Origin of the sequence: Gluconacetobacter sacchari (assembly GCF_014174255.1) — a bacterium.
GTDB classification, from domain to species: domain Bacteria; phylum Pseudomonadota; class Alphaproteobacteria; order Acetobacterales; family Acetobacteraceae; genus Gluconacetobacter; species Gluconacetobacter sacchari.
This window is the reverse complement of record NZ_JABEQJ010000017.1, coordinates 55,339-105,466: the sequence shown is the minus strand read 5'-3', so window position 1 is coordinate 105,466 and position 50,128 is coordinate 55,339. Positions and strand designations below refer to the sequence as shown.

Here is a 50,128-nt window from a genome sequence, read left to right as displayed (position 1 = left end):
TGAACGGCACGGGTTCATCTCCCCGAATGCCGTGCGTGCCAGGGCTCTTTCCACTGCGGCTCTCGCCGCTTAGGCTTCAACCAGATGTCTCAAAAACCGAGGCCGGTACACAGAAGACGGAGTTTTGAAGCTCTTTTGGGGTGAGTCCAAAGTCTACAAGGATGTCGGAGACGGCATCAAAGAGTGCTTCGCGTCAATCGCGCCTTTCCTGATCGGGCCCGATCATGAGGGCGCGGAGCGAGAAAAGGACCTAATCCTTTTGAGCGACAAAGCCGACCTGTCGGATCCAATCGTCACGACGGCTCTCCGGCAATATTTCAACAAGGACTCAAAGCAATCCAAGCGCGTTCGCTACTGCGGCATCGCTCTGATTGGATTTGATGCGGATTACTATCCGACCGACGGCGTGAAGGGCATAGCGGAAGAGATCGCTAAAGCGGCGAAGGCCGAACTGGAAAATTTGAAAACCCGTATCGGCAAGCGACTGACAGCCGAGAAGCTTAATCAAATTGAAATTGAGGTGCTGTGCATCCCGTTGCCCTCGGCAGATGGTTTTCGAAAGGCGTTTCTCAAAGCGATGGGGCTTACTGAATGAGCCTTGACCAACTTGCGACATGGCTGATGGACGAGGGGGTTAAAGATGATGTCGAAACCCTCACGCGTTTGGCCGTCCGGACAGAACTCGACAACCTCGCGCCCGAAACTGCGGAGACAGCTCCTATCGATTGGCACCGTCTGCTGTTCGCAGGCAGCATTTTGGCTCGGTCAGCGTTTCGGCAGCATCAGGAAGCGGCTTTGCGCATCGCGACTGGAGCCGTGACGATGGCTGACACTCAGCCAGTGAAGGACGCGGGAGCCGTCCTTCTAGGCAAGCTGACAAATTTTCGAGCTGTTGCCCTGGCGAACGACCGCAAGCTGCTCGAAACGGACCTAGAAGGCCGGTTAGGTTTCGGTCTACGGATGGAGGCCCAGCGTCGCAAACTAGATCATTCGGTCCTGGTAGAATCCAGCGGCCACTGGCTTCAGGTCAATGATTTTCAGCAACGGTTCTGGGATAGCGCCACGCTGAATAATTGGCTGTCGGCCTCGGCGCCCACAGCATCCGGTAAGACCTTCCTCGTCCTGCAATGGCTGATAAATCATATGCGCTCGGCCGAAACGCGGGTATCGGTCTACCTAGCACCCACGCGCGCGCTTGTTTCCGAGATTGAGACAAATTTGGCTCAGCTTTTGGGCAAGGCGGCAGAGATTGAAGTGTCGTCTCTTCCTCTGCCGGAGAAGTATGATGCCGCTCAGTTAGGCGGAAAGAAGCTCATCCTGGTGTTTACGCAGGAGCGCCTGCATCTGTTAGCCAATGTTCTCGGAGAAGACGTCCACGTCGATCTGCTCATCGTCGATGAGGCTCACAAGATCGGGGACAATCAGCGCGGCGTCATTTTGCAGGATGCGATCGAGCGGCTAGAGCGCTCGAATGATGATCTCAAAGTGGTCTTCATCAGCCCGGCCACGCAAAATCCCGAGGAGTTATTGGCCGATGCCCCGAGGACAGCGAAAACGGATGCCGTCGATAGCGACGTCCCGACGGTCATTCAGAACCTGATCGTCGCCGAGCAAGTCCCGCGCAAGCCGAAACTCTGGAATCTGTCGATAAGGGAGCGGACGGCATCCCAGCCCGTAGGTGTTTTGGAGCTTGCCAGCTCACCTGGTAACGTCACCAAGAAGCTGGCCTTCATTGCAGCCGCAGTGGGTGAGCGAGGCGGGACGCTGGTTTATGCCAACCGAGCTGGCGATGCCGAAGATATCGCCGACTTGATCGCCCAGCTTGTCCCCGTGATCGAAGGGACCGACAAGGAACTGATCGAATTGGCAGACCTGGCGCGGAAGGGTGTTCACCCAAATTTTGCCCTTGCGTCGCTCGTTCTGAAGGGGGTTGCTTTCCACTACGGCAACATGCCGTCCTTGATCCGACAGGAAGTAGAACGGCTCTTCAAAAGCGGCAAAATCCGCTTTCTTGTTTGCACCTCTACCCTGATCGAGGGCGTCAATTTGTCCTGTCGGACTATCGTGGTCCGTGGTCCCCGCAAAGGTATGGGAAATCCGATGGAGCCCCATGATTTTTGGAACCTCGCTGGTCGTGCTGGGAGGTGGGGAAACGAGTTTCAAGGTAATATCGTGTGCATCGACCCGGATGACACAACAGCTTGGCCTAATGGCGTGCCTATCCGCTCACGCTATCCGATCAAACGCGAGAGCGACGCTGTTTTGGAGACCGGTGACGGCATGGCTGATTACCTAAAGAGAAGGGCAGATACACCCCTCTTCGAATTGGCCGACGTCGGCCGGTTCGAACAGGTTGGAGCATATCTCCTATCCACCTACTTGCGACTGGGCTCGATTGCGCAGGCGAGCTTCGCAAAGCGTCACAACCCTAATACCATCGCAAAGATCGACGAGCAACTCGCTGCTTTGGCTGACAAGATCGAGATCGGATCAGGCTTCGCAGAGCGGCACCCAGGCGTGAGCGCGCTTGGCCTTCAGTCATTGTTGGAAGCGTTTCGGGCCTACGAGAAGGATGTCGAAAACCTGATACCGGCGCCGGTCGAAAGCCAGGACAGCTACGATCGCTTCGTCACCATCATGCGGAGGATCAACGAGCATCTCTATCCGGCGTTCATGCCGGACAGCCTGATCCCCCTATACGTCGTGATCGTCGTTCAGTGGCTGAAAGGTTTTTCCCTCGCGGCCATGATCAGAGCGAACATCGATTATCACAACAGGCATGGTCGGAAGTTCGTCCTGCCGAAGTTGATCAGACAAACAATGGAACACGTCGAGCAGGTGGCTCGCTTCAAAGCGCCAAAATATCTCTCGGCTTACATGGACATTCTGCATCTACATTTCCGCGAGATCGGTCGTGAAGATTTGATCGATACCGATCTCGATATCGGCACCCAGCTGGAGTTCGGCGTGTCAACGCGCACTCTGCTGTCTCTCATGGAGATGGGCCTATCTCGTATGACTGCCGTAAGCCTCTACGAAAAAATCGCGCGAGATAACCTTACCAAAGTAGAATGTATGAAGTGGATTCGGGAGCGCGACGATCAGTTCGATACAATGGACATCCCAGCGATCATCGTTCGGGAAATTCGAGAGAAGATACTTGCTATCGATGAAGGCAGTCCGGATACCGTTAGTCCGTAACGAGGGAGGGTAAACATGCCTGCGAAACCTTTCAGCTTGGGTGAGCTACATTTCGCTAACAAAGGTGATGCGGTAGCCTACCTCAATGCCATGCTGCACAAGTATGATGTCGGGGACAAAGTGAGCGCGGAAGACTCAAAGATTTTGATTGCAGCGTTGGCTCGCCACCCAGAGGGTGATAAGAAGATCGGCTCCGGCGTTGCTGATTTCAGCGTGAGGACCGCTGATTATAGTACCAAGTGCTTCTGGGTAAATCGGACCGACGGAACCACCGAAAAATTCGCTCATCGCGCCTGCGTCTACGGCAATGTCCGTCCCGGCTAAATCCCGACATTCTGGGTTCGGCATTCCGCTATCGTTGCGGAATGTCGAAAATATGCTGTTCGAGCGCGGCATCGACATCTGTCACGAGAGGGTACGGATAGGTGGACGAATGTGAATAATCCACGCCTTAAGCGATGCAGATCGTGGCACTGACTTCGGCATAGGCGCGGGAAACGTACGTTCGCTTTAGGAAGCGCCCGCAACAGCGCAGAATGACCGAAATTTGCGCGCAGCCGACCGGCAAACACCCAATCGGATGTTCCAGCGGCTGCCCCGGAACGGCGTGACTTGGTCGATAGCCGTCATGAGCGTAAAAGCTGTGAATGGCAGCATTCAGTCATTTCTTCCCGATAACCGACATACCGCTTGCCCCCCATACCTGACCTGCGGCAATAGCCGAGAAAGCGGAGCGGGTCGCCAGGTGTTTCAGCCGTGAATGGTCTTGGACGCCTTCTCCGTTTCATCGGAAATCGCGAGCCTTGACTACAATCGCCCTGTCATACTCCGTCTCCGTGTTTTTCCTCATAGGACCGATCGTGCCGACCGTCGCCAACAACGGCGTTAGATCCTCGACTTCCTTCGCGATGACGTGAATCACACCGCCTTCCCGCTGGAGGATGCCCGTCACGCCGATCATGCCGGCGCCGATGACGATCGGCCGCTGCGCCTCGATCCGGTCCTTCCAGAAGATGAGGTTGGCAACGCCGGTCTCGTCCTCGATCGTCATGAACATGACCCCCTTGGCGGTGCCGGGGCGCTGCCGCATCAGCACCAGCCCGCCGAGCCGCACACGGCGCCCGTCGCGCGTGCGTGCGAGATCCGCGCAGGCGAGCATGCCGCGTCGTTGCAGATCGCCGCGCAGAAACGAGACGGGATGCCGACGCAGGGTGAGACCCGTGGTGCCGTAGTCTTCCACCACATCCGCGCCTTCCGACATCGGGGCCAGCGGAAAGGAGGGCTCGTTGAATTCGCTTTCGATCCGGTTGGCAAAGCGCTCGGCTGCGGCAAACAGCGGCAGCATGGCGGGCGCCAGCCCCTTGATTGCCCAGAGGGCGCTGCGCCGATCGAGGTCCAGCGACCGGAACGCATCGGCTTCGGCAAGCCGCTCGAGGGCCGAGACCGGCACCTCGGCCCGACGCCAGACATCCTCGATGCTGTCATAGGGCGGCATGCGATGGGCGACGATCTGCGCCGCGTGTTCGTTGGCGAGGCCCTTGACCAGACGCATGCCGAGCCGGACGGTGAAACGCGCCCCGCCCGGGCGGCCTTCCAGCGTGCAGTCCCACCGTGAGCGGTTGATGTCGATCGCCCGCACGTCGACGCCGTGCTCGCGGGCGTCGCGCACGATCTGCGCCGGCGCATAGAACCCCATGGGTTGGCTGTTCAGAAGCGCCGCGCAGAACACGTCCGGATGATGGCATTTCAGGTATGAGGACGCGTAGGCGACCAGCGCGAACGAGGCGGCATGGCTCTCCGGAAAGCCATAGCTGCCGAAGCCCTCCAGCTGACTGAAGGTCCGCTCCGCGAAATCACGGGCGTAGCCATGGTCGACCATCCCCTCGATCAGCTTGGTCCTGAAGTGGCTGACCCCGCCGGTGAATTTGAATGTCGCCATGGACCGGCGCAGCTGATCGGCCTCACCGGGTGTAAAACCCGCGCAATGGATGGCCACCTGCATGGCCTGTTCCTGGAACAGCGGCACGCCGAGCGTCTTGCCGAGAATCGCCTGAAGCTGCGGAGAGGGACAGTCCGGCTTTTCCAGCCCCTCGCGACGTCGCAGGTAGGGATGGACCATGTCGCCCTGGATCGGTCCGGGACGGACGATCGCCACCTGCACCACGAGATCGTAGAAGGTCGTCGGCTTGAGGCGTGGCAGCATCGACATCTGGGCGCGTGATTCGATCTGGAAGGTGCCAAGGGTGTCGGCCTTGCGGATCATCGCATACGTCGCCGGATCCTCGGCCGGAATCGTGGCGATATCCATGCGTTGATGCAGGTGGCTTTCGAGAAACTCGAAGCACCGCCGCAGGCAGCCCAGCATGCCCAGCCCGAGCACATCGACCTTCATGAACTTGAGCGCGTCGATGTCGTCCTTGTCCCAGACGATGATCTGGCGATCCTCCATCGCCGCGATCTGCACCGGCACGAGCTCGTCGAGGCGGTCGCGCGTCAGCACGAAGCCGCCGGGATGGGTGCCGAGCTGGCGCGGAAAGGTCAGGATCTGCGCCACGAGCCCGAGCGTCATTCTCAGACGGCGCTCGGTCAGGTCGAGACCCATTTCCGACGCGCGGGCCGCCAGGAGGTCGGGATCGCCCAGCGCCGAAGCGAGATGCTTCGAGAGCAGCCCCAGCAGATCGTCGGACAGGCCCATGACCTTGCCGATTTCGCGCAGGGCGCCTTTGGGCCGATAGCGCATGACGGTCGCGCACAGCGCCGCATGCTGACGGCCGTAGCGCCGATAGATCCACTGGATGATCTCCTCGCGCCGGTCGCTCTCGAAATCGACGTCGATATCCGGCGGTTCCCGCCGCTCGGCGGAGACGAAGCGTTCGAAGAGCAGGCCGGAACGCACCGGATCGATCGCCGTGATGCCAAGGATGTAACAGACGGCGGAATTGGCGGCCGAACCTCGGCCCTGGCAGACGATGCCGAGCGATCGTGCCTGCCGCACGATCGTGTTCACGGTCAGGAAATAGGGCGCGTAGTCGAGCGAGCCGATCAGATCGAGCTCATGCCTGAGCTGTTGAAGCACATCGCGCGGCGTGCCGGCCGGATAGCGACGCGGCAGGGCCTCGCGCACCAGGCGGGCGAGGGTGGCCTGCGGTGCTTCTCCCTCGATGTCGCTCTCCTCGGGATACTGATAGCGAAGGTCCGCGATGGAGAACCGGCACGCGGCCGCGATAGTGACACTGCGCGCGAGGGCCGCCTCGAAACCGGCATAGAGCCTCGCCATGTCATCGGGCGACTTCAGATGGCGATCGCGGGCATACTCGCGTGCATCCCCCAGCGTCTGCATGGTGCGGTTGCATCGAATGGCGGTGACTACGTCCTGCAGGATGCTGCGCTCGGGGGTATGGTAGAGCACGTCGCCCACCACCACGGTCGGGACGCTCTGGCGATCGGCCAGCGCCTGCAAGCACTCCAGCCGCCGGATGTCGCCCGGACGGAAATGACGGGTCAGGCCGAGATAACGGCGGTCGGCTTCATCGCCGCGATCCCGCATGGCGATCAGCGCGGCAATACGCTCCTCGATCCGATCGTCATGGGGCTGCGGGTGAAGAATGAGGATCAGGCCGTCGCACTCCCGCGCGAGATCGTCCCAGGTCAGTTCGAATGTCAGACGATCGCCGCGCCTGTTGCCCAGCGTCAGCAGGCGGCACAGTCGCCCCCAGGCCACGCGATCGGTCGGATAGGCAAGGACAACCGACCCGTCGGTGAGGGTCAGGCGGCAGCCGGCGATCAGGCGAACGCCCATGGCGTCAGCGGCGACCTGTGCCCGGATGATTCCCGCCACCGTGTCGAAATCGGCGATGCCGAGCGCGTCGTAGCCATGGTCTTTCGCTGTCGCGAACAGCTCCTCCGGGTGGCTGGCGCCGCGCAGGAACGAGAAGTTGGTGGCGGCTTGCAGCTCGATATAGGGCGTGCCGCTCACGGCTCGGTCCCGCGCCGGTCCGCGTGCGGGTGGCGATGACGGCTGGTATCCGGCAGCGGCGCGGCGGGCAGGCGCATCAGGCGAAAACCGCAGCGCCGGAGATGGGCCACGAGCCGCTCCGCGACCAGGCGCGCCATCAGCTCGTCCGCATCATGTACGCGCCGGCGCCCCTCGAAGCGGAGGGCATGCATCAGCGCATCGGCAATCTCGTCCTCGCGGGCCGGCCTGAGATCGTCCGACATGCTCAGAACAGCCCATGCAGGAACCAGGCGCGGTCGCCGGACCAGTCGTGGATGCCGTCCCCGCGCCGGAACAGCCAGAACCGCTCGCCCAGTTCATCTTCCGCGATCCAGTAGTCCCGGCATGCGCCCGGTCTGCCGTCGTCGTCCCACCAGTCGCCATGCAGACGCTCCGGCCCATCGGCCGCGCGGATCCGGCGCGCCATGCCCTGCCAGACAAACTGCATGGGTGCGCCATCCGGCAGCAGGCTGGTCACGGCGACGGGGGCAGGCGGAGAGAACAGGCGTACGGGGCGGGGCGGCCTCTCGTGGGAAAGAAGATCGCCCGCTTCCTTTCCGTAGGCTCCTCGCTTGCCCTCGCCGACGCGACGGACGCGTTGGGCCTGCTCCGGCCAGTGCGCGTGCCGTGGTTCCAGCCAGAGCACCTTGTCAGGTCCAACCCGGTTGCGCAGACGGTCGACGAGGCAGGCGAGATCCGGATCAATCGGCCCGCAATCGGCCCGGCTCAGAAGCGCTGCATCGGAGCCTCCCGCCACGACGCGCTCGGCCTGGGTGACGAACAGGCGCATCGCCTCGATGCCGAAACCCGGTTCGATCGTCTCGATCCGCTCGTGGAGCAGACGGGCGATGTGCCCCGTGTCATGCACCGGCGCGGCCAGTCCCACGCGGACGATCTGCACGGTGTCGTCGACACGGTGACAATGCAGGTCCAGCAGACGCGCGCCCAGGCCGCGCTGGCTGAGCGCAGCGCAGATTTCAGGGGTCAGCGTGTCGATCACCGTGCCGATCGCATCCGCAGTGCCGATCGGTTCGACAAAGCCGCGCTGCACCTGGATGACCTCGCGCGGCTGGAGCGGCAAGATGGGCTCGCGCATGTGGCCCAGCGCCTGGTCGAGCCGCGTCATGAGCGACGCGCCGAAGCGCCGCACCAGAGGCGGGCGCGGGGCCTCGAGCACGGCGCCGACCGTCTGCAACCCCATGCGTCGCAGATCGGCCACCGTCGTGGTGTCGATCCGCAAGGCGCCGATCGGCAAGCGGCGGATGGCCTCGCGCTGACCACCCTGCGGCACGATCGAGATGTCGCCACCAGAAAACCGCGCCATGGCGTGCGCCGCGCCGGGCGTGTCGGCGAGCGCCAGGCGCACGGCGTAGCCGCGCGCGGCAATCTGTTCGCGCAGGGCCGCCAGCATCGGCGCTTCGCCGCCATGCAGGTGATCGCATCCCGTCGTGTCGATCCAGATGCCATCCGGTCGGTCGGGCGCCACGATCGGGGAGAAGCCGAAACACCAGTCGGCAAAGCGCAGGAGGGCGGCATCGTCCTCGTTCGGCGTCGCCGGCGTCGCGTGCAGGTCCGGGGCAAGACTCTGCGCGTGGGCGAGCGTCATGCCGACCCGGACGCCGCGGCCCTGTGCCGTCGCGTCGGCCGCCAGCACGACCGGCTTGCGGCCGTCATGCGCATGCAGAACCAGGCCGGACGAGATGCAGATGTCGGGATGGCGACGTCGCCACAGATCGGTCCGCCACCGGGGCAACCATACGGAGAGGAAGCGTCGCGTCGTCATCGGAGATCTCGAATGTCCAGGAGGCTGCCGGTCCGCCGCGCTGACGCAGCAGATCGACCTGCCAGTGCGCAGGGCCGGGCAGGGGCGTGCGGGAGGAAGTGCTGAAGGGCAGCACACAGGGCGCCGCGCCGACCTGCCAGCGGGTCTGGCAGGCGGAAGCGGGCAGAGGGGGCGGCTGGCCGCGCCGCACGCTGCCGTCGGCCTGATGGATCAGAAACCCGGTGACGCCACCCTTTTCGGCGGCGAGCTGAAGACGGCGGGTGGCGCTCAGGGTCATTGGCGCCCTCAGATCCGCGACCATGGCGAGGATGCCGCGCTCGCGCAGGATATCCTCGGCCAGAGGCCCGACCTGATCGGGCGCCGTCTCCACGAGGATGAGGCGACCAGGCGACAGACCGAGTTGTCGCAGTCCCGTCAGGCAAAGATCCGTGCCGGCGCCCCGTACCCACACGATATGGCCGGCTGCGCGCGCGAGGATGGTGGCGACGAAGCGGGTCGGGCGCACACCCGTGACGCGATCCGCACCGGTTCCCACGATCTCATGCACCGCCCCACGGCGCAGTCCGCCGCCCAGATGGGTGTCGATCGCGGGCGTGCCGGTCGGCAGGGTTCCCGACACATGCGGTGCGGCATGCTGCCGCTCGATGCGTGCGACCTGCTCACGCAGCAGCCTCAGGGTGTCGTGATTCTCTTGCGCCATGTGTCGTGCCTCCGCGCTTCAGCATGCACAGAACAAAACATGAACACAAGGCCGAATCATTCCGTCGCGAAAAATCGAGCTGGCTTGCCGACCTTTATCATCGGGCCCTACATCGTCGTCAGATTGCAGGGCGCAGTCCCGCCGATTCCGACAGGCCGGCGTCATATGTCGAAATTTGCGGGTGACCGATATGTGCAACCTGTATGCGATGCAGTCGTCTCAGGCGGCGATCCGCGAGATCAGCAACGCGCTGGTCGACCGGGTCGGCAATCTGGACGCGCTACCGGCGATTTACCCGGACTATCCGGCACCGATCGTGCGCAACGGGCCGAATGGTCGCGAGCTCGTCATGGCGCGCTGGGGCATGCCGTCGCCGGCTTTCGCGCTCAGGGGCAGGAAGGTCGACCGGGGCGTGACGAACATCCGCAACACGGCGTCTCCGCACTGGCGGCGCTGGCTCGGAACGGCCCATCGTTGCCTCGTGCCCTTTGCGGCGGGCGCTCTTCTGGGCTTTCTTTGAGATGTCGTTTTGTCACGTCAAAAAAGGGCCACGTTTTTAACAAAACGCTCGCACCTTCTTCTGTGCAGTACAGACGGCCCGGCTATCGATCGGGACCCTGATCTTTGGCCCGAGAAGCAGCGTGTTTGCCAGAGTGTCGGGCCAACTTGCGCACGGGCGTATTTTGCTTCACGATTCGCTGGAAGGAGTTCGCTGGTTGAGCGCTCATATGCTCGTTAACGATAAGCAGTCGGTCGCAGACAGCGTTGACGGTCTCCTTGCTAAAGTGGGCAAGCGCTGTCTCAAGCGCGCCGTCCGAAAGAAATAGCCATTTTCCCTCGGGGCCGCGCGGAAAATGAAGGGATATCTCCATGTCCTTCAGATCATTCAGGAGATTTCCGGTAGCCGGATCCGCGACGTGCCGTAGCTTTTGCATATCCAATGCAATTTTCGGATATGTTGTCTCGTGATAGCCGGTCGGAGCGGTTATTGGCGTTGCGAGACGCATGAGACGCTCGACGTGCCGCGCGGCTTCGGCTCTGCCGATCGGGTTCTGACGGCGCGCATCTCCGAGGCGCCAGAGCGCGCGCTCGTAGAGACGGTGCGCGTCCTCCATGCCAATAGCGTCACGGCGTTCGGTCTGTCCGAAACCAATCAGCGCAAAATAGGCGGGCGTTCCCCATGTCGGGATTTCCTCATCGGGGAGGGGGCGCTCGACCCGCCTCCAATTCCGGGTATCGCGGTTGCGCAGACGACGATACGCCCGCTTGAGCGCGCGCCTGCGATTGCGCTTGATGGCCCATCCCGGCAAGACGTCCCGGAACGCGTCGATCGATCGGGTGACCACGTCCTGTAATCGCAGGCTCAAATTCCGGGCGCTCGTCGTCAGGCTGGTCGCGGCGAGATCTTCATCCTTGATGGCCGCTGTCAGAGAGGTCAGAACCGGTTCGAGCAGCCGCCGACGATGATACCCTGTCACGGCGGGCGCGAGAGAGGAAGGTGTGTCCGACTGCTGCCATGCGCGCTCGACCGACAGCCCGGTCGCCTGCTGAACAGCGCGAGATTGAGAGCGCGTGGCGCGGGCCCGATCGAGCAATGCAAGAGCACTTTCACGCGGATCGGATCGCGTCATGTTCCGCGCCATATTGTCGACGAGGTCGGAACGGCGGAGAGGGCGCACATCACCGAGCGCTCGACGGCCGGCGATCTGTCGCCGTTCAGCGGCTTCAGACGTCACCAGCCAGGTCGTTTCCCTGTGCCGCGATCCCTGGGTGTAGGCACGATGTGCGTCGACCGCGCCCGATCCCGCTGGCATCGCTTCAATATGCTCGGTCGACGTTACCCCTTGCGTGGCATCGATCGAAAGGACGTCACCATATCCGAGCCTGATCTTCCCTGACCGCGGATCATGCAGGGTCGGCCATGGGATGAACCCTGACCGCCCCCTCTTGTTGCGGACGCTCAAACCCTTCTCGGACGCGGCAAGGACCTCAAGGACCGAGCCATTGTTGCCGATGATCCCGCGTCGCCCGTCCGTGCAACGCGCATTGGTGCGGGCATAAAGTCGGATCCTGTCGCCGACCGCGAGCCGCATCGTGTAGTCCGTGCCATGTTGATCGATTGCCTCGATTTCGATGAGGTCCGGCCCGAGCTGGCCGAGTGCGCGACGGCGATCCCGGATTGCCCGGGCGATTTCGCGGGCATCCGCGTTTGTGGGAGCGGACACGGTCAGCGTGAAGTCGTCGAGGCTTGCGCCCTTGCGATGCCGCTCGAGCCAGAGATCCGCGATCCGCCCAACGACGCTGCGATAATCCCCTGTCGCGAGAAGCAGAGTTCCGTCCTCTGCCTTCCGGTCGAGCGCCGCCCGGGCGTTCCCCTCGCGCAGCATGAGTGCCGTGGCGCGTTGGCGCTCCGTCCGCTGCCGCACGCTGGAGATCAGTTCGGGGATCGCTTCGTGTCCGAGGGCACGTCGGAGCAGGTCAACAACCGGGCCGGCCTCGACCGCCTGGCATTGCAGGGGATCGCCAATCATGACCATTCGACACCCGGTCCGCTGCTGGGCGCGAAGGAGTTCGAGCAGTTGCACGGTGCTCAGAAGGCTCAACTCATCCAGTACGACGACCGAGCGTGAGTCGAGCGCAATCGCGCCGGTCTTTAGGCCGTGGATTAACCCCTGGCATGCGAATACACGATCATCGACGATGTTCGCTCCGGTCAGTTCCTCGGCCTGACGCCATGCGACCGCGGTGCCGAGTACAGTGCGTCCCGACGCCGACCAGGCGTGAACAAGCGGGGCGAGGAGTGTCGTCTTTCCCGAGCCCGCGACGCCGACGAGCACCGCCAGGCGCCCCCTGGTGCCGAGCGCGCTCATCGCCCGGCGCTGAAGCTGTCCGTGTGCCGAGGAGAAATCGAACCCGCTTGCCTGTACGGCGGCATCGATCGTCGCTTCGTCCAGCGCGTCGCTGTGATCTGTCGCTGCTGATCGCGCCAGCGCGATAACTTCCTCTTCCCGGGCGACGTGCAGCGCCGTGGTCATACGCAGGCGGCTCTCGCCGCGCCGATCCGTGTCCGCAACGCAGATAAGGGCCGTGTCCTGATCGTCCAGGGTCAAGGGCTGTTCACGGAGCATCGTGACGACGTCATCGATATCGGCCGCCGCCTCAATCCCTGCCTCGACCAACGCCTGCGCCGCGCAGACCCGCGCCTCGGGCCCGTTGATGACCGCGGTCTGTCGAAACCGTTCCGCCAGCAGGAAGGCTGTAATTCGGTGAGCCGCGGTCAGTCTTGCAGCGTCATCCAGGAGCGGGCGCGAGACATGCTGGTGAACAAAGCGCGGTACCGTCCACCCGAGATTGCGCGCTGTTGCCCGCCAGGTCGTCATGCTCGCCATATCGTCCGATTTGGACTGACGAGGATCCCCCTGAACACCTTGCTTCAGGAGTGAAATCCGTTGCGTCGGGGTCAGAAGCCCCCAATCCAGCCCCCGGGACGACGCGTAGTCCCGCGCGGCATCCGTTCCATCGAGGGTCCGTTTTGAAAAAGCGGCGCGCACGTCATCGGGAACCAGGGGCAGCCGCGCCGCACCCGTTTTCTTGTCGCGCCGCACCTCGACGCCGATCTCGCGCAGATTGCGAGCCAGGAAGGCTTGATAGACCGCTCCGCATTCCCTGATGCGACCGCTGAGCCGATCGAGGTCCAGGCCGCCCGCCCGTCCGTTGGCGGTAACGACGACATTGGGGACGATCACGTGCGTATGCAGTTGCGGGTCGCCACGGATACCAACGGCGAGGGGCCGGGTGAGCGGCATCCCGCTCAGGGGATCGGTGTCCTCGACATAGGCCGTCGGGCGCGCGGTAAAATGCTCGAAGCGAATCCAGCCGATATGTCCCGCGTCGAAACCCGCAGCGCCGGCTTTGCCTTTTCGCGCGCGACCGATGATGGTCTCGATCATGGTCATCGCGCTGCTGACGGCATTCCGGTGAGCTTGCAGGATCATCGCGCGCTCGGCGTCTGTTGTTGCCAGCGCCCATGCAACGGAGATCGATTTGTCCGCCGACCAGGTGAGGTCGATGTAACCGATCCGGACCTTGCTGAACGAAACCGCTTCGCTAATGACTTGTCGGTCAATCGGACGTCCCGCGTAATCCAGGCCATCGCCGAGCCGCGTACACAGCGCGAGGTCTACGGGATGTTCGCGGGGCACACCGAAGAGGGAAAGCAGGCGCCGCGCCGCGCTGCAGCGCTTCTTGTCCTGTCCGGATTGCCTTCTGCCGATTGCGAGCCCTGCGATGTGGCGCCACCCGTCGGCATCGGGGAGAGTGTCCGTGGGAAGGTTAAGGACCGACCTTATGCTCTCTCCGCCGGACTGGTATTGCTTTCCGGCAATGGGACTTCCATCCGCGGCGAAGCCGCTCAGCAGGTTCATGATCACGTCACGGGACAGGCCTGACCGGGATGGTGACAGTCTGAGCGCCGACAAGACCCGCGGACTGACCGTATCGCCGATCTCGGCGGGGCACGTCGCCGACGTGAACGGGGCAGGCATGCCATTATAATACTGAAATAATCGCAGTTGGGCGACCGAGATCGTTGAATCGAGCAGATGATCTGCCATGAATCGTGCTGCGGAGGGGCTGCCCCCGACGCCGGTACGATACGTCAGCATCATTCCTTGTCCAGGAGGTATGTCCCGAAAGCCGCCGACAAGGTCGCACCGAGGAGATCGGGAAGCCGACGGATCTCCTCTCCAAGGGTAGAGATGTCTGCGGATCGCCGCTCGATGGCCTCGGCGATGGCGCGGAGGCTTTCGGCGAGAGCCGCTTCTTCGGATGGAGGTTGGGCAAGCGCCGATGCAAGGCGCGCTAATAATTTTCCGTGCTCCTGCTGGATGTCCACGACGGTTTCGAGGAGCTCGATCAGGGTGGAAACGTCGCTTTCTGCTCCTGCGGGTTTACTGGACGTTTTCATTGTACTGCATCTCCGAAGGTGCGCCGGACGGCACCGGTCCCGGTATCCCCATCGTCGCCGGACGATCGGGCTGCGTCGGAATGCGCAGAGGCAGCCAGCAGCCGATCTGATTCGGATTCTGATCGAATGCGAACACGGTGCGGTAGCGGCAGATGTTGAGGGGATTCGACGGGAGACTCGTCGCCGCCAGCCGGTTGAGCTGGATCAGGGGAGCCCAGGCCGCGATTTCCTCAGGGTGATCGTGAAAGAGCCGGGCTGCGTCAGTCGCGTTGCGTTCGAGGGCGGCAATTTCAGCGTCGTGCGCGCGCTTGCTATCGTCGAAACGGGCGTCGCCCTGCGTGGTGGCGATGGCGAAACCGCTCGAATAGCCGCGCCAGTGCCCGATGCCAAACAGACTTGCAGCGATGATGACCGCCGCCAGTGCACTGCCGGCGAGTGTGTTGCGGTCGAACGAGCGCACGCGGCGGGTAAGGGCCTCGTCAGCCGCTCTGGCGACATGCTCTCCGATCTGGCGGATCGTTTCGGCTTGCACCTGTTGCGCCATCGCGGCGAGGCCCGCGGCCTCGGCCTTGTGATACTGCGTGCGCGCATCGAGGGACGTCTTGATTTCGGATCCGACGCGACGGCCCAGCTCCTCGAGCGCGTCCCGCTGCGCCGCGAGCGTCATGACGGCGGAATCCCATTGCGCCATGATGGGCCACAGCGGATCTTCCGGGGCAATTCCGTACGCCTTCGCCGCGTCGAGCATCGTTCGGCTGGTGTTGGCGTTGGACGTACCGTTATTGTTGGTGTTCATGTCTACTCTCCAGCGTTGATTGTTGATTACGGAAGCCAGTGCAGGACTGGGGTGAAGGCAGTTTCCATAGCGCGCCACCAGGTGGTCACCCGCTGGCGATCGAATGGCCCGAGCGGTTCCGGGCCATGCCCGGACATGGCATCGAGAAAACCGACCCGGCGCTCGCTCAGCTTGTGGGCGCAACTTAATACTGGAACCGGAACGAGTCTGGCGTCGCCGTCGAGTAATGCGGAGAGCATGTTGGAGCGCTCGATCAGGCTGCGCAGCGCGACCGAAGGATCCACATGCCGCGCGACGACATGTCTCGCGTAGGCGATGATCGTGGCCGTTGGGGCGAAGGAATGAAGAAGCATTTCCACCGTTGCGACATCGTCAGGATCTGCGCCGATAAAATAGACCGCGGTGGGTTGAAGCCCGATTTCCTTGATGGCTTCCACGAGCGTGACCTCGCGAGCAAGATTCGCAATTACCTGATCACCTGCGCCGAAATCGACGATGATCGAGGTGTTCGTGGCCGCAGCGCTGGCAAGTTCGTCCTCGAGCCAGCCCTGGACTGAAACCGGGTCGGCAGATGGAGGTGATACAGCATCACTGACAAACCCGCGCAGGGTCTGGTTCGTGTGATCGGCGTCAGCCACGCGCACTGCCCGCCCTACCTCACGAGCGCGCTCGAGGAACCACCGCGCCGCGAAGGATTTGCCGAGCTGCCCGCGGCCGCCGAGGAACAAGCAGTTTGGGTAATGGCTCGTGTTGCTGTCGGGTTTTTCTGCCGAAGTTTCGTCGACGACTGCCCTGTTTGCATGGTTTGGCAATACAGTTCTCCATTGGTCGGTCGAGACTGGGAAAAATACTGATCGTCGCGCCTGTCAAAGCTAATATTTCCAGATAAACTGGCAAAAAGTAGCGGCTCCGGCCCAACGTCGATATCCTTACGCACACGGCGCGACAGTCCGCAACAACAGATTATCAACGAGTATTTCGCAATATGAGATTACAACCTGAAGAACGGATCATCTGTACGCAGTGAATATTGTGCGTGGACGTGTCATGATGTGCCACGGCGTGTCATCCGGGCGATACCGAAGTGCTTGAGATCGGGAAGTCGTCAGCCGTTCAAGATTTCGTGATGGCTAAACCTCATTGGTCTGGATTGCGGTCTCCGCGGACGACGGGGGTCGGCAGGGCCGGCTCGCTGGCCCGGAGCATATGGGTCGCTGCAGCCAGTTTTTCCTTCGATTTCCGGCCGTCCGAGTTCATCGAGGCCGGCTGAACCGGCTCCCTGGATGACGACGCGGGAACAGGCGCATGCGTTCTGGGGGCGGGCACAGGACGGGGCGGTATCCCCGTGCCATCGACCAGGCGGACTGGCGTTCCGCGCGTTGGCACGAGCGGCGTCGCTTCGGCGAGCCTCTTGTCCACGCGGGCCCATGCTTTGCGCACCGTGTCGGGAGAGAGTGGTCCACCGCGCGCATTACGAAGCCCGATTTCCGCGAGGGCGGCGGTCAATGTCTTGAAGTCGCGGGACGTGTCCAGGATCGTCCGCAATGCTTCATGATGATGCTCAATAAAAACCCGAAGCTCATGGCCGCGTGTCTTCCACCGTGCCTTGCGGAAGCGCGCCGTCAGTTCGTCGCTGGACAAAGGCTTCACGTCAGACTTTCCCCCTTGCCGTCATGCCGTACCACCACGGTCAGGATCGACAGCTGATATATTTAATGCGCTGTTCAGGACCTGCCAGGAAATTGAGTGAATCACGCGTGTGACAGGCGCCCTCGCAAAGTGCCGCGGAGACGACACGAACCGTTATCACCGCGGCAGCATCGCATGACATGAGCCGGACAGTCGGCCACAATTGCGCGGACATCGCCCGGACAACCCGGGATGCGAAATTCTGTTACAGACCAAGGCACCCTTGGTGCGGTCGGGCTGTTTCCCGATGCCTCGGGATCACGCCGGGCAGCTGACCCCGGAGAAGCGCGACGAAAGGATCGAAGCTCACATTTCCTGAACGTGGCGGCCGCTCAGAGGGACGCCGCGTCACGGCCGCGACGAGTCACGGCAGGCAGGCTTTGTCACCTCATGTCTCCGCTGATGGTCGGCGCGTAACGCGTGTTGTCTGCACACCTTGCGCAGTCACGGCCGTCGCAATCTGACGCAGACTGGCACCGTTTGGCTGCATGGTGCGTACGAATAGTGCAACGGAGGCAGCGACAGCATCTGCCCTGGTAGTACGAGCAGCGCTTCCGAGGGCGCTGTCCATCTTGGAATAAACTCTCCAGCCGCCTAGAATAGTCCTGCGCACCTTGGCTGCTGCCCGACGCTTGACTGGGTGAACCCGTTTTACCCACGGTCCGGAGCAAGATTGTGACACGTCCCGTGTTGTGACGCGGACCAGGGCCCGCTTCAGTCAATACGTATTGACGTCCATGAAATGTTTGAAGGCATGGTCCGCTGTCGACCACCGAAACAGCGGCACCGTAGGCCCTGGAATGCCAGTGCCGATGTCCCGGACACCGTCGTGGGTGGTGGGCAGCACGCCGATCGAGGCGGCCGTGTCCTGGAACAGGACATGGTGCCTGCTGTCGAAAACGGTGAACTGCGAACCCTCGGCGCCGTAACAACCAGCATCATCGATGACGATCGCAGGGACTGTGCCGAGCGTTCCGCCGAGATCGAGAGACAGGCGCTTCGGCTTCGCGGGCGTGCCGCATTCATCGACATAGCCCCGCGCCGTCTTTTTAAAGGTCGGGGTGCCGTCGAGGAAAGAGCCGGCCGCCGCACCAAGGGGCTTGGCCTTCGTGCTGTCGAGCCAGTGCACGTGCCCCAAGGCGCCCTTGTAGTCGGCGGCACGTGCGTCGGCGGTCGAGAGTGCCACGAGCGCTACGGTGAGGCTGACGGTTAAACCAGGCTTCATGAGTGTCTCCTTTCGTTCATCGGATAAAAAACGGATCGTTCCGGCCCTTACGGCGCCTTCAGATTGGCCGGCGTGGCGGGGCTGGTCGCTGCATTTGCAGGCGCCGTCGATTGGGTCGTCACGACAGGGGCAGCATCGGCCGCGCTGCCGGGATCAGTTGATGGCGCGGCCTTCAGCACGATGGGCCGGGAATAGGCCTCGGCATCGACGATGACGTGCCGGGCCTGGCGGCGCTCGGATGGATCCTTGTCGAACAGCTCGACCAGACTTTGGGCGTCGTCGTAACAGAACAGCACGGTATGTATGCGGGGGCGTGTTCCGGCATGCACCGGGGTCCAGACGATCTCGGCCAGCCCGAGCGTTGCGATATCGGTGATCGTTTCCCCGGCCGCCATGGCGGCCTTGCCGCCGGCGGTCAGGCCTGAGGTGTAGAGCTGGTAGATATCGCACCGGCGCGTATTGGGCTGGGTCACGCTACCCTGCGGACTGCCCACCGCGCCGATGACGGTGAAACGCGTGGTGCCCTTGCCGAACTGCGACAGGTCGACGGGATCGGGCCGGGCATTTTCCGTGCCACTCGAACATGCTGTCAGCAGGAGCACGAGCGCGGCGACGCCAGGCATGCGGAACAGGAACGGGTGTCTGGGCATCATGGCGTCACGCTATGCATCTGAAGGTTGGCGAGGTCATTGAGATACGGCGCCGGATCGAGCACCCAGCCGGCGCCGTAATCGTGGAAGCTGCGCAGGACCACGTCGGTCGTCAGCACCTGACCGGCATAGCCCGCCCCTGCGATACGCGGATCGGTCAGCCAGGCGGGCAATATCGCGGGCCGTCGCCGGATGGCGGCGACGATCCAGCGCGTGCCCGTCGACTGGTGGTTGACGTCGCTGACTTCCAGCACCCGATCGGCATGCAGGCGCCAGCAAAGCCCGTCCATATAACGGATGCCGGGCGGGGTCTTTCCGTTGGCGTCGTGCGGGTCGGGACCGGTGATCACGTCCGGGAAATGGCCCGGGGCCAGTTCCATGGCGGCGGTCAGATAGATGAACCCGGGCGGTGGCGTGCCGATGAGGATGTCGCCCTGCATCTGATCGAGATGGTCGGGCACGATGACGCGCGTGACGGGCGAGCCGTCCGGCGACCGGACCTGTTCGGTCGCGCCCATGATGAAGCGCAGCCATCGGGCCGGGACACGATGGATGACGCCGGCGTCGAGCATGGCGGCGAGGAACGGCAGGGGCGCTGGCTGCCCGCGTTGCAACGTGCCGAAGAAATATCCCTTCGTGTTCATCCCGTAGCCAGGGACCGGGCTGACCAGAAGCCAGCTGCCACGCGGGTCGCCAAGGACCGTTGCAGGCATCGTTGCTTTGAAGAAGGACTGCCCGTAAAGGGGCCGCAGACACGCGCTCGCGGCGCTTTGTCCCTGCGCGTCATGCTCGGCGTTGACCAGCGCCAGGAACATCTTTGGATCGATGGCATCGCGGTGCAGCCGCCGCATGATGGGGCGGCCGAGGCCGAGTATGCCGAGGAGTGCGAAGGCGGCAATACTGCCTGACAGGAGAGCCCGGTTCATTCCGGATCTCCCGGTGTCAGACGTGGTTGTTCGCTGTCCCAGGTCAGCCTGCCGTCCTGCACACGAAAGGCGGTCTCGACCGGATGCAGCCGATCGGGGTCGATCCCGGCCGCGCCGCCATATGCCGCCCGGAAGACCGGCGTGCGCATCCAACCCGGCAGATGACGACGCATGCCGACGATGGCGGTGTAGTAGATTTCTCCGTCACTGCCGATGCGACGCACGGCATGGTCAAGCGTCTCGGGCGTGTCGGTGACGACGAAGCCCGCGACTTGACTCGTCGCCCACTGCACCTGGCGCGGCACCATGACGCCCGGATCGTCGGGGACCGTCTGATCGGAGAGCCGGGAAGGAAGGAAACGTCCCCCGGACTCGATGCTGCCGGGGTTCGTCAACGGGCGGAAGGACGGCACGGCGTAATTCGTGCAGAATGTCATGCGCGCATCCCAGGGACGCACGAGATAGAGGAGCATCGTCTCCTCCCGGACGATCCGGTGCCCGTCCGGATCTCGTCCGTCTCGATCGAGCGGAACGGGCGTCTCGGTCAGGATCCCGCGGGCGGTCAGATCCTGCTCCAGCGGCGGTGTCCGTCCTTTCGGCCACGCGGAGAACAGGAAGGCGTGTCCGGACGCGGCGGTGACGCCGCTATCGGGGAACCATTCGACGTCACGCGGACTGCTGCCGATCCGCGATGCGCCCGTCGACAGGGGATAATGCACCGCGCCTTGCATGCAGCCGCCCCAGCTCGTGAGCCCGTCGTGATTGATGACGAAGCGCCGTCCGTGTGGATACTGCGCGCGCTCGGCCGCCATCAGACGTCCGTCCAGGCCCGGCGTCATCGCCCACCAGACGGCCCCCACCCCGACGATGGCGCCAATGCCGGTGCCGAGACGCATCCGGAGCGACAGGACCATGAAACGGGTGCGGAGCCGTGACCAGAGTTCGAGAGGCGTCATCGCCGCTCACTCGAACAGATTGGCGAAGGAGCCCGCGAGACGCTGCGTAAGCGCCGGCATGGCGTCTTGCAGTTTGAGGTTTACGCGATCGGCATAGGCGACGTCGCGGAGGTTATACTTCTTGAAGTCGGCGCTTTCGGTGATGTCCTGATCGCGCGCGTTCGACGAGGTGTCGCCCGAGGTCTCGACGCCGTAGCTCTGCGCGGTGGCCTCGGTGACGCCGGTCTGCATGCGGCTCGAGCCTGAGCCGTGATGCATGTGGCTGTGCTCCCAGACCTTGCCGCCACCGAGCGGACGCTCGGAGAGCTGAATGTCGATGGTGATGGCGTAGGTGACGTCCTGATAGGCGTAATTGATCAGGGCAGACGCCGCCATCAGCCCGAGCCCGACGCCGAGGCCCGCCCCGGCATTGCCGGTCAGCCCACCGACAAGGCCCCCGGCGGCGGCGCCGATGCCCACCGATTGCAGCGGCTGGCCATAGGCCGAGGAGAGCAACGCCGAGCGTTGCGCATCCGTCAGCTTGCCCGCCTGCAGCACATTGGCCTGCAGCAGGTAATGCGCCTGACCCGGATCGGAGACGATGGCATATCCCCGCGCCTGCAACGCCTGCGCCAGCGCGCCACGGATATCCAGATCCGGATAGTCCGACGTATTGCGGATCCCGAGATAGATCGTGTGCAACGCGGTCGGCACAGGATCGAGAAACACGGTCTCAGACATATGCGTATGCACGTCGAGCGTGCCATGGTTCACGGCCGCATCCATGCCGGAGCACGAGGCAAGCGAGAGCGTTGCCGCGCCGACGAGGGCGCAGCGGACTACGGAACGGGGCACGGCATATCTCCGACAGATCGCTCCGCAGACCTACGGAGAGCTGACGGCTGTAATAATGCCAAACGACAATGTTGTCAAGGAAAAACATCGAGAACGACATTATTGCTGTCGTTAGGAACGACAAGGTCTGCCGGAGACCTGCCTTCAGAGCCGTTGCGCGTTTCGTTTTCGAACTGTTTGGCAGCGCCCTGACTTTGTCAATCGCTCATCGTCGCTCGCGAGCGACGTGCGGGCCGGCACCATCCGTGCGGTGCCGGCCCGATGCGATCAGTCTCCATGCCGACCGACGTCCCCGACGGAGCTGGTGAGCTCGGCCATCTGGTGCATTACGCTCTCCAGTCCGTCGAGGGGATGGATCAGCTCGTTGTTCCCAAGCGTGATCGTCAGGCGGGCATGGGCGAGCGCCGGCAGCGCGAGCTAATGCAGGAGCGTCGTCAGGCGAAGCAGGGTGACTTCGTGCGTCTCGGGCGTTTCGTTTTCGCAGGTGTGCATATCAGGGTTTCCTTAATAACGCTTGACACCCGAGAAGTGCGCGCGGGTATAATCACGCAGTGCAAATCACTGACGCTCTAGTAACCAGAGAACGTAGTGAGCCTTCTGGGGAGAGGGGAGACCGATCCCTTCGTTCTGAAACGTTCAAAACCCCAACAAACACTTTGCCGCGATCTCGCGATACGCAGTATCTACGAACCTCACCGAACCTCAGGCTCGCGTTGAGGGTTGTCTCCAGTCGAGATAATTTCCGACGTGTCTACGTCGCAAACACGTTCGATTTACTGCTTGCTGACAGATCCCTCGTTGAAAATTCTATCTGGATCCGCCGTCGCCCGAGAACCGGGCGCCACGCCAGTCCGTGTCGGGTGCGTGAGCGAACAGGTTAGACCGTCTCCCCCAGTACGACGTACCCCGCATCAGTCGCGGCCGTGGAGTCTCTCTCGTTTCATCGAGAAAGAAGTCGTCCGATCACCCGCGCGGGAGCCCACCGCTCCAGACGATCTCGCCCAACACGGCAAGCCCGGCCGCGGCCTCGGGGGGAATATCCTGCGAGGGGTAGCGCTCGTTGTCGGCCATGGCGCGCAGGCCACCGTCGAAGCGTCGGTCGAGGCGGCGGATGACGGTCTCGCCGCCGATACGCAGGGCGTAGAGCGCGCCGCCCGAGACGGCGGTGGCGGCGGTGTCGACGATCAGCAGATCGCCGTCCTGCAGCGTCGGACGCATGGCGTCCCCCGATGCAGTCAGCAGGCGCAGTCCCGCGGGGTCGCGTGGCAGGGCGGCGTCCAGCCAGGCCTTGCCGATGCGCAGGCCCTCCTCGGTCTGTCCGGTCACATCATGCCAGGGAATGACGGTCTGGTGTCCGCCCCGCAGCGGCACACGACGTCCGGCCTCGTCGGTCTCGGGCATGCCGGCCGCCGGTGCCGCGTCACCGGCGGCCCGGGGGCCCGGGCCGGTGCCGTGGGCCAGCCATTCGATGGAGACGCCGCAGACGCGGGCGAGCGTGATGGCGGCGGAGAACTTCATCTCCTGGCCGTTCATGTAGTCGCGCAGAGTGGTGTAGGCGAGACCGGCGGATTTGGCGGCGTGAGTAATGCCGACGATCTGGGCTGCCTGACGCAACCGCTCGCCGCGGGCGAGCATGGCCTGTTTCTCGGCCTCAGACATGACGCGCCATCTTCGACCGTGCTTCTGGAAGCGCGACGGGCGACGAGGGGATACAGGACGCGGCTGCGGGCGGGGCATGGCAACTCCTTCCGTGCGGCCGGCACGAAAATGTGAGCCATAGTTTCTTTTCCGCTTGTAGCAAACCTGTCGTTTCCATCATATTGTGACGCATTGGTGGATGTCCTGGACATTCCCGTGGTGAAACCGTGGCATGGACGGGCCGACCTGTCCAGAGGGGAAGGTTTGAGGATGGTGAACGATCAGGGAGCCGCTCCGGACTCTGCCGGGCCCGGCCATGGCGGGTTCGAAGAGATCTATGCCGGTCTGCTGTCGCTGGCCCGCGTCCTGGCGCTCGAACATCGCCTGCTGCGCCAGCAGCTCGCCGCCGTCTCAGGAGACACCGAGGAGGGGCGTACGCTCGAGGGGCTCGTGGCCCTGGGCGGGCTGATCGAACAGCGTGTCGCCCATCTTCTGGGTCTCGCCCGCGAGGCGGGCCGACTGTGACCGGCCGGAGAAACATCCATGCTCATGGTGATCGGAATACTCCTCGGCCTGATCGTCGCAATCGGCGTGGCCGTCCTCAAGAAATGGGATCTGTGGTGGCCGGTCGGCATCATGCTGATCGTGGCGGCCCTGACGCATGGCTGAGCGGACGTCACGATGGTCGATGAGCGCATGGCCGCGCGCGCGGCCGCCTACGACGCGGAGTTCGGCACGCTGGAGGCGGAGCACCGGCTCAAGAAGGTCGTGGCGTATGTGATCGCGATAATCTGTGCCGTCATCGCCGGGGTGGCCATCGGGCGATGGTGGCATCCGGTCTTCGCATTCTGGATAGGCTGCGTGAGTTGGGGAATGGTGGTCGAGGCACGGCGCGACGTCGCACGCGATATCGAGCGCCGGCGGATGCACGGCATCGACTGAACCTGGCGCTGACCCGCCGGATCGCCCGGCTGGTTTCCGGCGCCGCGTTCCGGGACGCCGACCGTCTGGCTAAGGCACAGGAGGAAGGGACGGATCCTGTCGAACGGCCGAGAGGGGCACTGGTGATCGACGGCCGCGCGCCCGATCGCGGACGTGATGCAGGATCGCAGGCCACCCTGTCGCATATGCAGGCCCTGCGGGCGCTCGATTACGATGTCAGCTTCATGGCCTCCGATGTCGTCGACGATCTGCGTTCCAGTGACGGGCGGGACGAGGCGATCCACTGGCTCGGGGCACCCGCCTACGGATCGGTCGAGGACTTATTGCGGCTGCAACAGGACAGTTTCGATTTGGTATATTTCCATCGCGAACTCAACGCGACCCGCTATCTCGGCCTCGCGCGCCGTCTCCAGCGCCGTGCCCGCCTGATCTACGGCGTCGCCGATCTGCACGGCGTGCGTGTGATGCGACAGGGCTGGATCGAGGGGCGGCCGGAGTTCGTCGCGCGGGGACGGGTGTTGCTCCGCGACGAGATACGGGCCGCGCAGACGGCCGATGTCACCATCACGCATTCGGACGCGGAAGCGGCACTCCTCGGCCGCATCGCGGGCGTCAGGGCGACGGTCGTGCCCTGGGTCGTGCCGGTCGGACCGCCGGGGCCGGGCTACGCCGGGCGGCGTGGTCGGGTGAATCGGGGCGTGGCCCGCGTTACGCGTCATACCCGAATGACATCGTGCGCCGGGTGCCAGCGCCCCTTCCCTGACGGGATCGGCCTGGGCGTCGCTGTCGGCAATCCGTGCCTTGCGCAGTCCCTTTGGCTCATCCCCTTCTCCCCTGCTTCCGGGACGTAAGCCGGTCGTCGCCTCGTGGTGGGAACGCGTCGGGAGGGGTTCTCATTCGTCCTCCTTTTTTCAGGCGAAGGGCTTTGCAGTCCTTCTCCCCCGGAAGGGCCGGCTGTCGCCGGCCCGTACGCGAAATCGCGTGGATGCCGCGTCATGGCCGCGTCCGATCGGGGGATTCCCGTGAAATGAAGGACACCCACATGACAGCCCATCATCCGTTCCGGATCGGCAATCCGCCGATCGACCATCTGTTCGACACCAATCTCGTCCTGTGCGGCGTGCTGCAACCGACGCTGCGCCGCATCGTCACCGATCCGGCTCCGACCCTGCTCGATGCCCGCCTGGAAGGGGCGATCGTCGTTCTCGGCCTGCTGACGCGCGCGCTCGACCGCGTCGTGGCCGACATGAACCGCGCGCCCGTCATGGAGGAGGCCGATCATGACTGATCTCGCAGCACGGCTTCCCGACGGGCGCTACCTGCGTCTCATCGGCCTGCATGCGCCGGGCATGCCCATCGACGGACCGCCCCTGTTCCACGCCGTGCGCATCCTCGATCTGGGTCTGGACGCCTCCTTCCTCGCCGAGCGCCTCGCCTTCTGGTCCCCGCTCGACGCCGATGCGCGCGAGGCGGTACTCGGCGATCCGCCCGCGGGCGGCGGCGAGATCGAACCGGCGGTCCTCGACGGGTTCGGACCACCCGACGTCATCGCCTGCCTCGGCGCGCGGGAAACGGACTGGCTCGGCGCCGTGTCGGTCCCGGTGCTGCGGGTCGACCGTCTCCTGCCGAACCTGCCCTCCCTGGCGAACGGACGTCCGGACGATCCCGTCGCCCGGGTTCTCGCGCCTGAGAACGTCTCGAGAGGTCCGTATCACCCGGCCACCCTGTCGGCCGCCATCCACGAGGCGGGGCGCATCCTCGCGGTGCTTCTCGAGCATCGGCCGCTCGACGCGCTGCTCACCGCCGGGCGCTGACCGGTCACCGGTCCGTCGCGCTCTCCCCCGGTCGGCACGTCCCGACCGGGGCCTTTAGCCTTATCCCCCTGAAAGTCTCTCCAAATGCTCCTGTCTTCCTCTCCCGTTCCGTCACCGGGACCCGTGCGTCCCTTCTTCCACCCCACCGAGGCCGATCTCGCGCTCTATGCCCGGCTCGCGCGCAGCCTGCGCGTCCTGCCGCCCTCCAGCCTGTTCCGCCATCTCGGGACCGAGGGGCAGCACCTCGCGCTGCTCGGCGATCGCGCCCCCTGGATCTGGGCCCGCGTCATGAGACGGGCGCGGGGTCGCTGGCCCGACCTGCCGACCGACGGCCGGGTCGCCGGCGACGGCACCGTGCTCAACAGCGTGCCCGAGCGCATCGTCTATGAGGCGGTCCGCCCGATCGTGCCGACGGACATGGCGCTCGATCACGAACCGCCGCTCGGTGGCGCACCGCCGTGGCATTTCGCCGATTTCGCCCTCCGCCACGGGGCGCGGGTCGTTCATGTGGAAGTCGTCGGCGCCTGCGGGCGCGATCGCGTGACGCGCAACGCCCTGGAGGTCCGACTGCTCGCCGAATTCGATCGCCGGCTGGAACACTATCGGCGCTGCCGCCTGCCCGCCCCGGAGGCCTGGTTCCTCGACGATCTCGTCGATCCGGACCATCTGCGGCAGCGTTTCCTTGCGATCGCCGGTCATCTCCGCGCAGGCGGTGGCGCATGAGCGGGGGGCCGGTCAGGCTGCATGCCTGGCCCGCCGCCCGGGTGCGGCTGTTCGATCTGGTCCCGGCGCAAACGGGCGCGCCCCGCGCCGGCGCGCCGGTCGCCCTGGTCGCCCGCGACGGTCTCGTCGAGGGACCGGTCGTCACCTGGGAGGCGGACATTCGCCGCAGGCAGGGCCTGCTCGAGGAAATCCTCGACGACGACGGCCAGCCCGCGCTCAGCGTCGACGACAGCGTGTTTCGCGGCCTGCTCCCGATCGAGGCCCGGCCGCCGCATGTGCTGGCCGCCTATCACCTGTCGTTCCTGCGGCGACGGCTCGGCGGTCCGCGCGCCACCCCGCCCTACGGGCTGTGTCTGTATCGCGCGACGCTGCAGCATCGCCCGTGGCTGAGCGGGCACGGACTGCAGACCATGGCCGTGGAGGTGGCCCCGGGCAAAATCCTCGATCTCACCGAAGCCGGGCCGCACGCGCGGCTCGCCTGCGGGCAGGCCCTGCTCGAGGCGCTGCTGGCAACCGAGCCGCTTAATCGGCTCGTCGCGCGATCCGGCGCGCCCGTGCTCCCGCCGCCCCATGACGAGCCCTTCGGGCGGTTCGACGACTGGGACCTCATGGAGTCCGGGCCCGTCTTCGTCGCGGATTAGACGCGGTGCCGGCGAACGCGGCCCTTGGTCCGGGCGGACGGTGTGATAACGCTTCCGGACCAGGGAGTTCGCGCTGCCGGGAGCGCGACGGTTCGCTGCTTTTCGCCTTCCGCGTTCGCCGTCTTCTCGGACGCACATGAGCTCGTTGACGGTTCCCGAAAGCAGACGTGCCTTACAAGCTTTTCGTTCGAAACTGACCTTCATCTTCAAACGGCACCATGTGACTTGATCGTCCCAGGATGACGAAATATAGCGTGCACGATGGTTAAGTCTTGCGAGTGCTCGTGAAGTAAGCGCCGGCTTCCATATCGGCCAACAAGCCGACCTTGGTTGGAGCCCAGTCCAGCGCTTGGCGCGTCATCTCACTTGTTGCCGGGTTGTCGACGCTACAGAACGGTGCAAGCCAGCTGAAACGCTTTTGCGCAGCCCGCTTCGAAAGGCTCTGACTCGGGATGCCAAGCTTACGCGCAATGATCCCAGCGATATCGGCAAAAGCAATGCCGTCCTCCGCCACGCCGTGATAGCAGGCACCCGCATCGCCCCGCTCCAGAGCAAGCCGGAACAGATGCGCCACGTCGTCACGATGAGCGGCACACCAGCGATTGCGTCCATCGCCTACATAATCGGCCGAACCCGCCTTGCGTGCGGCTTTGATGATCTGTGGCACCAGACCCTTATCCCCATCGCCATGGACTGACGGCGGCAATCTCATAATCATCGCCCGGACGCCACGGTCTGCCCACGCGTGAACCATAGTCTCAGCGACCGCCCGTGCGGCCCCTGGAGACCGTGGGTCGGGCAGATCTGCCTCCGTCATGCCGCCGCCAGGCGCCAACCCCATGGTGCCAAAGGCCGCGATGAACGGGCGCCCCGACCCTTTCAAGGCGCCCGCCATAGCGTCAATGGCCCGACTGTCCACGCGTGTGATTTCAGCTCCGAACCGCGCGACAATGCCAGTTGGCAAACCACCTCCGAAAACACGCAGGCGCTGGAGCCAGTCGAGTTGCCCAAGCCCATGGATAAAGGCGAGATGAATAACACCGTCGGCTTTCGATGCCGCAGTGGCAAGGCTCTCTATGTCGGTCAATGCCCCTTGATGAACTTCCAGCCCTGCGGCGGTCAGCGATTTCGCAGTCTCCGCAGATCGCGCGAGACCGATGACGGCATGTCCGGCGTCCTGCAATTCGCGCACGACAGCACGACCGATAAATCCGTTGGCTCCGGTCATAAAGATCCGCATGTCATTATCCCCTGCGCGACATCTGGCCGCTTCTTGGCCATTGATCTATCTTTACCCGTGCCTTTCAGGGTTGTAGATAACCGAACCTCCTGAAACGATTATCGAGCGTCCAGAATGGGTATGCCTTCTGAAATCGACCCTCTGTCACGGACGATCGCCCTGCTCAGGCCGCGCGTTCTGGCGTGGCGTGTGATCGAGGCTCGTGGGTCATGGGCGATTGCGTTCCCAGCCAACCCAGTCATCTCGTTCGGGCAAATCATCTCGGGCAATCCGACGATTAAGATCGGTTCCACGCACACTGCGTCCCTGACACGCGGCGACCTTGCCTTTTTAGGCACGACGGAACCATGGGTGATTGAAACCGGCCCCAATCCACGTTCGATCGATTTCATGACTGCCATCGCCGAGCCCGCACGTCTGGTGCAGACAGACGATCCATCCCCGAACGTGACGTGCTTTATGGCCGGAGCGTTCGTGCTGGAAGCGCCGAATGCCACGCTGGTCGCAGATCTCATCCCGCCCTTGCTGCCGGTCTTGCACAATGACGTGGCGGCCGAACGCCTTGGCATGCTGTTACGCCTCGTTGGTGAGGAAGCAACAATTACCCGGCCGGGTCGAAGTCTGATCCTTGATCGGCTGATCGAAATCATCCTCGTTGAAACACTGCGCACGCGTCCTGATGCGCTTCCGGGTCACGCCCAGCGCCTGTTGACGGCCCTAGGCGACAAGAAGCTTGCCCGCGCTTTGCAGATCATCCACGGCGGGGCATCACCGCCCTGGAATGTGCAACGTCTAGCCCGCCACGCTGGCATGTCACGCTCCGCATTCGCTGATCGTTTTACCAGAACGCTTGGCACCAGCCCGATCAACTATGCCACGCAATGGCGCATCAATCAGGCCTGCTCGATGCTTGCCTCACGCGACATGCCGATGTTGCAGATCGCCCACCAGGCGGGCTTCCAGTCTGTCAGCGCCTTCAGCACCGCGTTCAGTCGCGTGGTAGGTGTGTCACCAACCGCCTATGCGCGCAGCTTGGAGATGCTGCCTGTGTCGGCAGCATGAGAGTTTTGGCTGCCTAGAGGCTGTTATGAACCTGCGAGGTTGGCGGCCTGACGGAGCATGAGGCAGGCGAAGGCGATGACGTGCAGGCCTTCGAGTGTTGAGGCGTAGCGCTCGTAGTCCTTGACCAGCCTGCGGCAGCGGGTGGCCCAGGCGAAGGAGCGTTCCACCACCCATCGGCGCGGCAGCAGGACAAAGCCGCGCTTGGCTTCCGGCAGCTTTACCACGTCGAGCGCAATCCCCTCCTGCTTGGCTGCTTCTGCGGGGCGAGCACCCGTATAGCCTTGATCGACGTAAGCGAGTTCGACGCTTTCGCCCGTTGCGTCCTGTATGGCGGCGGATAGACGCCCGACCTCGGCACGGTCGTCGACATTGGCCGGTGTGACATGGAGCGCCAGCAGATACCCGAGCGTATCGACGGCCATGTGCAGCTTGGAACCCCGCTTGCGCTTGGCGCCGTCGTAGCCCGCACGCGTCCCGCTTTCCGGCGTCGAGCGTAGCGTCCGGCTGTCGATGATGGCAGCCGTGGGCTCCGCCGGACGTCCGGCGGCAAGGCGCAGCACGGCCCGCAGATCCTGGGCGAGGGTTTCGAAACATCCTGCCGCCATCCAGCGCTGAGCCTGCTGATAGACCGCAGCCCAGGGCGGCAGATCGTTGGGCATCGCCCGCCAGGCGATCCCGTAACGCACGACATAGCGTAGGCCGTTGAACAGCTCGCGCAGCGCATGTTGCCGCTGGCCCGCATCCTCCCGCACAAGCGTCAGATACGGCACCACCAGAGACCATTCGTCGTCAGAAACATCAGAGGGATACGGTTTGCGTCCGGGCATCCCGCTCTATTGGAACATCGCTACCAGAAAGTACATAACACCCTCTACAAATAGCCTCGGCAAGACGGCTATCGCCCATCTTGGCCGTTAAGGCCGAAGGCGTGTCGTCCCGGAACCCGTCTTTGAGTCGGCCGCATCTGCCCCATTATTCCATGTCGAGCAGCGCATTTCGGGAAACGAAATCGGGGCAGGTTTCAGGAAACACGAACCGTTTGAAGTATCGACGCGACGGCGAGCCGGCCCGCGTTCCGTTAGACGTTCCTTTTCAGGAAGAGGCCTTAGGGTTAAAGCGCCACGATGACGATCATGTTCGCCATGCTGCTAGGTTCGGTTGCAGCGGGCGCGCAGGCCCTAACACCGCAAACGCGGCCCAGTGAGAGTACAGTAATGACGGACGCCGTAAACGTAGTTGCCGTGGACCACACAGGTTTCGCTGTATCGTCTTTGGACGAAGCCATTCGGTTCTGGACGGGGGCGCTCGGTTTCACACTTGAGCGGCAATCGGAAATGGGGGGTGACTTCCTGCATCAGGTGACGGGCGTCGATGACCCGAGTGCGAGAACGGCGATCGTCAAGGCACCAGACGGCTACGTGGTCGAACTGTTGCAATATTCAAAAGGGCGCCAGAACGGAGCGGTACCCAACAGCGCGGGATCGATCGGAGCAGCCCACTTGGCTCTGACTGTGAAGGATATTCATGCAGCAATTGCCCGCGTCGAGGCAGCAGGATGGAAGGCCAAGGGTAGTGCGCTGTCGATCCCTGGTGGTCCACGGAAGGGAACTTTGGTGGCCTACGTTTCAGGCCCCGATCATATCACGATAGAGCTTATGCAGCCGACAGCCCGTTAATGGGTCTGCAGAAGCTTTCCCGCTTCGCAATCCTTTTCGGAAAAGCGGGCGTCGCTTGCCATGGCAGCTATAGCCATTTGCCCGCCCGAAACCAGACCGTCAGCAATCCCCGCATAGCTGTCTTTGAACGGCGCAATGTTACGTGGCGCTGGCATTTCGGCGCATAGCCTGAAGGGGCCGGTCAAACGCTCAGAGCAACGGTCTGCACAGGCTTTCTTCCGTCACACGGCAGTGGGGAGTGGGTCGGTGCCCTCGCTCAGGATGGCGAGATAACGCCGGTAACTGAACACGCGCCCCCGTTTGCGGCCCGTGATTTCTTCGACGATGCCGAACTGCTCCAGATCGGCGAGCGCCGCATTGACCGTGGGAGCCGACAGGCCCGTCTGGTGAACGAGCTGGTTGGCCGTCAGATACGGGTTTTGCTGAAACAGATCGTGGATGCGCAACGCCGAGCCGGCCCGGTCGCTCTCCACCGTAATGCGCTCACGGTCTTGCTTGAACAGTTCGACGATCCGGGTGGCGGCATCGAACGCCTGATTGGCGGTATCCGCGACGCCCGTGAGAAAGAAGTCGAGCCAAGCTTCCCACGCGCCATGCTCGCGCACCTCCTGAAGCAGGCGGTAATAATCGGCGCGATGGGTTTTGAGGTAGAGGCTCAGATAGAGCAGCGGCTTCCGCAGCACGCCGTTGACGCAGAGATACAGCGTGACCAGCAAGCGGCCGATCCTGCCGTTGCCGTCGAGGAACGGGTGGATGGTCTCGAATTGAACATGCAGCAGACCGGCCTTGATGAGTGCAGGCAGACGCGAGCCGTCCTCATGCATGAAACGCTCCAGCGCATCGAGACAGCCATCCATCTCGGTCGGGGGCGGTGGCACGAACAAGGCGTTGCCGGGACGTGTGCCGCCGATCCAGTTCTGCATGCGCCGGAATTCGCCGGGATTTTTCGTGCCGCCGCGCCCGCTTTGGAGCAATCGCGCGTGCATCTCACGGATCAGGCGTAGGGACAGCGGCAGGTCTTCCAGCCGCTTCAGTCCATACATCAAGGCGTCGACGTAATTGGAGACTTCACGGATGTCGTCGATCGGCTGACCGGCCTGCGCCTCGGTTTCGAAGCGGAGCAGGTCCGTCAGGGTCGATTGCGTTCCCTCGATCTGGGATGAAAGAACGGCTTCCTTGCGCACATACATATAGAGGAACAGCTCCTGGCGCGGTAGGAGCATGATGATGCCATCCAGACGCCCCAATGCGCGCTCCGCCAGGCTCAGCCGTTCCAGCAGAGTCAGCACGTCGATTGAGGGCTCTGGGGGAAGGGGTGGCGGCACGAAGGCGCGCACTATCTCGCCTGCAACCGGCGTTTCGATAAAGCGGCCTAGCCGAGGGTTGCTCGCGGGTTCGGACATGAGCCCACTATGGCGTCGCTCCGTTATTTAAGCAACAGCCATTTGCTTTAAATAGGGGGTGAGATAAGGTAAGCGCTCTTAAATAAGGGCCGCTGTCACCATGGGCCGCAACGCGTTGCCTCGATTATGGGCCGGTCGATCCATGCAGGCATTCGGCTGTTTCGTTGGTCGCAGGGAAGGAGTTCTGACAGTCAGTCAGGTTTATCGGAGTGGGTCTTTTGAAGGGATATATGGGGACATGGGAAAAAGCTTCCTCTTTCTCAGTCATTTAGCTATGCTGCCAGACGTTCAACGAACCCGCTGACAAGCAGCAGTTTTCTTTGGTTGCAGGCCCCCGCAACCAACGACGCTTGCGAATGACTATTCGCCACATTTCGCCGGGATCGTAGTGTGCGGTTCCCCGCAACCAACGATACTTGCGATACGAACGCATCAAGAACGCCACTGTCCGGATGGACCGTGGCGTTTTTCTTGTGCGCCGCGAACTGCAGGATCGCCGCCAGGTCACCGCGCAGGACGATCGCCAGTTCGCCGTCGGCCGGCTGAAGCGTGATCTCTGAGACGAGTGTGCGCAGTCGTTCGGCTGCCTCGGTCTTTGTCTCTTCGGCCTGAAGGCTCTCATAGAGAGACGCGATCCGTTGCTGGTAGATCTCCGCCATGTTCGGATGGAGAAGGGGAGGCGGTTCTTCCGTGGTGGCGACCTTCTGTTCCAACTCCTCCTTGCGGGCTTCGAGCGCCGTCATTTTCTTCATGACCCGCTTGGAGGCCTCAATGTCATCTGAGGCAAGGATAAGATTCAGCAGTTTATCCAGCTCTCTGTCGATGCGAGGAATTTCATTTCGCATCGCTGCGAGATCCGCGCCCAGTTCCATGCGCAGCCGGTTCACCTCGCGGGTGAACTCGTTGCAGAATTCCTTGAACAGGTCCGGTTCCATCAGATGCGTACGCAGTCCGCTTAGAACTGATGCTTCGAGGGCGTCGCGACGAATGTTCAGTCGGTTGTCGCAGGTGCCCTTGTTGCGTGCCGTCGAACAGCCGAGCAGATCCTTCGAGATCATGCTGTAGCCACCGTCACAGCAACCGCAGCGGATCAGCCCGGCAAAGAGATGGCGGGGACGTCGCCGCTCACTGAGGGCTTCGTTTCCCCGTTCCGGGTGGCTGAAGGTCGTTTCGGCCTGGCGCGCCTTCACGGCATCCCACAGATCCTGCTCGACGATCCGCAGTTCCGGCACCTCCTGAATCACCCATTCGGATTCAGGATTGAGGCGTGAGACGCGCTTGCCGGTATCGGGGTCTTTCAGATAGCGTAGACGGTTCCAGACCAGGCGCCCGACATACATTTCGTTGTTGAGGATGCCGGTGCCGCGTTCCCGATTGCCGTGAATGGTGGATGGTCCCCATTCGCGTCCCTGCGGACCTGGAACGCCATCCCGGTTCAGTTCCATCGCGATCGTGCGCGAGGACTTGCCGCGCGTGTAATCGGTGAAGATCCGCCTGACCGTGCGGGCTTCTTCTTCGTTGATGGTCCGGTCGCCGCGAATGCGCTCACCCTTCGCGTCAAACTGGCGCACCACGTCATAGCCATAGGAATTGCCACCGCCGGACTTGCCGTCCTCGACGCGTCCGCGCAGCCCTCGCCGGACCTTCTCGGCGAGATCCTTGAGGAACAGGGCGTTCATCGTGCCCTTGAGGCCGATATGCAGGTGCGTGACGTCGCCCTCGGAGAGGGTGATGATCCGCACGCCGGAGAAGGTCATCCGCTTGAACAGCCCGGCGATGTCTTCCTGGTCGCGTGACAGCCGGTCCATGGCTTCAGCCAGCACGATCGTGAAGCGGCCGCGTGTGGCGTCCTGGATCAGTTCCTGAATACCGGGGCGGAGCAGGGAAGCACCCGAGATGGCCCGGTCGGTGTAGCTGTCGACGATCGTCCAGCCCTGTTTCTCTGCATGAAGCCGGCAGAGGCGCAATTGATCCTCGATCGAGGCATCACGCTGGTTTTCGGACGAATAGCGGGCGTAGAGCGCGACTTTCACAATCCCATCTCCCTAATCCTGGAGATCGCGTCGCCTCGCGGCCTCCACTTCAGCGTTGACGAAATCCCGTGCGGCCTGGCGGGCCAGAAGCCGGACCAGACTGACCAGCCGTGGATCGGCTCCACTGCGTAGTGGTGTCACGTTGGCGTCCGGGGCGTCGAGAACGAGCCGCACCCTGTCCGCTATCGTATCGCGTTGGCGTGCCATCTTCCCGTCCTTTCTGCTTGGACCTGTGCCTGGCTCTGACGGCACTGTGGATGTCGGACGGGACGTGAGTGAACAGAAAAATATGTGGAAACAAAGAGATGGATCGCAGGAAGAGGGCTTTGGGATAGTCGCGAACACGCGCGGCTATCGCTGTCGGCACTATCACAAATTGGTGATGTCGCGACTATAATAGTCGCAATTTATCGCGGTGCGTATCGACTCGCGGGTTGGCTGGTACGGACCTGCGTTCCGTAAAGCCGTCTTTACGCGGTTCCGTGGATGCGATCCGGCGTCTGGTGAGGCCCCGGGAGAGAGGAAGAGGGAAGTGGGGTTTTCGTGACGGATTCAGGGGTGGGAGAGAGGCTTCCGCCCGTCCGTCACGGAGTGTCCCGCCATGGCGAGCGCCATCCAGAAAATCGCCCTCAATGCGTCCCGTGATATTCCCTTCAACAAGCTGGTGCTGTCGCAGTCCAACGTGCGGCGTGTGAAGGCCGGCCTGTCGATCGAGGAACTGGCCCGCGACATCGAACGTCGCGGGCTGCTCCAGAGCCTGAACGTCCGTCCCGTCCTGAACGGCGAGGGGGCAGAAACCGGGTCATACGAAGTGCCGGCCGGCGGCCGCCGCTTCCGCGCCCTCGAACTGCTGGTGAAGCAGAAAAAACTGCTGAAGACAGCCCCGGTGCCCTGCGTCGTGCGTGAGGCCGGATCGGCCATTCTCGCCGAGGATGATTCCCTGGCCGAGAATGTGCAGCGCATGGCCCTGCATCCGCTGGACCAGTTTCGTGCCTTTCGTGACATGTTGGAGAAGGGCATGTCCGAGGAAGAAATCGCTGCCGCGTTCTTCGTCGTGCCGGCCGTGGTGAAGCAGCGGCTGCGGTTGATGACCGTGTCGGACAAACTGCTCGATGTTTACGAGCAGGATGGCATGAAGCTCGACCAGTTGATGGCGTTTTCCATCAGTGATGACCATGCCCGTCAGGAACAGGTCTGGGAGATTATTGCCCAGAGCCATAACCGCGAGCCCTATCTGATCCGCCGCATACTGACGGAAAAAACCGTGCGCGCATCGGATCGTCGCGTGCGCTTCGTCGGGCTGGACGCCTATCTTGCTGCCGGCGGTCCCGTCATGCGTGACCTGTTCGAGGCCGATGACGGCGGCTGGCTGCAGGATCCGACCTTGCTCGACCGGCTTGTTATGGAAAAACTGGCGTCAGCCGCAGAGGATATCCGTGCCGAGGGCTGGAAATGGGTCGAAACGGCGCTGTCTTTCCCGTGGGGGCACACGCGGGACTTCGTCGAGATCGAGGGCACGCCTGTTGCGCTTTCGGACGAAGAAGCCGACCGTCTGACTGTGCTGCACAGCGAGCAGGAAACCATCGAGGCGGAATACGCGCAAGCCGATGAGTTCCCGGAGGAAGTCGATGCGCGCCTCGGTGAAATCGAGCAGGCCATCGAGGCGCTGGAGGAACGCCCGGTATCCTTCGATCCGGCAGACATGGCGCGGGCAGGGGCCTTCGTCAGCCTGGATACTGATGGCACGCTGCTGGTCGAACGGGGCTTCGTCCGGCCGGAAGACGTGCTGGCGGAACCCGAGGACCGCCGCGATGCACCCGAGGGTGATGATGACGCGGTCGTCTATCACAGCGCGGGTGACGACGGCGACGGGGAAGGGAGGGAAGGCGCACCCGACACCGAGCCCGAGGAGGAAGACGGACTGAAACCGCTTTCTGATCGCCTGCTGACGGAACTGACGGCCTGGCGCACGTTGGCCCTGCGCGATGCGTTTGCCGCCAATCCGCATATCGCGCTGACGGAACTACTGCACACGCTGGTGCGCGACCTCTACTGGCAGGTCTCGGGTGTGGATTGCCTGGAAGCCTATGTCCGGGAAATCCCGCTGCGGGTCCATTCCCCCGACATGCCCGGCAGCCTGCCGGCCCACGCGCTGCGCCAGCGCAACGAGGGCTGGCAGCACGATCTGCCGGAGGACGAGGACGCACTCTGGCAGTGGCTTGACGGACTGGACGATGCCAGTCGCATCGCGCTGCTGGCGCATTGCCTGTCTTTCGGGATCAACGCGCTGCATGAATCGTCCCATGGTCCGTCTCTGGCGCGTAGCATCAGGGAGAGGCTGGCCCGCGCCGACCGTCTCGCCACTGCGCTCACGCTCGACCTGGCCGAAGCGGGCTGGCAGCCGACGGCGGAGAACTATCTCGGCCGCGTCACCAAGGCGCGCATCCTCGAAGCCGTGCGCGAGGCGCGGGGTAACGAGGCCGCCGACCGCATCGCCCATATGAAGAAGGGCGACATGGCACAGGCAGCCGAGCAGTTGCTCGACGGCTCCGGCTGGCTGCCAGAGGCACTGCGCACGCGGAACGTGGAGGGACGGAGTGCAGGAGAAGCAGGAGTGGCTGACATCTCCGACAGCCCGGACGCGGTTGCGGCCAAATGATGTCTGTCTGTTGACTTGTATTGGCGGCTTTCGGTCTCCGGAAGCCGCCTGTTATATTGGAACGATATCGCGCCGCAATGGTTGTCGACGGTAGTCAGTGACAGGTCAGCGGGCGCAGGTGTCGATCCGTCTCAAGCCTGAGGGCCGCTGTCCATAATGGTGATCTGGCTTCGCAACATAGGGCCAATCTCCATCCCGTGTCCGTAATTGTAACGTCGGCTTTCGCCTCGGACAATTATGGGCTTGGCTGCGCGCGTTCGGTCGACTTCAACGTGAGGCCACGGTAGACGAAGAGGCGTGTCGCGGCCGCCTGAAGCAACGGCGCGGCCAGGCCATGCCGATGCCCACGGTCGACAAGGTCTTGCAAGATCGCCTCGACCTCGACGTCAGCGCCATCGATGAGGTCGCGATACATTGACGAGGTCATCGCCGACCCTCGCTGAGCGAGGAGCGCCGCCGTGCTCTCGAAAAGCGCCTTCGACGGCGGGAAACCTGCAGCGCCCGCGATATCGGCGGCCTCCTTTAGGATCGCATGAGCCGTTTCGACGCCTCCGGGAGCCTCGGCGATGGCGCCGACCGGGCCACCGAGCAGGCACGTTGCGGCGCCGACGGCAGCAAGCTGCACCCACTTCTCCCAAAGGTCTTGCACGATGTGGGTAAAGACGGTGGTCTCAAAACCAGCGGAGCGCATCGCATCGACTGCGGGTTGCAGCCGTGATGAAACTTGGCCGTCCAACTGTCCGACGATCAGGGTCTGTAGCGGCGTCTGCTGCTGGATCACATTGCCCTTGAGCTGGACCACGATGCGGCATGCACCTCCCAAAACACGGTGCCGCCCGAACAGAGCTTCGAGCCGATCCATATGCCGCATGCCGTTAAGCACCGGCAGGATCAGTGTGTCAGGCCCGACCGCCGGCGCGAAGTCCTCAGTGGCCGCGTCGAGCCCGTACCCCTTCACGCTGAGGAAGATCAGGTCGTAGCTTTCCGTCAATCGATCCGCTGTCACGAGATCCGGAGCAAGCTCGAGGTTGCCCAAAGGGCTTTCCACTTCCAGTCCCAACGCTTTGAGCTTCTTCGCGCGAGCCGGCCGCACCAGAAACGAGACGCCTTGACCGGAGGCGGCGAGGCGGGCGCCGAAATAGCCGCCGACCGCGCCCGCTCCGACAATAAGAATCTTCAAACTCATACTGCTTCCAATCTCGTGCGATGTCGGACTATTTGCGTGGGCTGGCAGCGCTTCCTTCGCCGCCGTCCAGTTCGCGCATGAACGTCCCCACATGCTCTGACCAGAGCTCGGGATGCGCCATCGTCAGGTGACCGAAGGATTGAGCGGTCCCTTTTTGGACGACGTACCGGGCGCCAGGGACGGTCGGCGTCAGCCGCTCGAGGATCCCCAGTTGATCGGGATTGAACTCGTCATCGTCGAAATTCAGGGCGAAGACCTTGGTCCGGATGCGCGAGAGGCCCGGTTCGGGATCATAGTCGGCCGACGACTTGATCGAGTAGAGCACATCGTTCGGATCGGCGGCGCGCGACTGCTGGTTCATGTCGTTCAGCCAGGCGTCGGTGCGCTCACCATCTGGCGCGACCTGCTGGAGATGGCTTACCCCATCGATCATCATGCGCAGAATGGAGTAGCCGGCGGCGAAACCGGGCGGCGGCGAGGTGTAGTCACCGTCCTTCCAGGCAGGATCGTTTCGGATCAGGTTTATAACCAGATGCCGCCATATCGCGTTGCGACCGGAAACCTTTATCGGCAGCGACACGACCGGCATGATACCGTCCATGGCATCCGGATAGGCCTCAGCCCACTGCCAGGCATTCATTCCGCCCATCGACATGCCGAAGACCGCATGAAGGTGGCGAATGCCGAGCGTCTCGGCGACCAGCTTGTGCTGGATGTCCACCATGTCGCCATAGCCGTAGTTCGGAAACTTGCCACGCAAACCATCGCTCGGTTTGCTCGTATGACCGCAGCCGATGGCATCGGGGAAGATGAGGAAATATCGCTTCGCATCGAGCGGACGCCCATCCGCATAGAGCGATTGGGTATAGGCCCGCGTCGTAACCGCCGCACTGTCCGCGCCTGTCCAGTGCAGCACCAACACAGCGTTGTCGATCTGACCTCCGGCATCGCGATGAGGGGTGCCCAAGGTCAGGTAATGGACGTGCAGAGACGGCAGCACCTCACCGTCGCGGAACCGATAGTTTTGATAGGTCGCATCGCCGGCCTTGTAGCCAGCATCGCTTGGCTGACCCCAAGGACCGGTTTGGGCCATCGCGGGCGCCACGGCGAGCCCTGCAACCGCGACGGCAGCCCCGAGGGCGAGAGAGAGACGTCGCATGCCGCGCTTCGTTCGATCGGCCACCATCATGCCTTCTCTCCGCAGACTTGCTCGGCCAAGGCCGCGAGCTTGGCGTCCAGCTTGCGCGCCGCCTCGGTCACCTCGGCGTTATTCAATCGGCTCATGAGGGACGAGGGGAGGTCATAGCCAAGCCTCACCTCGCCCGCCGCATTCTCGTAGATCAGCAGACGGACAGGCACGTTGAGCCCCACCTCGACGTGATGCTGCAGCATCGTCCGCGCGATCAGCGGGTTGCCCACGATGTAAAGCCTCGATTTGATATGCGGCCCGAACAACGCCAGCCATCCACCATGGTCCAACGTCAGGAACCGCATGAAGCCGCTCGACCCCGCGATCTCATTCATGCGGCGCTCGAATTCGTCCGCGTTCTTCGAGCCTGATCGGGCCTGGGCGTAACGATCGCCGGACGCATCGCCGGTCACAGCTTCGAAGGCGATGACCGTCTCTTCGAAGGATTTGCTCGTTCCATAATCGAGATGCTCGACCGTGTACCGATCTATCATCCTTGGCTCCTTGTCCGGAGCAGCACGGCGCTGCCTCTTGCAATTAAAGATGATTGTGTTCATCTATTTTTGCAAGGGTGTCCGAAGCCGGTTCGGAAAGAAACTTTCGACGGAGTGTGTCCAGTGCGACGATCCAAGGCAGACACGCAGAAAACACGCGAGCAGATCGTGGCTGCGGCGGCGGACGAGCTTCGCGACAAGGGGATCGCCGGCGCCAATCTGACAGATGTGATGGCTGCTGTCGGGCTGACCCATGGCGGCTTCTATCGTCACTTTGAGAATCGGGATCAGCTTCTGGCTGAGGGCCTCAAGAGGGCCATCGATGTCAGTCAAAATCTTCTGACCGAGCGCTTGGCCGTTGGCGGCGTAAACCAGGCTGTCACCCAATACCTCACGGCCGACCACCGCGATGCAAAAATTCCACGTTGCCCTTATGCGGGCCTCGGATCGGAGCTGAAACGCGACCCCGGGCTCAAGGCCGAAGCCTCGCGGGGGCTGATGAGCCAAATCGACGCCATCCATTCCGAGTTGGGCGACTCAGCAGATGCACAGGATCGAGCCGCTCTCATCCTCACGACCATGGTTGGCGCCTTGGTCGTGTCTCGCCTCGTCGAGGATCGCGAACTTTCGGACCGGATCCTGGACCTGGCGAGCAAACAAAGTCTGGCGCTCGCATCGGGCGGCAGCCGGACTGGGGGCGCTCTCTAGTTGTATGATTGTGAGACGTCATTGGCGTAGAGCATGATGCGGTCGAGGTCGTTCATGATACCGGCACCGTTCGTGGCTTTGTAGCTTCGGTTACGCAGACACCGTCGCTGCTGAAGGCGCTCGGCCACTTTTGCGGTGAGCGAAAGTCCACCCAGAACGCGTTGTCGCCGCTGGATGTGGGCGTGATTGAAACCGCCGAAGACGCATCGCGCCAGTGGCGGCACGTCACGGACATGCTGCGCGAAGGTTTTCCGAAACTGGCGGAATTCATGGAGCGGACGGAAGTGGACGTGCTTGCCTACATGGGCCTTCCTCGGGAGCATTGGACCCAGATCTCGTCGACGAACCCGATCGAGCGGGTGAACCGGGAGATCAAGCGTCGCTGCGACGTTATCGGAATTTTTCCCCAACGACGCCGCCATCATCCGTCTCGTCGGCGCGCTGATGCTCGAGCAGAACGACGAGTGGGCTGTTTGCCGACGCTACATGACACTGGAAGGACTCGCCGCCATCAGCCATGATCAAACCATCAGCCTGGCCGCCGTGGCCGCCTGATCCCCTCGAACCCGTCTCCACACCACGCCTCGGGACACAGCCAGGGCAAAGCCCTTAGAGGGCCTATCCCATGCGTCAGTCTCTGGGCGATCTGGTATAACTAAGTGGCTTCGTCCTGTCGCAGGGTCAAAAGAAGCACGCCCGCCGCAATGACGCCCATGGTGCCTGCCGCTAGAAATGCGGGCAGATAGGTACCGCTTTGCTCGCGGATGACGCCGCCGCCGAAGGCGGCAAAGGCCGCTCCAAGTTGATGCCCGGTCTGGATCCAGCCGAAGACGATCGGGGCTTCTTGCTCTCCGAACGTCTCGTTCGCAAGCTTGACCGTGGGCGGGACAGTGGCGATCCAGTCGAGGCCGTAGAATACAGCGAAGACGCCTAAGCTCATTGCATCGAAGCTCAAGAAGGGGAGCGCCATTAGCGAGAGCCCGCGGAGACCATAGTAGACGATCAGCAGCACGCGTGGATTATAGCGGTCGGTCAGCCATCCCGATGCAGTGGTTCCGAAAAGATCGAAGAAGCCCATGGTCGAGAGCAGACCGGCGGCAGCCACAGGGGTGACGCCATGGTCACCGCAGAAGGCGATCATGTGGGTGCCGACGAGGCCGTTGGTTGTCAGACCGCAGACGAAAAAGGTGCCGAACAGCAGCCAGAAGACAGGGCGTCGCGCTGCGCTAACCAGCACGCTGATTGCAAGGCCGGCCGTGCGAGCCTGTTTTGGCGATGCTGCTGGCACGCTGTCCGGGCGCTCGCCGAACCGACGCGTGCCGATATCGCCGGGATGCTCGGGCAGCACCAATGCGACGATCGGCACAAGAATCAAGCAGGCGAGGCTCACGGCGACGACAACTGGCCTCCATGCCCCCTGATTGGACAGCCAAGCGAGAATCGGTAGGAAGATTAGCGATCCTGTCGCCGTGCTGGCGCTAAGCAGGCCCATGATCAACCCCTGTCGCGTGGCGAACCAGCGATTGACTACGGCCGCGCCGAGCACCGAAGCAACTGTTCCGCTGCCGATGCCGGACATCACGCCCCAGCTCAACACGTATTGCCACGGAAGGCGCATCCAGAGACTGGCGAAGGTCGAGCCGGCCATGAGCATCAGGCCCGCCAGCATCGTCCGTCGGATACCGAACGACATCATGAGCGCCGCCGCGAAGGGACCAACAAGGCCGTAGAGGAAGATGCCGATCGCAGCGGCGAAGGAAATGGTCGATCGGTCCCATCCGAAGTTGAGCTGAAGCGGCATCATCAGAACACCCGGCGTTGCGCGCAGGCCCGCCGATACCAGAAGCGCGAAGAAGGTGACGGTGACGATCAGGACAATGTGGACGCGCGCGGACACCAAGCCGGTCCGGTGGAGCATGCGGCTCATTGTGTCGTCGCTTCCTGCGAAATCGTTACCAGATCCTGGAGCGCAGTTTCCGTGGTCGCCCAGCGATCCAAGCCAAACCTTTCTACTAGACTTCGCTGGGCGGCATGCCACGCATCAGTAGAGTTCGCGACAGCCTCGTGCCCCTTGCTGGTCAGACGAACGGTCTTCGCGCGTCCATGACCATCATCGAGCGCAATCCAGCCTTCGCGCGCAAGCGGCTTGAGTGCGCGATAGAGCGTGGTTCGGTCCATCACGAGAATGTGGGCGAGATCCATCAGAGGCAGCGGTTCGCGCCGCCCGATGTTTCGGAGCACCGCGAACTGCGCGAGTGAGATGCCGGTGTTTTCCATCTTCTCGTCGTAGAAGCGAGTGACCGAGCGTGACGCCTTGCGCAGCGCATTGCAGACGCAAGTCAATCCGTCGATAGTGAGTGAACTATGATGCATATGCATCTTATGCTATGATGAGCGCTGCAAGGTCAACTGGTCTGCCCTGGAAAAATTGGTCCAATTCTGAAGAGAGTCCTGCGGGACGCGAGGAAGGGACAAGACAATGGGACGACACCTTAACATGCCCGCTGCTGCGTGAAGCAATCAAGCTGAGCGACATTGAACAAGAAAGGGAACGCTTCTAATGAACAGACAAAATAATCACGAGAACGAGTTCGTGTCCGAGAGCGCGGCCTTGCGGGTTAGGAAGATCGCCATCTTGCTACGCAGAAGATCTGCTCCCTTGGCAGAGACTGAATGTTGCCGCGTTTACGATCAGCGGCGTGGCTGCTACACCGTCTGCTGTCGGTGAAGCCTATCGAGATGCCTCTGGCTATGAATACCTGCCAATGTTCAATGAGCCCGTTCTGGTGTTCGGAGCTTCAGCAGATGAGATGAAGCGTACGGCTGGCCGCGCGCGATCCCGTGGTGTCGCCTTCTCTGTGTTCACGCAGGATCTGTTTTCGACGTTTAATGACGAAGACAATCGCGGCGCTGTTGCTGCCGTTGAGACTGATGCTCTGGATATCGTGGGAATGGCATTTCGGACAGATCGATCGGTCGCCGATAAAATACTGAAGGGCTTGAAGCTCCTAAAGTAGTAGGGTGGCCGGCCCCGTGCTGCTCGATCTGGAACTGACACACCATTCCCGCGCAGCGGGTTCGTTCCTCCCCACGTTGTCCTCGTAATTTCGGCGAGGCTGCGGCCTCGCCGTCTTTCGGAACGAGGGGCAGGGTGTCTCCGCGGTCGGATGGGATCCCGCGTGGGAAGTAGTCATAGGAGGAAGAGGGTGGCTTCGCCTTTGGTGCCGAATAGCCGGCATCAGAGGAGAGTTTTCCATGACCACGACCACCATCCTGCCCCCTGCGTCCCGTGGTGCCGCGTCCAGCGGCTTCCGGATCGACCCCTCCCGTGGCGACCGCAATGCCCGCGTATCGTCCGAATGGTTCTCGCGCCCGGATGATGAGCGATATCTATCCCTGTCCGACTTGCACGCCGCGACCCTGGCGCGGGCAGATCGGGCTACGGCCCGCACGGTGGAAAGCCGCGCCATCCGTGTGGAAGCATCCCGCGACAATGCCGAGCGCCTGACCCTAACCGTGCCGGGACAGAATGAGCCAATCGCACCGACCCACTGGTCATTCGGCCAGATGTGCAGTCTGGTGGGGGCACCGTCGTCGTACCTGCGCAACCTTCCGGCACCGCTGGCGGCCATCAACCTGCAGCACGGCCTGCTGTCGCATCGGGCCGAACTGGTGAAAACGCTGGAGACCGAAGACGGGCGCGTGGAACTGCGTGCCGTCACTGGCCCCGATTACGGCCGCATCTGGGACCACGAACTGGTCGGAGCGGTGCGCAAGATCGCCGGTGACGGCACCGGCGATACCAACTGGAAGGTGCCGGGTGTGATCGACTGGGCCACCATGACCCACAATCCCTATGTCGACATCACGAAGGAAACCACGACGCTCTATGCATCGGATCGCGACGTCTTCCTGTTCCTCGTGGACGATACACACCCGATCGAGGCCGGACGCCTGCCCAATGGCGACCCAGATCTCTATTTCCGGGGCTTCTACGCCTGGAATTCGGAAGTCGGCAGCAAGAGCCTCGGCATTGCGTCATTCTATCTGCGCGGAGTGTGTCAAAATCGTATGTTGTGGGTGCGCCGTGGTGGCGCGATCAATTGAGTGGAGGATGACTTCTCAGGGAACCAGGAACTGCCTGATGCCCACCCGACTTACCTTGGCCAGCAATGGCTGCGACCGGGAAACCGGCAGGGGACAATAGCATGTCGGGAAAAGGCGTCTCCGGGCCGAAACCATTGTAGGTTAGCGGGACGTCAGGGCAAGACGTGTATGGTGAATGCTAAACTGCGTGAAGCCTAGATTCAGGAACCTTATGCCGGGTCGTGGCGCAGCAATGGTTGACGCGCCATGCCGTGCGAAGGGAAGACTACCCCATAGCGTCTTCCTAAACTTGGTCGCACGGTCCAGCTCTCGTCGAGAGCCCAACGATCGAACGGGCCACCTAACCACGTCGCATCTCACTGATCGCGTAAACACGGGATCGCCTAAGCGGGCACCTCTCCGGTGTCCCGTAAGGCGACGGAGCCGCCATAATAGCCAAACGCCCGGGGTAACTCCCGGGACAGCCATCTCCGGATGGACGGGCACGGGTGAAACTGACCGGGCAACCGGATGGGGAATCCCCTCTGCGCGGGTGAAGGGCGGCGCGTTTGCTGGGTCTGTTCAACTTCATGACGGAGGTCTGCTGATGCAACCGGATACCGTAGAGAAGAGACTGGACTCGATCGTAGGACTGTCTCGTCAGGGAAAACGTATCAATGGCCTGTTCAGGCTGCTTGGCTGCCCGCTCCTCTGGGAACAGGCATACGAGCAGATCGCCCCGAATAAAGGGGCGCTTACGCCCGGAACTGACCCCGAAAATACTCTCGACGGCTTCTCGCTTGAAAGACTGGAAAGGGTCAGAACCGCTGTGATGGACGGATCATATCGTTTTTCCCCGGCGCGCAGGCAATATATCCCCAAACCCAACGGGAAGAAACGCCCGCTGGGCATTCCCACCGCTGACGACAAGCTCGTGCAGGCGGCGGTGAAAATTCTGCTCGAACACGTCTATGAGCCGGTTTTCGCCGAACAGTCGCACGGGTTCCGCAAAGGGCGGTCATGTCATACTGCACTGACGGAAATCAGGCGCACATGGCATGGCATCAAGTGGCTGATCGAAGTTGATATCGTTGGATATTACGACAATATCGACCATGAAATTCTTCTCGGTCTGTTAAGAAAACGTATCGATGACGAGCGTTTGATACGGCTGATCGGGCGGATGCTCAAGGCTGGCTATCTTGAAGACTGGGTGTTCCACCGGACATTCAGCGGGGCGCCTCAAGGTGGTGTCATCTCGCCGATCCTCGCCAACATATACCTTCATGAACTTGATGAGTTCATGGGGGAAATGAAAGCCCGGTTCGACAAGGGGGCGGGTCGGAAGCGAAGCGCCCATTATCTGGAATGCTCCAAACAGATCCAGATAAGACGCAGAAAGATCGAAAGACGGCGTGTATGGGGAGAAGAGAAAGAAATCCCCATTCTGCTGGAAGAGATCAGGGAATGGGAGCGGCGGCGTCAGGAGATGCCGTCTGTTGATCCGTTTGATCCTGATTTCCGTCGTCTCCGTTATTGTCGATATGCCGATGATTTTGTCATCGGCATCATTGGCAGCAAGGAGGAGGCCCGCAGGATAATGGTGGAGGTTCAGGAGTTTCTTGGACACCATCTTAAATTGCTGGTCTCCGAGGAGAAAAGTGGGATCAGCAAGGCAGACGAAGGGGCCACGTTCCTCGGGTATGGCCTGAAGACGTATGGCGATGGTCGGACAAAGCGAATGGTGGCCGGTAATCGTGCCGTCACCAAGCGCATTCCTGATGATCGCATGCAGCTTCATGTCCCCGTTGACCGTCTAGTTCGTTTTGCCGAAAGGCAGCGCCTCGGGAATATTCACATCAACCGGGGTGAGGCACGGTGTGAACTGATCAACAATTCCGATATCGCGATCCTGACCGGATATAATGCGCTGATGCGGGGGCTGGCCGAGTATTATAAACTTGGGACGCTCTGGAAGCAGGAGATCGGCAGACTTTACCACATCTGGTGGTGGAGTTTGATGAAGACCCTGTCGCGGAAGCATAAGTGTTCGGTTGCGAAAACGGTAGCGAGGCTCCGGACTGAGGATCGCCTCGGCCTGTGGTATGAAGGTCGCACACAGCGACGGTTCATGCCGATGTTTCGTCTGGCCGATATCAAGATCGATCGGACACCTCCATATGTCGACCGTCAGATCACGACGCTAAGGCATTTTGCGGGCAGGAACGACATTGTCGATCAACTGCGCGCACGATCCTGTCAGGCGTGCAAGATGGAAGACATACCGTTGGAGGTACATCATGCCCGTAAGATGAGTGATATGCAGGGGACCACATTGTGGACTCAGGTCAAGGCAGCACGGACGCGCAAGCGTGTGGTGCTCTGTCATGACTGTCATGTTGCCCATCATGCCGGGCGTTTACAGGCCAGACTGTCACATATGGTGCAAGCGTAGGAGCCGGATGATGGGAAACTATCACGTCCGGTTCCGTGGGAGGGGTAGAGACTATCCCATCGGGACGTCTCGCCCCTACCCGACGGCGTCGAAAATTTCGAACAGATCACGATCCGGCATAGCAAGTTTGCAGCGTCCCGTTTCGTGCATCAGGCGACGCCAGCGCTACGGAACTTCGCCACGGCCAGCCCAGCGTCGTTTGTCTCGGGCATCCAGGCGTCACGCCGGGCGCTGGTGGCGAAAAATGACGAGGACCGCGAAAGTTTCCTGCGTCGTCGTGGGTTCTCCAGACCGGAAACCACGAAAATCATAGAAACGGTCCTGCACGAGGAGGGCCGCAAGCCCGAGAGCGTGTTCGATTTCGTGCAGGGGATCACCGCCCTGGCGCGGACGAAGGCCAATCAGGACACGCGGCTGGATCTGGAAGAGAAGGCCCGCAGGCTGATGGAGCGTGTGTCCTGAAAGCCGCTTTTCTGTCTTTCCGCCAATACGTTTTTACGAGCCCGGCCATTGTGCCGGGCTTTTTCGTTTCGGGAGTTCTTCCGATGGCTGATTTCTTCACGCATTTTTCCTGCGTTCTCGACGTGGGCACAGTGGACAATGCCGCAACGGCGCTCGACCTCTACAATGAATTCATGGACGAACTGGCGGCGGAAGATCCGCCGTCTGACGGTTTTGTCCTGTCGATCGTGCCTGAATATGGCGGCACCAAACTCTGGATGCACGATGAGACAACCGGCGATCCGCATCAGGTGGTGGAATTCGTGCTACGCTGTGCGCGAACATTCCGGTTGCGGGGCCGATGGGGATTCCAGTGGGCCAATACGGCCTCACGTCCCCGGATCGACGCCTTCAGCGGCGGCGCGCATCTGCTTGACCTGGGTCGGCGCAAGACGATTTCATGGATAACCACTGATCGCTGGCTGGCGATCGCCCTCGACGGAGGCGATCCCGACACAGGAGGGCAGGGCGATGACCTTGCATGACGCGGGCGATCTGGCCCGCCGTCTGGCGGAGAACGCAGAGGCGGTGTGCCGGCGGTATCTGTCCGCCGGTCGCCGTCACGGCAATTACTGGCTAGTCGGTGACGTGCGCAACACGCCCGGCCGGTCGCTGTTCGTCCGGCTGCGCGATACCGCCAACGGCAGGGCCGGAAAATGGACGGACGCACAGTCGGGCGAGCATGGCGACCTGCTCGACGTGATCCGCGAAAGCCTCGGCCTGGTGGATTTCCGCGATGTGGCCGACGAGGCGCGCGCCTTTCTCAGCCTGCCTCGCCCCGATCCAGTGCCGTCGTTGCGGGAGCGCCAGGTTCAGGAACGCGGACCCGCCAGTTCGTCAGAAGCGGCGCGTCGGCTCTGGGCCATGTCCGGGTCGATCGCGGGCACACAAGTAGAAGCGTATCTCCGCAGACGCGACATTACGCTTTTGCACGGAAGCGGAGCCCTGCGTTTCCATCCGCGCTGCTTTTACCGCCCGGACGAGGACGGTCCGACCGAGGCCTGGCCCGCGATGATCGCCGCCGTCACCGACCTCGACGGCACCCTGACCGGTGTGCATCGCACCTGGCTGGCGGCGGACGGTCGTGGCAAGGCGCCGGTCGATCATCCGCGCCGTGCCCTGGGCGGCCTGCTCGGCCATGCCGTGCGCTTCGGGGTCGCAGCCGACGTGCTTGCCGCCGGGGAAGGCATCGAGACCGTCCTGTCGCTGCGGCAGGTGCTGCCCGATTTGCCACTGGCCGCCTGCCTGTCTTCGGCGCATCTCGCCGCCATGGCGTTTCCGTCCATGCTGCGCCGTCTTTATGTGTTGCGCGATGACGATCCGGCCGGGGATCAGGCGCTGGCGACGCTGCACGCCCGCGCGGATGACGCCGGGATCGAGCTGATCGGCCTGTCGCCCCGGCTGGGCGATTTCAACGATGATCTCCGTGCCCTCGGACGCGGGGCGCTGCGGGCGATCCTGCATCCCCAACTCGCGCCAGCGGACGTAGCCCGCTTTCTGGAGGCCGCCGGCACCTGAGCGGGCCGGAAAGAGGGGCGGGCGGTTTCCTTCTTCTTTCGGTGGGTCTGTTCGGCCTCCCGTCCGGCAGGTCCGCGCCTCGGCCTTTCTGGAGGGGAGCGGGCGTCAGCCGGGCCGGGCCTTCAATGGCGGGGCCGGCTATTTTCCGTCGCGCCCCTTGGGGGGCGCTTTACATCGCGAAGCAAAATAGCCGACCCCCTGCCATCCTCCGCTGCGCTGCGGCCGCGCGCGAGCGCGCGGTTCCGGCCCGTCCCTGGTCTGCCGCTATCCGCCCCCGGAAAGGCCGCGAAGGGCGCGGCCGGAGACCTGGGAGGGCAAAAACATGACCCGCACCGACGATTTCGAACCGCCGCACGCCGCTTCCTCCACCGCCCATGTGCTGGCTGAACTCCAGATGTATGGCTACCGTCCCTTCGAGGACGAGCCGGACCCGAGGCCGC

At 62.7% G+C, this 50,128-nt stretch carries 46 protein-coding genes and 4 pseudogenes (1 of these 50 cut by a window edge); 25 read left to right on the top strand and 25 right to left on the bottom strand.

The window, feature by feature from the left end:
* Positions 1-124 precede the first annotated feature (124 nt).
* Genes HLH48_RS13740 through HLH48_RS13730 form a run of 3 tightly spaced genes read left to right on the top strand, consistent with a single transcriptional unit; the run spans position 125 to position 3,525 of the window.
* The gene (locus HLH48_RS13740; RefSeq protein WP_246387326.1) at positions 125-595 is read left to right on the top strand and encodes a HamA C-terminal domain-containing protein; all 471 of its coding nucleotides are present in this window, start codon (positions 125-127) and stop codon (positions 593-595) included.
* The gene (locus HLH48_RS13735; RefSeq protein WP_182998056.1) at positions 592-3,201 is read left to right on the top strand and encodes a DEAD/DEAH box helicase; all 2,610 of its coding nucleotides are present in this window, start codon (positions 592-594) and stop codon (positions 3,199-3,201) included. Before HLH48_RS13740 ends, HLH48_RS13735 begins: the two co-directional genes overlap by 4 nt.
* A 15-nt stretch (positions 3,202-3,216) precedes the next feature.
* Complete coding sequence (locus tag HLH48_RS13730; protein WP_182998055.1) at positions 3,217-3,525, top strand: DCL family protein; 309 nt, start codon at positions 3,217-3,219, stop codon at positions 3,523-3,525.
* 460 nt (positions 3,526-3,985) lie between these two features.
* Here HLH48_RS13730 and HLH48_RS13725 read toward each other — a convergent pair whose 3' ends face one another.
* From HLH48_RS13725 to HLH48_RS13710, 4 genes are read right to left on the bottom strand one after another with little or no spacing between them, the layout of a single operon-like run.
* A complete protein-coding gene (locus HLH48_RS13725) occupies positions 3,986-7,177 on the bottom strand; it encodes an error-prone DNA polymerase (RefSeq protein ID WP_182998054.1) in 3,192 nt (1,063 codons plus the stop codon).
* Entirely contained in the window at positions 7,174-7,419 is a 246-nt protein-coding gene (locus tag HLH48_RS13720; RefSeq protein WP_182998053.1) for a hypothetical protein, read from the bottom strand. Before HLH48_RS13720 ends, HLH48_RS13725 begins: the two co-directional genes overlap by 4 nt.
* A gap of 2 nt (positions 7,420-7,421) precedes the next feature.
* Positions 7,422-8,978, bottom strand: coding sequence for a Y-family DNA polymerase (locus HLH48_RS13715; protein ID WP_182998052.1), 1,557 nt, complete (start codon positions 8,976-8,978; stop codon positions 7,422-7,424).
* Positions 8,866-9,678, bottom strand: a complete 813-nt coding sequence (locus HLH48_RS13710) for an ImuA family protein (protein WP_182998051.1) — start codon at positions 9,676-9,678, stop codon at positions 8,866-8,868. The genes HLH48_RS13715 and HLH48_RS13710 overlap by 113 nt, the downstream gene beginning before the upstream one ends.
* Before the next feature lie 190 nt (positions 9,679-9,868).
* Here HLH48_RS13710 and HLH48_RS13705 point away from each other — a divergent pair.
* Positions 9,869-10,174: pseudogene (locus HLH48_RS13705) on the top strand (SOS response-associated peptidase); the annotation flags it as partial.
* Between the two features lie 106 nt (positions 10,175-10,280).
* Here HLH48_RS13705 and mobF read toward each other — a convergent pair.
* The 10 genes from mobF to traT all read right to left on the bottom strand — a co-directional run bounded on the left by mobF (position 10,281) and on the right by traT (position 21,639).
* Entirely contained in the window at positions 10,281-14,291 is a 4,011-nt protein-coding gene (mobF, locus tag HLH48_RS13700; RefSeq protein ID WP_182998050.1) for a MobF family relaxase, read from the bottom strand.
* Between the two features lie 50 nt (positions 14,292-14,341).
* Entirely contained in the window at positions 14,342-14,644 is a 303-nt protein-coding gene (locus tag HLH48_RS13695) for a hypothetical protein (RefSeq protein WP_182998049.1), read from the bottom strand.
* Positions 14,628-15,440 (bottom strand): hypothetical protein, encoded by an 813-nt coding sequence (locus tag HLH48_RS13690; RefSeq protein WP_246387325.1) that lies wholly within the window; start codon positions 15,438-15,440, stop codon positions 14,628-14,630. Before HLH48_RS13690 ends, HLH48_RS13695 begins: the two co-directional genes overlap by 17 nt.
* Positions 15,441-15,466: 26 nt before the next feature.
* The gene (locus HLH48_RS13685) at positions 15,467-16,252 is read right to left on the bottom strand and encodes a P-loop NTPase family protein (RefSeq protein WP_182998048.1); all 786 of its coding nucleotides are present in this window, start codon (positions 16,250-16,252) and stop codon (positions 15,467-15,469) included.
* A 325-nt stretch (positions 16,253-16,577) separates the two neighbouring features.
* Complete coding sequence (locus HLH48_RS13680) at positions 16,578-17,090, bottom strand: hypothetical protein (RefSeq protein WP_182998047.1); 513 nt, start codon at positions 17,088-17,090, stop codon at positions 16,578-16,580.
* Between the two features lie 757 nt (positions 17,091-17,847).
* On the bottom strand, positions 17,848-18,354 hold the full coding sequence (locus HLH48_RS13675; protein WP_182998046.1) for a hypothetical protein: 507 nt from the start codon (positions 18,352-18,354) through the stop codon (positions 17,848-17,850).
* Between the two features lie 47 nt (positions 18,355-18,401).
* Entirely contained in the window at positions 18,402-19,007 is a 606-nt protein-coding gene (locus HLH48_RS13670) for a hypothetical protein (protein ID WP_182998045.1), read from the bottom strand.
* Positions 19,004-19,930 (bottom strand): hypothetical protein, encoded by a 927-nt coding sequence (locus HLH48_RS13665; RefSeq protein WP_182998044.1) that lies wholly within the window; start codon positions 19,928-19,930, stop codon positions 19,004-19,006. The genes HLH48_RS13670 and HLH48_RS13665 overlap by 4 nt, the downstream gene beginning before the upstream one ends.
* A complete protein-coding gene (locus HLH48_RS13660) occupies positions 19,927-20,886 on the bottom strand; it encodes a hypothetical protein (RefSeq protein ID WP_182998043.1) in 960 nt (319 codons plus the stop codon). The genes HLH48_RS13665 and HLH48_RS13660 overlap by 4 nt, the downstream gene beginning before the upstream one ends.
* 6 nt (positions 20,887-20,892) lie before the next feature.
* Complete coding sequence (traT, locus tag HLH48_RS13655) at positions 20,893-21,639, bottom strand: complement resistance protein TraT (RefSeq protein WP_182998042.1); 747 nt, start codon at positions 21,637-21,639, stop codon at positions 20,893-20,895.
* Between the two features lie 357 nt (positions 21,640-21,996).
* On the opposite strand from traT, the gene HLH48_RS13650 reads away from it, so the two are divergent.
* A complete protein-coding gene (locus HLH48_RS13650) occupies positions 21,997-22,293 on the top strand; it encodes a hypothetical protein (RefSeq protein WP_182998041.1) in 297 nt (98 codons plus the stop codon).
* 390 nt (positions 22,294-22,683) lie between these two features.
* On the opposite strand, the gene HLH48_RS13645 is transcribed toward HLH48_RS13650, so the two are convergent.
* Positions 22,684-23,379, bottom strand: coding sequence for a LexA family transcriptional regulator (locus HLH48_RS13645; RefSeq protein WP_182998040.1), 696 nt, complete (start codon positions 23,377-23,379; stop codon positions 22,684-22,686).
* Between the two features lie 252 nt (positions 23,380-23,631).
* Between HLH48_RS13645 and HLH48_RS13640 the strand changes: the two genes are divergently transcribed.
* The 8 genes from HLH48_RS13640 to HLH48_RS13610 all read left to right on the top strand — a co-directional run bounded on the left by HLH48_RS13640 (position 23,632) and on the right by HLH48_RS13610 (position 27,478).
* Positions 23,632-23,883: a hypothetical protein gene (locus tag HLH48_RS13640; protein ID WP_182998039.1), complete on the top strand. Its 252-nt coding sequence runs from the start codon at positions 23,632-23,634 to the stop codon at positions 23,881-23,883.
* Between the two features lie 18 nt (positions 23,884-23,901).
* Positions 23,902-24,027 carry a hypothetical protein gene (locus tag HLH48_RS23565; RefSeq protein ID WP_264812483.1) on the top strand — a complete coding sequence of 42 codons (126 nt, stop codon included), beginning with the start codon at positions 23,902-23,904 and terminating at the stop codon, positions 24,025-24,027.
* A gap of 12 nt (positions 24,028-24,039) precedes the next feature.
* Positions 24,040-24,300: a hypothetical protein gene (locus HLH48_RS13635; protein WP_182998038.1), complete on the top strand. Its 261-nt coding sequence runs from the start codon at positions 24,040-24,042 to the stop codon at positions 24,298-24,300.
* 122 nt (positions 24,301-24,422) lie between these two features.
* Positions 24,423-25,151: a hypothetical protein gene (locus tag HLH48_RS13630; protein ID WP_182998037.1), complete on the top strand. Its 729-nt coding sequence runs from the start codon at positions 24,423-24,425 to the stop codon at positions 25,149-25,151.
* Between the two features lie 191 nt (positions 25,152-25,342).
* Entirely contained in the window at positions 25,343-25,588 is a 246-nt protein-coding gene (locus HLH48_RS13625; protein WP_182998036.1) for a hypothetical protein, read from the top strand.
* Positions 25,581-26,114, top strand: a complete 534-nt coding sequence (locus HLH48_RS13620; RefSeq protein ID WP_182998035.1) for a hypothetical protein — start codon at positions 25,581-25,583, stop codon at positions 26,112-26,114. The genes HLH48_RS13625 and HLH48_RS13620 overlap by 8 nt, the downstream gene beginning before the upstream one ends.
* 84 nt (positions 26,115-26,198) lie before the next feature.
* Positions 26,199-26,837: a hypothetical protein gene (locus HLH48_RS13615; RefSeq protein ID WP_182998034.1), complete on the top strand. Its 639-nt coding sequence runs from the start codon at positions 26,199-26,201 to the stop codon at positions 26,835-26,837.
* Positions 26,834-27,478 (top strand): hypothetical protein, encoded by a 645-nt coding sequence (locus tag HLH48_RS13610; RefSeq protein ID WP_182998033.1) that lies wholly within the window; start codon positions 26,834-26,836, stop codon positions 27,476-27,478. The genes HLH48_RS13615 and HLH48_RS13610 overlap by 4 nt, the downstream gene beginning before the upstream one ends.
* Before the next feature lie 265 nt (positions 27,479-27,743).
* Here the strand turns inward: HLH48_RS13610 and HLH48_RS13605 are convergent, their stop codons facing one another.
* Positions 27,744-28,718, bottom strand: coding sequence for an SDR family oxidoreductase (locus HLH48_RS13605; protein WP_182998032.1), 975 nt, complete (start codon positions 28,716-28,718; stop codon positions 27,744-27,746).
* Positions 28,719-28,832: 114 nt separating this feature from the next.
* Here HLH48_RS13605 and HLH48_RS13600 point away from each other — a divergent pair, with 114 nt between their 5' ends.
* On the top strand, positions 28,833-29,780 hold the full coding sequence (locus HLH48_RS13600) for an AraC family transcriptional regulator (protein ID WP_153431729.1): 948 nt from the start codon (positions 28,833-28,835) through the stop codon (positions 29,778-29,780).
* Positions 29,781-29,803: 23 nt separating this feature from the next.
* Here the strand turns inward: HLH48_RS13600 and HLH48_RS13595 are convergent, their stop codons facing one another.
* Positions 29,804-30,607: an IS5 family transposase gene (locus tag HLH48_RS13595; protein ID WP_182998031.1), complete on the bottom strand. Its 804-nt coding sequence runs from the start codon at positions 30,605-30,607 to the stop codon at positions 29,804-29,806.
* A gap of 297 nt (positions 30,608-30,904) precedes the next feature.
* On the opposite strand from HLH48_RS13595, the gene HLH48_RS13590 reads away from it, so the two are divergent.
* Positions 30,905-31,456 carry a VOC family protein gene (locus HLH48_RS13590; RefSeq protein ID WP_220795120.1) on the top strand — a complete coding sequence of 184 codons (552 nt, stop codon included), beginning with the start codon at positions 30,905-30,907 and terminating at the stop codon, positions 31,454-31,456.
* 221 nt (positions 31,457-31,677) lie between these two features.
* On the opposite strand, the gene HLH48_RS13585 is transcribed toward HLH48_RS13590, so the two are convergent.
* From HLH48_RS13585 to HLH48_RS13575, 3 genes are all read right to left on the bottom strand, one after another.
* Positions 31,678-32,859, bottom strand: a complete 1,182-nt coding sequence (locus HLH48_RS13585; protein ID WP_182998030.1) for a Fic family protein — start codon at positions 32,857-32,859, stop codon at positions 31,678-31,680.
* Between the two features lie 272 nt (positions 32,860-33,131).
* Positions 33,132-34,892, bottom strand: a complete 1,761-nt coding sequence (locus HLH48_RS13580; protein ID WP_182998029.1) for a recombinase family protein — start codon at positions 34,890-34,892, stop codon at positions 33,132-33,134.
* 12 nt (positions 34,893-34,904) lie between these two features.
* Positions 34,905-35,099, bottom strand: coding sequence for a hypothetical protein (locus HLH48_RS13575; RefSeq protein WP_182943945.1), 195 nt, complete (start codon positions 35,097-35,099; stop codon positions 34,905-34,907).
* A gap of 394 nt (positions 35,100-35,493) precedes the next feature.
* Here HLH48_RS13575 and HLH48_RS13570 point away from each other — a divergent pair, with 394 nt between their 5' ends.
* Positions 35,494-37,551, top strand: coding sequence for a ParB/RepB/Spo0J family partition protein (locus tag HLH48_RS13570; protein ID WP_182998028.1), 2,058 nt, complete (start codon positions 35,494-35,496; stop codon positions 37,549-37,551).
* 235 nt (positions 37,552-37,786) lie between these two features.
* On the opposite strand, the gene HLH48_RS13565 is transcribed toward HLH48_RS13570, so the two are convergent.
* The 3 genes from HLH48_RS13565 to HLH48_RS13555 are packed head-to-tail and all read right to left on the bottom strand — an operon-like array spanning position 37,787 to position 40,483.
* Positions 37,787-38,737, bottom strand: coding sequence for a ketopantoate reductase family protein (locus HLH48_RS13565; protein WP_220795119.1), 951 nt, complete (start codon positions 38,735-38,737; stop codon positions 37,787-37,789).
* Between the two features lie 28 nt (positions 38,738-38,765).
* Positions 38,766-39,926, bottom strand: a complete 1,161-nt coding sequence (locus tag HLH48_RS13560; protein ID WP_220795118.1) for an alpha/beta fold hydrolase — start codon at positions 39,924-39,926, stop codon at positions 38,766-38,768.
* Positions 39,923-40,483 (bottom strand): DUF302 domain-containing protein, encoded by a 561-nt coding sequence (locus HLH48_RS13555; RefSeq protein WP_182998027.1) that lies wholly within the window; start codon positions 40,481-40,483, stop codon positions 39,923-39,925. Before HLH48_RS13555 ends, HLH48_RS13560 begins: the two co-directional genes overlap by 4 nt.
* Before the next feature lie 60 nt (positions 40,484-40,543).
* On the opposite strand from HLH48_RS13555, the gene HLH48_RS13550 reads away from it, so the two are divergent.
* Positions 40,544-41,128, top strand: a complete 585-nt coding sequence (locus tag HLH48_RS13550; protein WP_182998026.1) for a TetR/AcrR family transcriptional regulator — start codon at positions 40,544-40,546, stop codon at positions 41,126-41,128.
* A 188-nt stretch (positions 41,129-41,316) separates the two neighbouring features.
* Positions 41,317-41,683: pseudogene (locus tag HLH48_RS13545) on the top strand (transposase); the annotation flags it as partial.
* Between the two features lie 100 nt (positions 41,684-41,783).
* On the opposite strand, the gene HLH48_RS13540 reads toward HLH48_RS13545, so the two are convergent.
* Both HLH48_RS13540 and HLH48_RS13535 read right to left on the bottom strand, forming a co-directional pair.
* Positions 41,784-43,055, bottom strand: a complete 1,272-nt coding sequence (locus HLH48_RS13540; protein ID WP_182998025.1) for an MFS transporter — start codon at positions 43,053-43,055, stop codon at positions 41,784-41,786.
* Positions 43,052-43,507 carry a MarR family winged helix-turn-helix transcriptional regulator gene (locus HLH48_RS13535; RefSeq protein ID WP_182998024.1) on the bottom strand — a complete coding sequence of 152 codons (456 nt, stop codon included), beginning with the start codon at positions 43,505-43,507 and terminating at the stop codon, positions 43,052-43,054. Before HLH48_RS13535 ends, HLH48_RS13540 begins: the two co-directional genes overlap by 4 nt.
* Positions 43,508-43,701: 194 nt before the next feature.
* On the opposite strand from HLH48_RS13535, the gene HLH48_RS13530 reads away from it, so the two are divergent.
* From HLH48_RS13530 to HLH48_RS13500, 7 genes and pseudogenes are all read left to right on the top strand, one after another.
* Positions 43,702-44,145: a DUF2000 domain-containing protein gene (locus tag HLH48_RS13530; protein ID WP_306309926.1), complete on the top strand. Its 444-nt coding sequence runs from the start codon at positions 43,702-43,704 to the stop codon at positions 44,143-44,145.
* A gap of 238 nt (positions 44,146-44,383) precedes the next feature.
* Positions 44,384-45,208: pseudogene (locus tag HLH48_RS13525) on the top strand (DUF932 domain-containing protein); the annotation flags it as partial.
* A gap of 613 nt (positions 45,209-45,821) precedes the next feature.
* A complete protein-coding gene (locus HLH48_RS13520; protein WP_182998023.1) occupies positions 45,822-47,669 on the top strand; it encodes a reverse transcriptase/maturase family protein in 1,848 nt (615 codons plus the stop codon).
* An 84-nt stretch (positions 47,670-47,753) separates the two neighbouring features.
* Positions 47,754-48,131 (top strand): annotated as a pseudogene (locus tag HLH48_RS13515) (DUF932 domain-containing protein); the annotation flags it as partial.
* 83 nt (positions 48,132-48,214) lie between these two features.
* Complete coding sequence (locus HLH48_RS13510) at positions 48,215-48,655, top strand: hypothetical protein (RefSeq protein ID WP_182998022.1); 441 nt, start codon at positions 48,215-48,217, stop codon at positions 48,653-48,655.
* Positions 48,642-49,688, top strand: coding sequence for a DUF7146 domain-containing protein (locus tag HLH48_RS13505; RefSeq protein WP_182998021.1), 1,047 nt, complete (start codon positions 48,642-48,644; stop codon positions 49,686-49,688). The genes HLH48_RS13510 and HLH48_RS13505 overlap by 14 nt, the downstream gene beginning before the upstream one ends.
* Before the next feature lie 322 nt (positions 49,689-50,010).
* On the top strand, positions 50,011-50,128 hold the beginning of the coding sequence (locus tag HLH48_RS13500) for a DUF2493 domain-containing protein (RefSeq protein WP_012222334.1). 809 nt of this gene lie beyond the right edge of the window; the window shows 118 of its 927 coding nt (coding positions 1-118); the start codon lies at positions 50,011-50,013; its stop codon lies off the right edge, out of view.

Bases quoted from the DNA above. Each gene is read 5' to 3' on its own strand.
- HLH48_RS13735 (WP_182998056.1), top strand. From the start codon at position 592: ATGAGCCTTGACCAACTTGCGACATGGCTGATGGACGAGGGGGTTAAA.
- HLH48_RS13730 (WP_182998055.1), top strand. From the start codon at position 3,217: ATGCCTGCGAAACCTTTCAGCTTGGGTGAGCTACATTTCGCTAACAAA.
- HLH48_RS13720 (WP_182998053.1), bottom strand. From the start codon at position 7,419: ATGTCGGACGATCTCAGGCCGGCCCGCGAGGACGAGATTGCCGATGCG.
- HLH48_RS13715 (WP_182998052.1), bottom strand. From the start codon at position 8,978: ATGACGACGCGACGCTTCCTCTCCGTATGGTTGCCCCGGTGGCGGACC.
- HLH48_RS13710 (WP_182998051.1), bottom strand. From the start codon at position 9,678: ATGGCGCAAGAGAATCACGACACCCTGAGGCTGCTGCGTGAGCAGGTC.
- mobF (WP_182998050.1), bottom strand. From the start codon at position 14,291: ATGGCAGATCATCTGCTCGATTCAACGATCTCGGTCGCCCAACTGCGA.
- HLH48_RS13695 (WP_182998049.1), bottom strand. From the start codon at position 14,644: ATGAAAACGTCCAGTAAACCCGCAGGAGCAGAAAGCGACGTTTCCACC.
- HLH48_RS13690 (WP_246387325.1), bottom strand. From the start codon at position 15,440: ATGAACACCAACAATAACGGTACGTCCAACGCCAACACCAGCCGAACG.
- HLH48_RS13675 (WP_182998046.1), bottom strand. From the start codon at position 18,354: ATGAAGCCTGGTTTAACCGTCAGCCTCACCGTAGCGCTCGTGGCACTC.
- HLH48_RS13670 (WP_182998045.1), bottom strand. From the start codon at position 19,007: ATGATGCCCAGACACCCGTTCCTGTTCCGCATGCCTGGCGTCGCCGCG.
- HLH48_RS13665 (WP_182998044.1), bottom strand. From the start codon at position 19,930: ATGAACCGGGCTCTCCTGTCAGGCAGTATTGCCGCCTTCGCACTCCTC.
- HLH48_RS13660 (WP_182998043.1), bottom strand. From the start codon at position 20,886: ATGACGCCTCTCGAACTCTGGTCACGGCTCCGCACCCGTTTCATGGTC.
- HLH48_RS13650 (WP_182998041.1), top strand. From the start codon at position 21,997: ATGCCGACCGACGTCCCCGACGGAGCTGGTGAGCTCGGCCATCTGGTG.
- HLH48_RS13645 (WP_182998040.1), bottom strand. From the start codon at position 23,379: ATGTCTGAGGCCGAGAAACAGGCCATGCTCGCCCGCGGCGAGCGGTTG.
- HLH48_RS23565 (WP_264812483.1), top strand. From the start codon at position 23,902: ATGCTCATGGTGATCGGAATACTCCTCGGCCTGATCGTCGCAATCGGC.
- HLH48_RS13635 (WP_182998038.1), top strand. From the start codon at position 24,040: ATGGTCGATGAGCGCATGGCCGCGCGCGCGGCCGCCTACGACGCGGAG.
- HLH48_RS13625 (WP_182998036.1), top strand. From the start codon at position 25,343: ATGACAGCCCATCATCCGTTCCGGATCGGCAATCCGCCGATCGACCAT.
- HLH48_RS13620 (WP_182998035.1), top strand. From the start codon at position 25,581: ATGACTGATCTCGCAGCACGGCTTCCCGACGGGCGCTACCTGCGTCTC.
- HLH48_RS13615 (WP_182998034.1), top strand. From the start codon at position 26,199: ATGCTCCTGTCTTCCTCTCCCGTTCCGTCACCGGGACCCGTGCGTCCC.
- HLH48_RS13610 (WP_182998033.1), top strand. From the start codon at position 26,834: ATGAGCGGGGGGCCGGTCAGGCTGCATGCCTGGCCCGCCGCCCGGGTG.
- HLH48_RS13605 (WP_182998032.1), bottom strand. From the start codon at position 28,718: ATGCGGATCTTTATGACCGGAGCCAACGGATTTATCGGTCGTGCTGTC.
- HLH48_RS13600 (WP_153431729.1), top strand. From the start codon at position 28,833: ATGGGTATGCCTTCTGAAATCGACCCTCTGTCACGGACGATCGCCCTG.
- HLH48_RS13595 (WP_182998031.1), bottom strand. From the start codon at position 30,607: ATGCCCGGACGCAAACCGTATCCCTCTGATGTTTCTGACGACGAATGG.
- HLH48_RS13590 (WP_220795120.1), top strand. From the start codon at position 30,905: ATGACGATCATGTTCGCCATGCTGCTAGGTTCGGTTGCAGCGGGCGCG.
- HLH48_RS13585 (WP_182998030.1), bottom strand. From the start codon at position 32,859: ATGTCCGAACCCGCGAGCAACCCTCGGCTAGGCCGCTTTATCGAAACG.
- HLH48_RS13575 (WP_182943945.1), bottom strand. From the start codon at position 35,099: ATGGCACGCCAACGCGATACGATAGCGGACAGGGTGCGGCTCGTTCTC.
- HLH48_RS13570 (WP_182998028.1), top strand. From the start codon at position 35,494: ATGGCGAGCGCCATCCAGAAAATCGCCCTCAATGCGTCCCGTGATATT.
- HLH48_RS13565 (WP_220795119.1), bottom strand. From the start codon at position 38,737: ATGAGTTTGAAGATTCTTATTGTCGGAGCGGGCGCGGTCGGCGGCTAT.
- HLH48_RS13560 (WP_220795118.1), bottom strand. From the start codon at position 39,926: ATGATGGTGGCCGATCGAACGAAGCGCGGCATGCGACGTCTCTCTCTC.
- HLH48_RS13555 (WP_182998027.1), bottom strand. From the start codon at position 40,483: ATGAACACAATCATCTTTAATTGCAAGAGGCAGCGCCGTGCTGCTCCG.
- HLH48_RS13540 (WP_182998025.1), bottom strand. From the start codon at position 43,055: ATGAGCCGCATGCTCCACCGGACCGGCTTGGTGTCCGCGCGCGTCCAC.
- HLH48_RS13535 (WP_182998024.1), bottom strand. From the start codon at position 43,507: ATGCATATGCATCATAGTTCACTCACTATCGACGGATTGACTTGCGTC.
- HLH48_RS13520 (WP_182998023.1), top strand. From the start codon at position 45,822: ATGCAACCGGATACCGTAGAGAAGAGACTGGACTCGATCGTAGGACTG.
- HLH48_RS13510 (WP_182998022.1), top strand. From the start codon at position 48,215: ATGGCTGATTTCTTCACGCATTTTTCCTGCGTTCTCGACGTGGGCACA.
- HLH48_RS13505 (WP_182998021.1), top strand. From the start codon at position 48,642: ATGACCTTGCATGACGCGGGCGATCTGGCCCGCCGTCTGGCGGAGAAC.